Source organism: Stenotrophomonas sp. AS012628 (assembly GCF_010608305.1).
GTDB lineage: Bacteria > Pseudomonadota > Gammaproteobacteria > Xanthomonadales > Xanthomonadaceae > Stenotrophomonas > Stenotrophomonas geniculata.
Map to the genome: position 1 here is coordinate 44,989 of NZ_VMBJ01000013.1, position 44,691 is coordinate 89,679.

Here is a 44,691-nt window from a genome sequence, read left to right on the forward strand (position 1 = left end):
GGGGTCACAGGTTCGAACCCTGTACCGCCCACCACCTGGCTCCCGGCATTGCCGGTGCAGCGGTGGATCACGATGGAAGCCGGCCCTGGGCCGGCTTTTTTCGTTTTAGGCATCGACCACGGTTCCACATGGTCAGCGTTGCACGGCCAGGTCTTCGACGCTGATCATCCGCTGCAACTTCCAGTGGCCGTCCACGCGCTCCCAGAGCTGGGCAACGCGAACCGTCGCACCACGCGTGGGCTGGGCATCGGCGGGTTCGCGTTGCACGGGCTGGTTGGCCAGCCTCAGGACCCGGTCCTGGCGCAGCCGGTAAAGCAGCAGGGAGGGCGAACCGCAATCCTGTCGTACGGCTTCCGGCGGCTGGGTTTCGGCAATCAGGATCTGGCTGCGAAGGGCCTCTTCAGTGGGCTCGTTGCCAGCGCAGAACAGGCTGGAGAGCAGCAGCATCAGGGCAAGCATCGGCATGGCACGGTGCTCCAGCGGGAAAGTGCACGCAGGCTGGCATGACATGTGGGGTGCTGCAGCCGGTCTGCGACGAAGGCCGGAATTGAGCCGCCAAAGACGGCCGGGGGGCGATGAATCCGGGCCGTGCAGGCGTAGACTTCGGTTTACCGCGCAATCGCACCGTCACTGCAAGGAGCTGCCGCATGAGCGATCACGTTCCGGTTTCCCGGCCCAATCCCATCCTCGAGCTGCTGTTCGGCGGCAACATGCTGGAGGGTACCTTCAAGGCGGTGATCTGGGTGGCCCTGCTGGCGGCAGTGCTGGCGTGGACCACGTTCCGCTGAGTCTTCCCGCTGCTCTGCAGCACCGGCAGCGTTGCTGGCCTGCGCTCAGGCGCTGAAGGCCTGGCGCAGGCTGCGCAGGGTGGCCTGGCGATGTTCCTTTGCGGTTGCTTCGCCCATCTCAAGTTCCTGCAGGCGCAATCCCACCAGCGTCATCGACAACGCATAGCCGCGTGCCGCATCGGCGACACGCGAAAGGCCGAGTGCGCGGCGCGTCAGTGCGTTCACGTGTTCCAGGTCGGGCAGCAGCCCCAGGTAGGCGCGCTCGGCGCTGTCCAGGTCCGGGGCACGCAGGATCGCGTGCGCTTCAGCAGCAGGGGAGACGGAGGCCATGGGGGGTCCTTGTCCGTTGCGGGCGCTCGATCAGAACGAGCGCATCAGGGAAATGAAGGCCGACGTCTGCGTGCCGCGACGGGCCATCGGGCTGTCCTTTACGGCATCGCCGAACCACTGGTTGGCGACGACGCCGGTCGCGCGCCACTTCGTGCCCAGAGGCGTACTGACCGCGATCTGCAGGCTCGGCGATGTCGCGCTGCCCGGGTTGTAGGCGGCAAGTCCCGAGCGCAGCGCTTCTTCGTCGGTGATGCCGTAGTAGTAGTCGAGCAGGCGCGCACTGGAGTGCACCACGCCGACCTTGGGCACCCAGGTGAAGCGACCGGCCTGGATCGGATAGCTGTAGTGCAGGCGCGATTCCATGCCACCTCCGTGGTCGGTGACCTCGCGCATCACGCTGGCCTCGACGATGCCCCAGTCGGCGCTGTATTCACCATTGATGCCGGCCATGGCGGACATCTGCCGGCTGTGCAGGCGACGCAGCTGAGGATCGTTCACGTCGTCGGTCTTGAAGCGCAGCGTGTAGGGCGTGACCGCCGCCGACAGGCGCAGGCCTTCGCGCTTGTACAGGTACATGCCCAGCGAGCCCGGGCTGGCGAAGAAGCGCTCGCCCTGCCAGGCAATGGACGGTACGACCAGCGGCTTGACGTCGTAGTGGGCGTAGGCCCCTGAGGTCGCGCCGGCACTGATACCGGCCTGCACCCCCGGGTTCCGGTCGGCGGCGTGGGTGATCAACGGGAGGCCGATGGCAGCGGAGAACAGCAACGGGCGCAGCAGGGTCGGGGACAGCGACGGCATCGATCAGCCACTTTGCGGGGGATGGCTGTGCATGGTGCGGCCACAACATTGTCAGAACATTGCGCCTTGGCATTCGGCACGCGAAGGCGCCCAAAGCCGGCGCCAGGCACTATGATCGGCACCGTTTCCGGTAGCCGAGCCCCTGATGCGCATCCTCCTGGTCGAAGACGATCCCGATCTGTCCCGTGCCCTGCAATCGGGCCTGGAGCGGCAGGGCGTGGTCGCCGACGTGGTCGGCAGCCTGGCCGAAGCCGCGGTCGCGCTGCGCGAGCCGGTGCACCAGCTGATGCTGCTCGACCGCCAGCTGCCCGATGGCGATGGCGTGGCGTTCGTCGCCACCGCGCGCGCGCTGCGCCCGAACCTGGCGGTGATCATGCTGACCGCCAAGGGCACGCTGTCGGACAAGGTCGAGGGGCTGGATGTCGGTGCCGATGACTACCTGGTGAAGCCGGTGGCGATCGAAGAGCTGATGGCGCGGATCCGCGCGGTCTCGCGCCGGCCCTCGGCGATGGTGACGCCAAGCCTGCATCTGGGCCGGCTGGAATTCGACTTCGAATCGCTGCAGGCGCAGGTGGAGGGCCAGCTGCTGGCGCTGCCCCGGCGCCAGGTACTGGTGCTGCAGGCGCTGGCGATGCGCCAGGGGCGCACGGTCACCCGCAGTGCGCTGGAGGCGGCGGTGTACGGTTTTGATGATGAGATCCAGTCCAATGCGCTCGATGCGCACATTTCCAAGCTGCGCAAGGCGCTGCAGCAGGCCGGGGCCGGTGTGGAGATCCACGTGATCCGCGGCGTCGGCTACCTGCTGGCGGAGGCCTGAGATGGCACGTCCGATCCGCTCCATCACCCTGGGCCTGGCCTGGCGGTTGTTCCTGGCGCAGGCCTTCACCGTGCTGTTCGCTGTGGTTGCGTTGATCCTGACCTGGGGTGACAAGGACACCTGGGGCATGGACATGTTCATGGCCGAGGCGGTGGCCAAGGCGGTGCACAGCGATGGTGGCCGGCTGGTGCTGGACCAGGCGCGCTGGGAAAAGCTCGATGCCAGTGCCGGCAGCAACCTCTGGTTCGCGGCAGTCGACGACAAGGGGGTCTGGTTGGAGCGCGGCACGATTCCGGCGATCCACGCGCCGCTGCTGGCGCGGTTGCCGACGCTGGGCGCGACCGAACTTGGTTCGCTGGTTCCGCCCTACCTGGATGTGGCGCGGGTGATGATCCGCAACGAGGATGGACGGCGCATCACGGTGATGGTGGGCGGGGCACCGAAGGGCGGGCTGCTGGATGGCGCGCTGATGGTGCTGCGTCTGATCGGCCTGTGGTTCTTCCTGCCGCTGATCGTGGTCACGCTGCTGGTGATGCCGACCGTGATCCACCGCGCGATGCGTGGCGTGCGCCGCTCCGCGCAACAGGCCAAGGAGCTGGATATCGGCCAGCCGGGTGCGCGGCTGGATGCGCAGCTGGTGTCGACCGAGGTCGCGCCGTTGGTCGAAGCCTTCAACGACGCGATCGACAAGGTGCAGCAGGGCTATGCAGCGCGTGACAAGTTCCTTGCCGATGCCGCGCACGAGCTGCGTGTGCCGATCGCGGTGGTGCAGGCGCGCCTGTCGCAGCTGCCGCAGGGCGAGCTGAAGTCGCAGCTGCTGACCGACGTGGCGCGGCTCGGCAACGTCGCCGAGCACCTGCTTGACCTGCAGCGACTTGATCGCAATGTCGGCGCACTGCAGCGGCTGGATCTGGCGCTGCTGGTGCGTGAAGCGGCCGCCGATCTGGCGCCGCTGGTGGTCGGTGCCGGCTACGGCTTCGAAGTGGATGCACCTGAGATGCCGGTGTGGATCCACGGCGACAGCCTGGCGCTGGGCCGGGTGATCGCCAACCTGGTGCACAACGCCATCGTCCACGGCGGTGGACGCGGCACCATCTGCGTGCGCCTGGATGCACGTGGCCTGCTGGAAGTCAGCGATCAGGGCGCCGGTATTCCGGTGAGCGATCGTGAAGCGATCTTCGAGCCGTTCCATCGTCTGCGGGCGGCGGGCAGTGGCAGTGGCTTGGGCCTGCATCTGGTGAAGGAAATCGTGCAGCACCACGGCGGCTCGGTCAGTGTCGGTGAGGCCGCCGGCGGTGGTGCCAGCTTCCGGGTCAACTTCCACCGCGGCACCGTCCGGCGCTGACAGCCGCGCGGGGAAAACCCCGATAGGCAACCTGTCGCGCCCGGCGGCAGGCTGCTGGAATGGTTTCCGAACGTTCCGCGCCGGCCCTGTTCGGCCCCGGCTGTGCCGCCGGCCTGGTGCTGGGCGCGCTGGCCTGCGTGCAGATGCCGGCGCTGCTGCCGCTGTGGCTGAGCGTGCCGATGGCGGTTGCCGGTGGCGCGGGCTGGCTGCTGCGCTGGCGAGGCCGCACCTGGGCTGCAGTCATGCTCGGCCTGGCATGGGCAACAGTGCACGGGCAATGGGCCTTGCACGACCAGCTTCCACCCGACGCGCCGCCGCAGGATGTGCAGGTGCGCGGGCGGGTGGCCGATCTTCCGCAGAGAGGCCCCGGTTACACGCGTTTCGTGCTGCACGTGGAGGAGGCCGATACGCTGCCAGCGCTGCGCGGCAAGCGCCTGCAGGTCACCTGGAACGACCCGTGGCGCGGATCGTCAGCGCACGGGGCCGGCGGGCGCCATGCGGTTCGTGCCGGGGCGCATTGGCAGATGTCGTTGCGCGTGCGTGCGCCACGCTCGCGGATCAATCCCGGCGGCTTCGATGGCGAACGCCATGCATTGCTGCGTGGTATCTCCGGCAATGGCACGGTGCGCGACCCGGGCGCTGCCCGTGAGCACGCGCCTGCGCAGGGCCTGCCGGCCTGGCGCGAGCGCAGCAGTGATGCCATCGCCACGCAGGTGGCACATCCTGCCGCGCGGTTCGTGCAGGCCTTGGCCCTGGGCGACACCCGCGGCCTGTCCGATGCCGACTGGGAACACCTGCGCGCGCTGGGCCTGACCCATCTGGTCGCCATCTCCGGGTTCCACGTGGGCGTGGTGGCGGGCTTCGGCGTACTGTTATGCCGCGTGTCGTGGTGGCTGTGCCCAGTGCTGGGACGGTACTGGCCACGGCCGCAGGCGGCGGCATGGGGCGCGGCGCTGGCCGCAGCCGCCTATGCCGTGGCAGCCGGCGGCGCGCTGCCAACGGTGCGTGCGGCGCTGATGATCGGGTTGGTGGCACTGGCCCGTGCCGGACGTCGCCCGGTGGGTGCGGGGCAGGGGCTGGCCCTGGCCGCGATGGTGATGCTGCTGCCGGCGCCGCTGTCGGTGCTGTCGGCCGGCTTCTGGCTCAGCTTTGGCGGCGTGCTGTGGCTGCTGTGGTGCCTGCCGCGAACCGGGCCGGAGGGCGCCGGTGGGGGCCTGCGTGGCTTCCTGGCCGCGCAGGGCGTGGCCAGCCTCGGCCTGTTGCCGCTGTGCGTGGCCCTGTTCGGCGGCACCGCGCGCTTGGGGCCGCTGGTCAACCTGCCGATCATTCCGTGGTGGACCCTGCTGGTGGTGCCGTTGTCGTTGCTGGGTACTGCGCTGCAGGTGCTGCACGACGGTGCCGGGCGCTGGGCCTGGCGTGCCGCTGCCTGGCTGTTCGAGCTGAGTTGGCAGGCGCTGCAGCCACTGGCGCTGCACCCGCAGGCCATGTGGTGGTTGGCCGAGGCGCCGCGCTGGGCCGTCCCGGCGGCATTGGCGGGGGTGTTCTGGTGGCTGCTGCCACGCGGCGCCGGCGGTGGCCTGGCGGGCCTGCTGCTGTGCCTGCCGCTGCTGTGGCCCGCCCGGCATGCACCGGCCGAAGGGGAGCTGGAGCTGCTGGTGCATGACGTAGGGCAGGGCACTGCGGTGCTGGTGCGTACGGCGCGGCACGCGCTCTGGTACGACGTGGGGCCGCCCACTGGCGGCGAGGGCAACGAACGGATTCTGGTCCCGGCCCTGCGCGCGCTCGGCCAGGGGCCGCCCCGGCAGGCGATGCTCAGCCATGACCATCTTGATCACACCGGCAGCCTGTCCAGCCTGCGACGGCAGCTGCCCGGACTGCAGCTGCTGGCACCACCGGGCAGCACCATCGCTGGCGCCACGCCCTGCCAGCAGGGGCTGCGCTGGCAGTGGGACGGGGTTGATTTCCAGGTCCTGCACCCGGCGCCGGGCAGCCGTCAGGCCGAAAACGAGGACAGCTGCGTGCTGCGCATCGCCAGCCGCCACGGCGCGGTCCTGCTGCCGGGTGACATCGGCCGGCCGGCCGAGCGGACGCTGCTGCAGGCGTCTCCGGCAGCGCTGAAGGCGGATGTGGTGCTGGTGCCCCACCATGGCAGCGGCGGCAGCTCCAGCGCGCCGTGGGTTGAGGCCGTGGCGCCACGGCTGGCGGTGGTCTCGGCCGGGCACCGCAACCGCTTCGGGCACCCTCGCCAGGACGTGGTCCAGCGCTGGCAGGCGCAAGGGGCCGAGGTACTGGCCACGGCCGATTCCGGGGCGATCCGCATATGGCTTGGCGCACAAGGGCTGCAGCTGCGTGAACAGCGCATCCACGCATTCCGCTGGTGGGATGCCGCTGGGCGGGCGCGGTCGGCTGCTATCCTATCGCCGATCGAACAAGCGGCCGTTGGGCCGGAGGGTTGAAACGTGTGGGAACTGGTCAAGGCCGGTGGCTGGCCGATGGTGCCGCTGCTGCTGTTGGGCGTACTGGCTTTGGCGATCATCCTGGAGCGTTTCTGGTCCCTGCGGCGTACTGAAGTGCTGCCGCCCGGCCTCGGCCAGGAAGTGCGCAACTGGGCGGCACGCGGCAAGCTCGACCCGGCCCACCTGCAGACCCTGCGCGCGAACTCGCCGCTGGGCGCGCTGCTGGCCGCGGCGCTGGAAGCGCGCAACCGTCCGCGTGACCAGATCCGCGAGCGCATCGAAGACACCGGCCGCCACCTGGTGCACCGCATGGAGCGTTTCCTCAACGCGCTGGGCACCATCGCTTCGGCCGGGCCGCTGCTGGGCCTGCTGGGCACGGTGATCGGCATGATCCAGATGTTCCTGGGCATCCTCGACCACGGCGTGGGTGATGTGAACCAGCTGGCCGGTGGTATCGGCAAGGCGCTGGTGTGCACCGCCACCGGCATGATCGTCGCCATTCCGGCGCTGATGTTCCACCGCTACTTCAAGGGCCGCATCCACGGTTACGTGGTGGAGATGGAGCAGGAAGCCAGCGCGCTGCTGGATACGCTGGATGGCCGACCCGGGGTGATGAACCCTGCCGCTGCCACGCGCCCGGCCGGCGCGGCGATGGCGAAGGCCTGATCGATGCGTATCGGCAACGACCGATCCCAGGATGAGCCGCATATCGACCTGGTGCCACTGATCGACGTCATCCTGGTGTTGATCATCTTCTTCGTGGTCACCACTACCTTCGACGCGCGCTCGACACTCCAGGTGGAGCTGCCCACGGCCAGCCAGCAGCCCAGCAATGAGCCACCGCGCTCGTTGAGCGTGCTGATCAACGCCGAAGGCCGCTACTTCATCAATGACCAGGAAGTGCTGCGCAACGACGTCGAGTCGGTCAAGCAGACCATCGCGGCCGTTGCCGGCAGCGACCGCACCCAGCCGGTGCTGTTGCGTGCCGATGCCCGCACGCCCTATCAGGCCGTGGTGACCGCGCAGGATGCGCTCGGTCAGCTCGGCTTCCGCCGTATTGCCATTGCAACAGCACCCGAGGTGCGTCCATGAGTTCCAAACACGCGCCGGTGTGGCCGATCTACAAACGTCTGCTGGGATACACCCGTGCCTACTGGGGCATGATGGTCGCCGCTGTCATCGCCATGGCGGTGGAGTCGGTGGCCGGCTACCACTTCACCAAGCTGATGGAGCCGCTGGTCAACCGCGGCTTCGTCAACCCCGAACCGAAAATGGCGGTGATCCTGCCGCTGACCATCCTTGGTCTGTTCCTGATGCGCAGCGCCGCCACCTGGGTGAGCGACTACGCGCTGGCCAAGACCGGTCGCAGCGTGGTGCGTGACCTGCGTGAACAGGTGCTGGCCAAGTACCTGCACCTGCCGTCCTCGCATTTCGATACCGAATCGACGCCAGTGATGGTCAGCCGCCTGAACTTCGATACCGAGCAGGTCACCCAGGCCAGTGCCGATGCGCTCAAGACCGTGGTTGCCGACACCCTGACCATCATCGCCATGCTGGCGGTGATGCTGCAGATGAGTGTCAAGGTGACCGTGGCCATGCTGGTGGTGGTGCCGATGATCGGCGTGATCGTGTCCTACGTCGGGAAGCGCTACCGGCGCATCAGCCGTGGCATCCAGGACGGCATGGGCACGATGGCGCAGACCGCCGAGCAGTCGCTGGCGGCCCAGCAGGAAGTGAAGGTGCACGGCACCCAGCAGCACGAAATGTCGCGCTACTCGCGCCTGGCCAACCGCATGCTGGCGCTGAACATGAAGGTGGAAATCACCCGTGCCGGTGCCTCCAGCGTGGTCCAGTTCCTGGCCGCGCTGGCGCTGGCGGTGATCGTCTGGGTGTCGACCCGCGAAGCACTGGCAGGCCGCCTCAATGCCGGCCAGTTCATGGGCCTGATGATCTCGATGACGGCGATCATCCCGTCGCTGCGCCGCCTGACCAGCGTGCAGTCCTCGATCTCCCGCGGTGTGTCCGCCGCCGAGCGCCTGTTCGACATCCTCGACATGCCGGTCGAGCGCGACGATGGCCGCAACACGGTGCAGCGCGTGCGCGGCGAACTGGCCTTCGAGCACGTCATGCTGCGTTACCGCGAAGACAGTGGCATCGCCCTGGACGACATCAGCTTCGTGGCCAAGCCGGGTACGGTCACTGCCATCGTCGGTCGGTCCGGCAGTGGCAAGACCAGCCTGATCCGGCTGGTGCCGCGCTTCTATGAACCCAGCGGCGGGCGCATCACTCTCGATGGCGTGGCACTGGATGACTATCCGCTGGCCGACCTGCGTCGCCAGGTGGCGATGGTCGGGCAGAAGGTCATGCTGTTCGATGACACCATTGGCGCGAACATCGCCTATGGCATGGACGCGACCGATGAACAGATCCGAGCGGCGGCCGAAGCCGCAAACGCCTGGGAGTTCATCGCGCGCATGCCGCAGCAGCTGCAGACCCCGGTGGGCGAGAACGGCGCGCTGCTGTCCGGCGGCCAGCGCCAGCGCCTGGCGATCGCCCGTGCGATCCTGCGCGACGCGCCGATCCTGATCCTCGATGAAGCCACCGCAGCGCTCGACAACGAATCGGAGCGCCTGGTGCAGGACGCGCTGCAGCGATTGATGCCCGAGCGCACCACGCTGGTCATCGCGCACCGCTTGTCGACCATCGAGCATGCAGACCAGGTGCTGGTGATGGACCACGGTCGCATCGTCGAGCGCGGTACCCACAAGGAGCTGCTCACCATGGGTGGCCTCTACCAGCATCTGCACAGCATGCAGTTCCGCGAAAGGCAGGACTGATGGCCGGCAAGGGTACCCAGACCCCGCCGTACTGGTACGACGGCAGCCCGGTTCCGTGGGCGATGCGCCTGCTGGCGCCGCTGTATGCCGGCGTCACCGCGCTGCGCCGGCGCGCCTATCGGCGTGGCTGGCGCAAGCGCTACACGCTGCCGGTGCCGGTCATCGTGGTTGGCAACATCACCGCCGGTGGGACTGGCAAGACGCCACTGACCATCGCGCTGGTGGAGCGCCTGCGTGCCGCCGGCTGGAAGCCGGGCGTGGCCAGTCGTGGCTACGGCCGCGAAGATGCCGACAAACCGCTGTGGGTGAAGGCCAATACGCCGACTGCCAAGGGCGGTGACGAACCGGTGCTGATTGCCTGGAAGACAGGCGTACCGGTGCGCGTGGACCGTGATCGCGTTGCTGCCGGCAAGGCGCTGATCGAGGCCGGCTGCGATGTGATCGTCTGCGACGACGGCCTGCAGCACTACCGGCTGGCGCGCGACATCGAGATCGAAGTGGTCGATGCGCAGCGCCGCTACGGCAATGGCCGGATGATTCCGGCCGGACCGCTGCGCGAGCCGGTCAGCCGCGCCAGCGAGTGCGATTTCCGTGTGGTGAATCTTGGCCAGGCCAATGAGGAATCTGCGGCCCAGGCCTGTGGTTTCGGCCAGTGGCCGATGGCCCTGCACATCGACAGCGCGCAGCCGCTGGCCGGCGGCCGTGCCCGTCCACTGTCGTACTTCAAGGGCCAGCGCGTGCACGCCGTGGCCGGCATCGCCCACCCGCAGCGCTTTTTCGACATGCTGCGCGCGCGAGGCATCGGCGTGGTGCCGCACGCATTCGCCGACCATCAGGCCTATCAGCCGCAGGACCTGTCCTTTGGCAGCCAGCTGCCAGTGCTGATGACCGAAAAGGACGCGGTGAAATGTCGGGCGTTCGGCAATGACTGGCACTACGCGGTCCCGCTGCGCGCCGAGCTGCCTGCCGCGTTCTGGGTGGCGCTGACCGACCGCCTGGACAAGCTGCGACCGAACTGAGTGGCACGGCGGCGCTTGCATTCATGCGCCGCCGGCCGCATTCCCGTTGTAACGAGCCTGCCGAGTACCGCCCCATGACCGAATTCGTCGTCGCCATCCCGGCCCGCTATGCCGCCTCGCGGCTGCCGGGCAAGCCGCTGCGCCTGCTGGACGGTGAGCCGCTGGTGCTGCATGTGGCGCGCCGCGCGCTGCAGGCCGGTGCCGGCGAGGTCTGGGTCGCTACCGACGATCAACGCATTGCCGACGCACTGTCCGGCCTGGCCGAAGTGAAGGTGGCAATGACCGCCACCTCGCATGCCTCCGGCACCGATCGCCTGGCCGAGTGCGCGCGCATCGCCGGCTGGGCCGATGACACCGTGGTGGTCAACCTGCAGGGCGACGAGCCGTTTGCACCCGCAGCGGGTATCCGTGCGGTGGCCCAGGCGCTGGTTGACGGCAATGCGCCGATGTCGACCCTGGCGACCGCCGTGGAGGATGCAGAAACCCTGTTCGATCCGAACGTGGTGAAGCTGGTGCGCAACGTGCGCAACGAGGCGATGTACTTCAGCCGCGCGCCGATCGCCTGGCATCGCGATGGCTTCGCACGCAGCCGTGACACGTTGCCGGCCGGTCACAACTGGCTGCGTCACATCGGCATCTACGGCTATCGCGCCGGTTTCCTGCAGCAGTTCGCGGCGATGCCGCCGGGCCAGCTGGAGCAGGTCGAATCGCTGGAACAGCTGCGCGTGCTGGAAGCGGGCTTCCCGATCAGCGTGGCGATCTCGCCCGAACCGTTCCCGCCGGGCATCGACACGCCCGAGGACCTGGAGCGCGCCGAAGCACTGGTGCAGACGCTGGCGGCACGATGAAGCTGCTGGTCGTCTGCCTCGGCAACATCTGCCGTTCGCCGATGGCCGAAGGTGCGCTGCGCGCACGCCTGGAGGCCTCGCCGCTGGCCGGGCGGGTGCAGGTGGATTCGGCCGGCACCGGCGACTGGCATGTGGGCGAGCCGCCGGACCGGCGTGCAATCGCCTGCGCGGCCGGGCACGGCGTGGACATCGGCGGCCTGCGTGCACGCCAGCTGCAGGCTGTGGATTTCGAACGTTTCGACTGGATCCTGTGCGCCGACGAGGCCAACCTGCGTGATGCCGGCCGTATCGCCACGCCGGCCCAGCGCGAACGCCTGGCACTGTACCTGCCATGGTCGGGCGGAGAGGGCCGGGTGGCGATCCCGGATCCCTACACCGGCGGCAGTGATCATTTCGAACAGGTCTGGACATTGGTCGACAATGCTGCAAAACGTGCCGTGGCACGACTGTTGCATGACGCCGACTCCGGCATAATCGGGCCATGAACGTCCAGCCCGTCCCGGACCTGCCCGAGTTCGCCACCTGGCTCAATGCCACCCCCTGCACCCTGACCGAACTGCGCGGTCGGCCGGTGGCGCTGTTGTTCGTCAACGCCGCCTCCGCCTGGAGCGCGCAACGCCTGGCCGAGTTTGGCCAATGGCTGTCGCGCCACCCCGGCAAGCTGCAGCCGCTGGTGCTGCAGGTGCCGCGCTTCGACTTCGAACGCGACGCCGGTGCCGCACTGAAGCTGTTGCGTCGCCAGGGCCTGACGATGCCGGTCCTGCTCGATGCCGACTGGGATGGCTGGCGCCGCTTCGGGATCACCGCCTGGCCAACCCTGGTGCTGCTGGATGCGCAGGGCCGCGAACAGCAGCGGCTGGTCGGGCAGGGCGCGCCCGGCGAACTGGAGCGTGCCTTGAACGCACTGTGCGAAGGCGCACCGTCGGCGCCGCCGCGCGGCGGCAGCGAACTGCATCCGGAACCGCGCCAGTCCCTGCGCTTCCCGCAGGGACTGGCGGTCAGCACCGAACGCCTGTACATCGCCGACAGCGGCCATCACCGCATCCTCGAATGCAGCCATGGTGGCCGCATCCTGCGCCAGTTCGGCCTCGGCACCGCCGATTTCATGGACGGCAACCTCGCCGAAGCGGCGTTCCATCGCCCGCAGGCGCTGGTGCTGGAGCGCGATTCGCTGTACGTGGCCGATACCGGCAACCACGCCGTGCGCCGCATCAACCTGCTGACCGGCATCGTCGACACGCTGTGTGGCAACGGTCGTCCCGGGGCGCCGGTGGAAGGTCCGGTCGCGCAGGCGCGGCAGGTCTCGATGGACCATCCGGTTGGCCTGGCCATCGCCGACAACCAGCTGCACATCGCCATGGCCGGCGACAACCGCATCTGGAGCTACCACTTGGGCCAGCGCAGCCTGCAATGGCGCGCGGGCAGTGGTTCCATTGACGAGCGGGATGGCAGCGGCCATCTGGCTGCCTTTGCCCAGCCAACCGCGCTGGCCGTGGTGCAGCAGGTGCTGTACGTGGCCGATGCGCTGGGTTCCTCGATCCGCGCGCTGCAACTGCGCAGCGACCTGGTGCAGACGCTGGTCGGGCAGGGGCCGTGGCGCTTCGGCAGTGAAGACGGCCCGCGTGCGCAGGCCAGCCTGCAGTTCCCCCAGGCGATCGCCTTGAGCTCGGACGCCCCGCTGCTGTGGATTGCCGATACCGGCAACGGTCGCCTGCGCACGCTGCGCCTGGGCGGTGGCGAACTGACCACCCAACCGCTGCCACGCCGCCTGCATGGCCCGGCGGGGTTGGCGGTAGGTGCCGGTGCGGTGTGGATCGCCGAGACCGACGCCCACGCCGTGCTGCGCTTCGACCCCGACAGCGGCGTGCTCAGCGAAGTGCCGATCAGCGAATGACCGACGTTCCTGCTCCGGTCTTCGATGGCAAGGCCTTCGCGGCCCAGCTCAGCACCGCCCCCGGCGTATACCGCATGTACGCGGCCGACGACACTCTGCTGTACGTGGGCAAGGCGCGCGCGCTGCGCAATCGCGTCGGCAGCTATTTCAGCGGCAGCCCGAAGAACGCGCGGATCATGTCGATGATCTCGCAGATCACGCGCATGGACGTGACCGTGACGCGCTCGGAAGCCGAGGCGCTGCTGCTGGAAAACCAGCTGATCAAGTCGCTGTCGCCGCGCTACAACGTCTCGCTGCGCGACGACAAGACCTACCCGCATGTGCTGCTGACCCGCGAGGACTGGCCGCGCATCGCGCTGCATCGTGGTCCGCGCGCCATTCCCGGTCGCTATTTCGGGCCGTATCCCGGCGTGACCGCAGTGCGCGAAACTCTGAACCTGATGCACAAGCTGTTCAAGCTGCGCAGCTGCGAGGACAGCGTGTTCCGAAACCGCTCGCGGCCGTGCCTGCAGTACCAGATCGGCCGCTGCAGCGCGCCCTGCGTGGAGCTGGTACCGGCGCCGGACTACGCCGAGTCGGTGCGCCGCGCTGCGCTCTTCCTGGAAGGCAAGAGCGACGAACTGACCCGCGAGCTGGGCGAGCAGATGCAGGCCGCCAGCGAGGCGCTGGAGTTCGAGCAGGCCGCGCGCCTGCGCGACCTGATCTCCTCGCTGCGCAGCATGCAGACCCGCCAGTACGTGGACGGCCGCGCCGCAGATCTGGACGTGCTGGCGGTGGCCATGCAAGGGTCTCAGGCCTGCGTGCTGCTGCTGGCCTTCCGCGATGGCCGCAATCTTGGCACCCGCCCATTCTTCCCGCGCACCAACGGTGAGGAGAGCCCGGAGGAAGTGCTGGCCGCCTTCGTCTCGCAGTACTACATCGAATTCGAGCCACCGCGCGAGATCCTGCTGGATCGCGAGATTCCCGACGCCGACCTGCTGGTCGCCGCGCTGTCCGCCTCGGCCGAACGCAAGGTACAGCTGAAGTGGAACGTGCGCGGCGAGCGTGCCGGCTACGTGGAACTGGCCAGCCGCAACGCGCAGCTGACCCTGGCCACCGAACTCAACAGCCGCAACGCGCAGCACGCGCGCAGCGATGCACTGCGTGACATGCTGGGCCTCGCCGAGCCGGTCAAGCGCGTGGAATGCTTCGACATCAGCCACACCCTGGGCGAGGCGACAGTGGCCTCGTGCGTGGTGTTCGACGCCGCCGGGCCGGTGCGCGCGCAGTACCGCCGCTTCAACATCAGTGGCATCGAGCCGGGCGATGACTATGCCGCCATGCGCCAGGCCATCGACCGTCGCTTCCGTCGTGCGGTGGAAGAGCAGGGCGTGCTGCCGGATGTGCTGCTGATCGACGGTGGAGCTGGCCAGTTGGCGCAGGCCCAGGCCGCACTGGCCGACCTGGGCGTGGAAGGCGTGCTGCTGGTGGGCGTGGCCAAGGGCGTGGAACGCCGTGCCGGGCACGAAGCGCTGGTGATGCCCGATGGTCGTGAGCTGCGCCCGGGGGCCGCTAATCCGGCGCTGCAGTTCATCCAGCAGGTGCGCGACGAGGCGCACCGCTTCGCCATCACCGGCCACCGCGGCCGCCGCCAGAAGGCGCGGATGACCAGCAAGCTGGAGGACATCCCCGGTATCGGCCCCCGCCGCCGTGCCAGCCTGCTCAAGCATTTCGGCGGCCTGGTCGGCCTGAAAGCCGCTGGCGAAGCGGAAATCGCCAAGGTGGAAGGCATCAATGACGCCCTCGCGGCACGTATCTACGCTAACCTGCACGGGTTGGCCACGCCTGATGCGGCCGAGTAGAGAGAGAAGCACGCAAGCATGAAGTTGACCCTGCCCACCTGGCTGACGTTGTTGCGGATCGTGATGATTCCGGTGCTGGTGCTGGTGTTCTATCTGCCCTACACCTGGACCAACTTCGCTTCGGCGGCGATCTTCGGCCTGGCCGCGATCACCGACTGGCTCGATGGCTGGATCGCCCGCCGCTACCAGCTGGAGTCGGCCTTCGGCGCCTTCCTCGACCCGGTCGCGGACAAGCTGATGGTGGCGGTGGCGCTGTTCCTGATCGTGCAGGGCCACCCGACGCCGTGGATGGCGTTCTGGGCGGCGGTGATCGTCGGTCGCGAGATCGCGGTGTCGGCGCTGCGCGAATGGATGGCCGAACTGGGCCAGCGCGCCAAGGTGCGCGTGGCGATGATCGGCAAGGTCAAGACCACCGCGCAGATGGTCGCGCTGCTGTGCCTGCTGTATTCGGTGGCGCCGAACGTGCCGGTGGAAGACATCTGGATGGGCTGGCCGGTGTTCCATATCGGCGACTGGACCCTGGCGATTGCCGCGGTGCTGACCCTGTGGTCGGGCCTGCAGTACCTGCACGCCGCCTGGCCGAGCCTGCGCGATGACGAGCGCGCCGCACGCGAGCGCTCGCGGCAGAAGAAGCTGGGCAACTGACCCCATCGATGCGCGTATCCACGCATGGCGCCGATACGCGACGCCGGGCACCTCGCAGACCCTGAAAAAAGCGCTTGACGGCATCCTTGGAATAGGTAAAATTTCGCCTCCCAAGCGGGAATAGCTCAGTTGGTAGAGCGCAACCTTGCCAAGGTTGAGGTCGCGAGTTCGAGTCTCGTTTCCCGCTCCAGATTCAAGAAAGACGCTCCCGCAAGGGGGCGTTTTTCGTTTGCGTAGAACCCGCTTCATCCCCACTTCACCGTCACTCCTTCGCCTCACCACGCGGCAGTTCGAAGCTGCATCTGTGTTCCTCCAGGACGATGCAGCAATGCCCCACACTCCCTCCGCCTACGACCACGATGTGGTCATCGTCGGCGCCAGCTTCGCCGGTGCCGCCTGCGCATTGGCCGCTGCCCAGTACGGCCTGCGCGTCTGCGTGCTGGAACGCAAGGCCGACCCCGGCGAGCGCCTGCACACCACCGGCATCGTGGTGAAAGAGGCGATGGAGCAGACCTGGCTGGGGCGCATGCCCGAACATCTCGTGCAACGCGTCGCAAACGTGCGCCTGTATGCGCCGAATCTGTGCAGCGTGTTACTGGCCGCGCCCGGCTACTACTTCCTCACCACCGATACGCCGAACCTGATGCGCTGGCTGGCCAGCGAGCTGCGCGCGAACGGTGTCGACTTGCGCCTGCAGCAGTCCTTCACCGATGCACATCGCAATGGTGACGGCTGGCTGGTGGATGGGGCAGGGCGATGTGCCTATCTGGTTGGCGCTGATGGCGCACGTTCACGTGTGGCACAGCGCACCGGGCTCGGCCAGGTGCGTGACAACCTCTACGGCGTCGAACGTGAGTTCGCCGGCCTGCAGGTGACGCAGGGCGATGCGCTGCATTGCTTCGTCAGCAAGCGCTACGCGCCGGGTTACATCGGCTGGGTCGCGCAGAATCCAACCGGCCTGCAGGTCGGGTTGGCGCTGCGTCACGACCCGCAACAGGTGCGGCCGCCAGATATTGAAGGTTTCCTCGGCCACGTGCGCGATGTGGTCGGCATTCCGCCTTCGGCGCGTCCCTCGGCCACCCGCGCCGGCCTGGTGCCCTGCGGCCGGCTGGATGGGCCGATCACCGGCCAACGCGTGATCCTGACCGGCGACGCGGCGGGCATCGTCTCGCCGCTCTCCGCCGGGGGCATCCACTCCTCTTGGCGGCATGGCTGGGCGGTCGGCGAGGCGATGGCCCGCCATCTGCGCGGGCAAGGACCGGAAGCGGAACGGGTGGCGCGGCAGGTGGCGCCGGCATTCCATGGCAAGCGCCTGCTGCGCTGGGCGATGGATCATCTGCAGGCTGATTGGCCGCTCGATGCACTGCTGCATACAGCGGCCATGCGCCGCATCGCCGAACAGGTCTACTTCCACCGCCGTGGCCTGCGCACGTGACGCGCGCTTTACCAATGTAATTCCAGAATTCTGTATTTATATAACTGAATGCGTAAATAAAGCACAAAATTCGGGAGTTAAATCAATTGAATGGAGTTGGGGTTAATTCTATAATTTGGGGTGCTAAATGGCATAGATAGAGGATAATGCACGTTATGTTGGATTTAAGCCTCAGCAAGCCCAGCGAGGTCGTCAAGCGACTCTGCGGGCGCTTGCGCACAGAACGCATGGCGTTGGGCATGACACAGTCGGATCTGGCCGGGCGTGCCGGCATTGGTACCAACACCGTGTCCAACCTGGAGGCCGGGCGCAATGTTGGCTTCGAGGCGGTGATCCGCGTGGCGATGGTCCTTGGTCGGATCAACGAGCTCGAAGGCCTGTTCCAGCCAAAGCTGGACAGCATCGAAGACATTCGGCGCTACGAAGAGGCTGCGAACCGCCTCCGGACGAAGAGGAAGCCCCGTAATGCCTGAACAGGTGAAGGTCTTCTACGAAGGGTGGGGAGAGCGATGGCACTGGGGAACGCTGATCTCCAGCATCGCCCTGACCGGCCGCCCGCTGATCGCGTTCGAGTACAGCAACGAGGCCCGGCGAAGGGGGCTGGAACTGTCTTCGTACAAGCTGCCGCTGGCCGGCCATCCGTTGCGGCGGGATTTTCCGGACCATCAGCTGCAACTGCCCGGGCCTGTGTATGACGCGTTGCCAGACGGCTGGGGCATGCTGCTGATGGACCGCATGTTCAGGCGCCGCGGAATCAACGCAGCACGCATTGGCCCGCTCCAGCGGCTGGCCTATATCGGTGGCAACGCGATGGGGGCCATGACGTTTGAGCCCGTGGCGCCCGAAGGTGAGGCGCCGCAGGTCCATATACCGCTGGAGCAGCTTTCCGCGGAAGTGCAGGAGGTGCTCCACGGAGAAGGTGGTGAATTCCTGCAGACCTTGCTGCTGGTGGGTGGTTCGCCCCAAGGTGCAAGGCCCAAGGCCCTGGTCTATCGCGATCCGCGATCGGGCGCGTTCACCACGGCCGTCACGCCCGGCTTCGAAGCCTGGTTGATCAAGTTCCCGGCCAGAGAAGAGCATGCCGAGGTGTGCGCCATCGAAATGGTCTACGCCGAGTGCCTGCGCAGGTGTGGCATCGAGACCCCGGACACGCAGTACTTCAGCCTGCCCAACGGGCTGGCCGCGTTCGCCAGCAAGCGCTTTGATCGCCACGATGGGTTGCGTGTGCCGATGCAGAGTCTTGCTGCATTCACGGGCGCCAACTACCAGACGGCGGGGTCGTTGGACTATGTCAACTTCCTGCGCGCGACCCGGTTGTGCACCAATGACGTGCGGCAAATGGCCGTGGCTTTCGAACGTACGGTCTTCAACGTTGCGTTCAACAACCGGGACGATCATCCGAAAAACTTTGCCTACATCATGTCGCCGGATGGGCAATGGCGTTTGGCTCCGGCCTACGACGTGACCTTCTGCGAAGGACCCAACGGATATCACCAGATGGACGTCATGGGGGAGGCACTGGAGATTTCCCGAGCTGACCTGCTTCGCCTTGCCGAAGAGGCAGAAGTGCAGCACGGGGACGCCAGTGTGGCGATTGGCAGCATTTGCGACGTGGCCAGCCAATTCACGGAAATCGCCAACAGCATGTACTCAAACGTTATTGCTCAAGACACCTTGATCATGATCCAGGGGCGCATCAACGAGAACGTAGCACTGTTGCGGGAAGTCCGGCGTGGCCTGCGGACCTGAAGGGCCGGGTCCAAGGGCCTGAACGCCGCCCTTCACTTCAGGTGAAAATTCCTGTTGACGCCGTGCAGCAATATCGACACAATAGCGCTCCTTCGACGCAGGTCGAACGGAATCTGCGGGAATAGCTCAGTTGGTAGAGCGCAACCTTGCCAAGGTTGAGGTCGCGAGTTCGAGTCTCGTTTCCCGCTCCAGATTCAAGAAAAACGCTCCCGAAAGGGAGCGTTTTTCGTTTGTCACACCGGTTGCACCACCACCGCGCTGGCGTGCCTTGCCGGGCAGGGCGCTGCACCAGGTCCGGGCATTCTGCCGGTCGAAACCGGGGCAGCGGTTGTCCTGCGGAATGTAGACGTAGGGAACGTCATCCTCGTAGGTGAAGTGGTAGTAGTAGGTGCGGTCCTTCCCATACAACCAGTAGTTCGACGAGCCGTCGTTGATCGCATACGGCTCGAAGGTGAGGATCGAGGATCCGGCGGGAATGAAGTTGCTGCGCTCCATCAGTAGCAGCAGGGCGTTCGAGACCAGTGGGGTGGTCAGGACGAGCACGATCACACCGACAGTCGCTGTCGTGATCGAGCCAATCAGCAGCCAGCGGCGAGGGTGTTTCACGGTCGGGCAGCATCGAAGCAAGGAATTGCCGCAATGTGCAATACGCCGTGAAAGTCGTCCAGTGTTCCGTGCCGGGAACGCATTGAAAGCGTGGTGAAAGGCTGGGTCGGCGTTGCCTGAACCGCACGCGTGCTGTGACCTTTTTCGGACGATTTCTCCATGTTCGCTCCACAATCGCACGGTAGCCTTCATGCTCCTTCTACACGTTGGCGGGCTGGTGGTCAGGCGTATCACTTCAGTGGCAGTGCCCAGGACAGGGCGTGGACTCTCCCTGCAGGCAGTGCTGCGCCCCGGCGCGTTGTTGGCAACCCTGGCCTTGGCGGGTTGCATGTCGGTGTCCGTCCCGGACCTGCCGGATCGCACACCCAGCGCCTGGACCCAGGTGCCGCAGGGGCAGGGCGTGGCGGTGGACGCCAGGCAGTGGTGGAAGGTGCTGGCCGACCCGGCGCTGGACGGCCTGGTGGACCAGGCCATCGCAGGCAACCTCGACCTGCAGCAGGCCACGCTGCGGCTGCAGGCCGTGCGGATCGTCGCCGGCACCTCCGACTCGCGTTTCCTGCCGGAAATCTCGGCCAGCGCCAAGCAGGTGCAGGACGCCGCCGCCGTCGATACCTACTTCCATGCCGGCATCGAAGCGATCTGGGACCTGGGCCTGTTCGGCGCCGCCGAAAGCGCGCAGCTGAGCGCGCAGGCCTCGGCCGGCAACGCCGAGGCGCTGCGCAATGCCGCACAGGTGGCGGTGATTGCCGACGTGGTGCGCAGCTATCTGGACCTGACCGTGGCACAGGCCCAGCAGGACCTGCTGGCCCGGCAGCAGACCGTGGACGACCGCGGTGAACAACTGGCCCTGGTCCGCCAGCGCCTGCGCCTGGATGAGCCCGGCGAGCTGGACCGCCTGCGTGCACGCCAGGCCGCCACCCGTGCCGCCATCGCACAGGCTCGGGAAAACGCCGACAACGCGGCTCGCGCGCTGGCATTGCTGCTGGGCCGTGACGGCCCGGATCCGGCCTGGCGCGCGTATCGCACGCCGCCGAAGCTGGGCACGTTCTCGCTGCAGCAGGTTCCCGCGGATCTGCTGCGCCATCGTCCGCAGATCCTGCTGGCCGAGTCGGAGGTGATGCAGGCTGCGGCCAGCAAGGGTTCGGCACGCGCCGCGATGTATCCGCGGGTCAGCCTTGGCGGCTCCATCCTGTATGCCTACAACCTTACCCAGAACGCCCGCTCCAATTCCGATTCCAGTCCGTCGATCGGCCCGTACGTCGATATTCCGCTGTGGGACTGGGGTCAACGTCGCGCGCGTTTCCAGGCCGATGAGAAGCAGCTGGACGCCGCATTGCTCGGTTACCGCAAGGCGGTGCTGGAAGGCGTGAGCGAAGTGGAAGGTGCGCTCGGCAGCCTGGCGCGCCAGGGCAGCAGCATCCAGTCGCTGCGTGTGGCCAATGATGCCGCCGACCAGCAGGTCAAGCGCCAGGCGCGGCAGGTGCAGCTGGGTTTGTCCAGCGAGTTCGATGGGCTGGACACGCAGCGTGCGGCACTCGCCTCGCAGGCCGACCTGATCGGCGCGCAGGGTGCACGCGTGCTGGCCTTTGCGTCGCTCTACCGTGCCCTTGGCGGCGCACCGCTGCCGGTCGAGGGGGAGGGCGAGCAGCAATGATCGCGCTGGCCCGCAAGACCCTGGCCTATGAGTGGCGCCGGTTCCTGCCGGTGGTGCTGGCGATGTGTTTCGCCGGCGTGCTGCTGATCGTGCAGGCCGCACTGGTGCTGGGCATCTTCGGTACCGCCGCGATCTATGTGAAGGCATCGTCGGCCGACATCTGGGCCGGTTTCCCCGGCACCCAGAGTGTCAACTACGGTCATGCGATCAGCGCGGATGTGGAAAGCCACCTGCGCATGGATCCGGATGTCACCCGCGTCGAACCCTACGAGTGGGTTGATGGCGAATGGCGTTCCAGTGCCCAGGGCACCGGCAATGTGTCGGTATACCTGTCCGGCATTTCCACCCGCGACGACGCGATGATGTTCGCTCGCATCCTGCCGGCCGATCTGCGCGCGCAGCTGCGCGAGCCGGGTGCGGTGATCGTCGACAGCGCCGATCTGGATACGCTCGGCGCGGACCTGCAGAACAACCGTGCCTGGATCAATGGCAAGGCCGTGCGCGTGGTTGCCGCGCAACCGGGCCTGCGTGGCCTGGGTGGTGTCAACGTACTGGCCTCGCTGGATACTGCGCGCGCCATCGCCGGTACCGACCCACATGAGGGCAGCACCTATTTCGTGGCGGGCCTGCGCTCGCCGGACCTGGCCGATCGCGTGCGTGACCGCTTGTCCGCGTCGATGGGCCGGGCCATGCCGGTCGAGTTCTGGACCGCGCCGGCGTTCGCCAGCCGCTCGCAGCAGTACTGGCTGTTCGATACCGGCGCCGGCATCGCGGTGTTGTTCATGGCCGTCATCGTCTGCTTCGTCGGCGCGGTGATCACCAACCAGTCGTTCGCCTCTGTGGTGGCCGGCTCGGTGCGTGAGTACGCCACGCTCAATGCACTCGGTGCAGGCCGCTATGCGCTGGCGCGGGTGGTGTTCGAGCAGGCCTTGCTGATCGGCGGCGTGGGTATGTTGCTGGCGGCGGCCTTCAGTACGGTGGTGCTGTTGATCGCGCAGACCCAGCGCGTTCCGGTGCAGCTGACACCAATGGTGATCCTCGGCTGCGTAGCGCTGGTTGCCGTGATGGCCATGCTCTCGAGCATCATGGCGGTACGCAGTGTCGTCCGCTCCGATCCATCGTTGCTGCTGCGTTGAGGACCGGCCAATGACTTCCTTGCGCGCCGTCGCCCCGACCCTGCAGGCCGATGCACTTGAAAAGGGCTTCATGTCCGGCGACGTGCAGGTGCCGGTGTTGCGCGGGCTGTCGCTGGACATCTACCCCGGCGAGCTGACCCTGGTATCGGGCCCGTCGGGTTGCGGCAAGAGCACGCTGCTGTCGCTGCTGTCCGGCCTGTCATCGCCCGATGGCGGTCGCGTGCACGCACTCGGCCACGATGTGGGCCACATGAGCCGCAGCGAAGTGGAGCGCTTCCGCCTGCATCATGTCGGCTTCGTGTTCCAGGGCTTCAATCTGTTCCCGGCACTGACTGCGCTGGAGCAGGTGCAGCTGCCGCTGGGCTACCGCGGGATGAGCAATCGCGAAAGCGAGCCGCTGGCCCGCAAGGCGCTGGAAGAAGTGGGCCTCAGCCATCGCAGCCACATGCGACCGGCGCAGTTGTCCGGCGGTGAGAAGCAGCGTGTAGCCGTTGCCCGCGCCTTCGCCAAGTCGCCGACGCTGATCTTCGCCGACGAACCCACCAGCGCGCTGGACGCCGAGAACGGCCAGCGCGTGATCGACATCCTGCATCGCTACGCACGTGCGCATGGCGCCACCGTGCTGTGCGTGAGCCACGATCCGCGCCTGATCCGGCATGCCGATCGGGTGATCGCCATGGAAGACGGCATGGTCCGTGGTGACCGCCGCCAGAATCAAACTGTAGAGTCCGCCCCATGACCAAGATGTCGCACCTGCTTCCCCTCAGCCTGGCCCTGTCCGCGGCATTGCTGCTCGGTGCCTGCTCCAGGGAGGCGCCCACCCCGGCATCTGCACCCTCAGGCAAGGCGGACACTGCCGTCGCCAGCAAGGTCGCCGTAGCGCGGGGCATCATTGACGTCGAAGGCGGGCTGATCGCACTGGCGCCGCCGGTGGATGGCTCGATCACTGCCGCACCGGTGAAGGAAGGTGCCACGGTGAAGAAGGGGCAGCTGCTGCTGTCGCTGGATGGCGCCCTGCTGCAGCAGGAAGTGGCAATGGCCACCGCCGATCTGGCGTTGGCCAATGACCGCCTGAAAGGCAGCCAAGCGCAGCTGCGCGAACTGGAGCGCAACGCCACCCGCCTGTCCACGGGCGCCAGCGAAGGTGTGTCCTCGAACCAGCAGGCCGATGCGGCCAAGCAGCAGTTGGCCGGTGTGCGCGCCGACGTCGACGTGGCCGGTGCGCAGGTCGACATGGCCCAACACAAGCTGGAACACGCCAGGCTGAAACTGCAGCAGATGTCGCTGAGCGCGCCGGAAGCCGGCACCGTGGTCGGCCAGGTGCCGGGCCTTGGCGCATTCGTGCAGGCCGGCAAGCCGGCGATCTCACTGCTGCCGGCGCGCCCGCTGCAGGTGCGCGCCGAACTCAGCGCGGCCTACGCCGATGCCGTGCAGGTGGGCATGAAGGCTACCGTCGTGCCAGATAGCGATGGCGCCGAAAACACCGGCACGCTGCCAGCTGCGCGCGTGGTGCGCATCAGCCCGGTGTTCGCGCAGGCGCGCCTGCCTGAAGACGCAGGGCGCGGCGTGGCCAAGGTGGTGGAGTGCGTGCTGGAGTTCGATGGCGAGGCCAAGGCGCGCTTCGGCCAGCACGTGCGGGTGGAGTTCCTGAACTAGGCCTGGCGTTGGGTGGGGCCGTCTATGGGCCCTTTCGATGCCTGAGTGCCCGCCACGCGCTCACCGCCGACACCGCGCACAGCGCCAGCAGCAGGCCCACGTCCAGCAGCAGCAACCACAGCAGATGCATGCCGTGCACGGGTGGCTGGTGCATGGCCGACAGCATCCACGGTACCGACCACGCCAGCAGCAGAACGAAGGCGATCAGCAGGCGCAGCCACAGTCGTTTCAGTCTCCAGGGCCGCACGATCAAGGCGGCTACCACCAGTTCAACCGTACCCAGCAACGCGAACACGATGACGGTGCTGGTCGGGTAGGGCAGCTCGGCGCCTTCCAGGCGGTGCAGCAACCAGTAGTCCGGAGTGAAGCCGGCATTGACCAGCGCAGCGATCAGCGCCAGCCAAGTGAGCGCGACCAGCAACCAGAACAGGCGGATGTAGCGTCTAGGCATCGGCGATGTCCGGGGTGGCACGCAGGCGGCTGCGTGATGCGTACCATGCGGATGTGACGATCGCGGCCAGTGCCAGCAGGCCGGGCCCGATGGTGAAGTACAGCAGGCGCAGCGGGTGGTTGTGCATCAGTGTCCAGGTCGCGAACGCCAAGGGGATCGCCAGCACCAACAGCCTGGCGAACAGCGGCCGCAACACCGCGATCAGCGGCTGCGCGCCAATGAACATCCAGAACAGATAAAACTGGGCGATGCCCAGGCCGATGTCACGATGTGAGGTAAAGCCGAAATGGTCGCGATACCCGTTCATTCCCAGCGGTATCAGTGCCCAGTACAGCAGGGCCACCAGCAGATGCAGCAGCAGGGCGATCAACAGGGGCGTGCCGCGAAGGAGCATGGGCGAACGGGGCCGGGCGGGGCAGCGTACCCCAGCGCGGACGCCCGTGACCGCATGGTGTGAAGGCTGTTGACGGCGTGAAGGAATTTGGACACAATAGCGCTCCTTCGACGCAGGTCGAACGGAATCTGCGGGAATAGCTCAGTTGGTAGAGCGCAACCTTGCCAAGGTTGAGGTCGCGAGTTCGAGTCTCGTTTCCCGCTCCAGATTCTACAGGGCCCCGGTAGGGGCCTTGTTTTTCTCTCGCCACGGCAAGGCGGGGCACGTTGAGCCACAAGGCTTTACGCGCAGTCAGAAAGGTGAAATCGCTGGTGTGTTTTCCGGATTTCCGGTACCATGTCGGTTTACGCGGGAATAGCTCAGTTGGTAGAGCGCAACCTTGCCAAGGTTGAGGTCGCGAGTTCGAGTCTCGTTTCCCGCTCCATGTTCCGACAGGCCCCATCTTGGGGTTTTGTCTTGTCAGGGCTATGTTCCTGGCGCGCAGTACGTTGGCCTCATGGCAGAGTGGCTATGCACCGGATTGCAAATCCGTTTACAGCGGTTCGATTCCGCTTGAGGCCTCCAATTGAAAAGCCCTGACCTCGGTCAGGGCTTTTTGTTTGCCTGGATACCAGCACGCGCCCGGATCGATACCCGCTACAGCCGGGCCAGCGCCTGCACCGTGGCCTGGGTCAGCGGCTGGGGCAGGGCATCCAGCGCGAACCAGCCCAGCCCGGTCTGAACCCCCGGCTCCTGGATGGAGGCCTCGGCACCCGCAGCTGCCCGAGCCTCGAAGATCGGCGCGACCCAGTGCTGCGCGAGCGCCGGCTCGAAATGATCGGCCACGCACAGCAGGCGCAGCAGCGTCACTTCCAGCGCCGTTTCCTCGCGGATTTCGCGGACCACGGCGGCCTCCACCGTTTCCATCCAGTCGACTTTGCCGCCGGGCAGGCCCCAATGCCCGCGCTCCGGATCGCGTCCGCGCTGGATCAGCAGGATGCGGCCGTCGGCATCACGGACGACGGCGCCGCATCCAACGCGGGGAATCTGCAGTTCAGTCATGGCGGAGAAAAGGACGTTCCACATTCTTGCATGCACGCCGCATCAGTGGACCCGCGCTACGCTGGGCACCTGTGCATCAACAGCTTCACGAGGGTGTCGCATGCTCATCCGGCAACTCAGCGCTGACGACGCCGAGATTCTCTGGCAAGCGCGGTTGCAGGCGCTTTGCGAGTCGCCTGCGGCGTTCCTGTCCACGCTGGCCGAGGCGCAGAATGACTCGGCGGAGGTGATGCGCGCCCAGCTTGCTGATCCCGGTACGCGCTACTTCGGCGCTTTGATCGACGGCATGCTTGCGGGCTTCCTGCGTTATGTACGCCCGATGCGAATGGCGCGACGGCATACGGCGGAAGTGCACAGTGTCCACGTGGGCACCGACCATCGTGGCCAGGGTGTCGCCCGCCAGCTTCTTCTTGCAGCGTTCGCGGCTGCGCGCGCGGAAGGCATTGAATCGCTCTCCCTCACGGTGCTGGCGGACAATACTGCCGCGCGCGCTGTATGAATCGCTGGGCTTCAGCGTAATTGGCACAGAGCCGCGGGCAGTCAAACGCGCGGGCAGCTACGCGGATATCGTCTCGTACTGGATCTCGCTGTGCTGACGGTGAAATGTTGCCGCAGGCACGGTCATGTTTCCGTGGCACGATGAGGCTGGACACATGTTCCAGGAAGACAGGGCAATGCACGTTCAGGTATCCAGCAGGGAGCGCGTGGCGCCGGAGCACCGTCACCAAGCGGAGGATCTGCTCCGCGAGGCGTTCCCGGACATGCAGGGCGACGGCTATGCTATCCCGGGGCCGGTCGCTCTGGTCCTGGCGATGGAAGGCGATCATGTGGTCGCTCACCTTGCACTGTACGAACGCAACGTATTGCTGGATGGCGAACCGGAACGCATAGGCTTGATCGGCGGCGTGGTGGTGCGTGCCGACGTTCGCCGGCAAGGCGTTGCCTCGCGCTTGATCGAGGCGGCCCATGCGGAGCTGCGTCGGCACGGTATCGATTTCGCCGTGCTGTTCGCCCTGGATCATCGGCACTATGCCTCTGCGGGCTATGTGCCGATGCAGAACGAGACCTGCTTCATTGAAGACGGTCACGCGCGCCGTTTCGTCTATCGAGGCGGCATGGTGGCTACGCTGGGAGAGCGCCGCTGGACCACGGCCGTGCTCGATCTGCAGGGCGAAACGGTCTAGGGAGCTAGGCAGAAGCGCCCATAGGGGTCTCCGCGCGGAAGTTGCGCCCGACCGGTTCGCTCACGCCCACGTAGTGGCGGAACAGGTAGATCAGCGGTTTCCAGTGCGCAACGTCGATGTGCTGGGTGCCCGCCACGGTGATCGCTTCGTGCGCATGCACGCAACGGATCCGTCCTTCAACGATCACGAAGCCCTGGCCGTCATCCTCGCCGGGCGGGTGCATCGCCATCACGCTGACTTCCACTTGCAGCGGGCACTCGGCAATCGCCTCTGGCGCGACGTGGGTGGAGGCGACTGCACTGAATCCACCCAGCGCGAACTTGTCGCGCACGTGCACGTAGCCCATCGCCTGTTTGGCAGTGGGCACCGGATCGCAGCCTGTCGCCCGCGCGATGGCCTCGACCTGTACGGCCTGCGCGGATGAGGGGAAGTTCAGTACACACTCGTTGCGCAACTGCAGGTTGCGATAGCCCTGACCCTGCACGCCGAGGCCCAGCACCACCCGGTTGCCCAAGGCCCAGAATGAAGACAACGGACTGATGTTGCTGCTGCCATCGTCGTTCAGCGTGGTCATCAGCAGCACCGGTGTGCCGGGATACAGGACCGAAGGGGTGATGCGGCGGCGGGGGATCGGAGCGGCTTTCACGGCAGGCCTTGCGCTATCGGGGTGTCCACTGTGCCGTGGCAGCGGGTGCCGATGCTTCGGCCTGCATCGAACTGTCGGCGCGAAACGGCGTGCCACAATGCGGGCATGGTCCACACCTCCGGTTCCCTTGTCAGCGTCGGTGCCCTGGTCGGTGACCAGGCGCGCGCGGCCATGCTGCTGCAGCTGATGGATGGGCGTGCGTATACCGCGACGGAGCTGGCTCGTGTGGCCGGAGTGACACCGCAGACGGCGAGCACGCATCTGCGCAGGCTGATTGAGGGCGATCTGCTGGTCGCCGTCGCGCAGGGGCGACACCGCTACCACCGGCTGGCCTCGCACGAGGTTGCCGACATGCTGGAGGGCATCCTGCGCGTTGCCGACCGCACGCCGTCCTGCACGGTTTCCGCATCACGCAGCATGCCGGCGTTGCGTCAGGCGCGGAGCTGCTATCGGCATCTGGCTGGCGTGCACGCAGTGGCGATCACCGACCGCTTGCTGGGGGCAGGACACCTGGTCCCGCACGAGGGGCATTGGCAGGTGAGTGTGGAGGGTGCAGCGTTCCTGCGGGAGCTTGGCCAGCCGCTGACTGAACTGTTGCGGCTTCCCGTGACGGTCAAGCCTGCACGCTATTGCCGAGGATGCCTGGATTGCACCGAGCGGCGCCCGCATCTGGCCGGGCTGGTCGGCGAGGCGATGCTGGACAGCTTCGTGAAGAACGATTGGCTTCGGCGGATTGAGGGCCGACGCGAACTGCGGCTGACGCAGCCGGGGCGCGAAGCACTGTGGAAGCGGTTCGGCCTGGCGACATAAGTGCCCTGCCAGTCTCATTCGCCCACGACATGGCAAGGCGCTATGGTCGAGTTCCAAGTCTTAGGGAGCTGCAATGGCGAGCAAGGACATGAACGATCGCGGCACGCTGGCGGTACGTCGGCAATGAGCAAATCTTCTGTGGAAGTACGTTGGCTGACGTTCCGGCTGATGAACGGCCAGTCGATTGGACCGGATCGACTGAAGGATGGATGGGTGATTGCTTCGGAGACCCGCCAGTGCGGGGTGCGCCGCGAGTCCATCGAAGGCGCGGGCGTGGTTTACGCGCTGTATGCACCGGCCAACCTCGCCTCACCGCGGCGCGCGGAGATGCGCATGCGCGAATTCCTGATGAGCTCCGGCTACACCTTCACCATGGGCACGCTGGGCGGCTGACGCCGCCCGCTGGGATCACGGGCGCACGGTCAGTGCCTGGCCGAGCATGCCGATCGGACCGCGTGCATCGTGCAGCACGGTGCTGGTCAAGCCGAGACCCTGGTGGCCAAACGACACCGACGTGTCGAAGCCCAGCCACTCGCCTTCGGGCATGCCGAACAGGTGAGCGGTCAGATCGAGGTTGGGGAAGGCGACCTCCTTCGGATCGGCGCGCACGGCCATGCCATTGGACAGATCGAACAGGGTGGCGGCACGGGCCAGTGGACTGACCGGCTCGCCGTCCAGCAGCGCATGCTTCGCGCGCGCCCAGTAGGTGGCACGGCCTGGCCCCTGATCGTGCCGGCGGATCTCCACGCTCTTGATGAATCCGCCTGGCCAGGCCGTACCTGGATCCCATGCGGGCATTGATTCCGGCGGTGCAATGGCAGCGATCGGCGTGCCGGCGATGGCCTGCGCATCGTTCGGGCGCATCAACCATGCACGCACGCGCAGCGCCGGGCGATCGTCATGACGCAGGGTAGCTTCGACCAGTTCGATGGTGCGACCAGCGCGCAGCACCTGTACGTCGGCCTCCATCGCTTCGATCGGAATGGTGCCGAGCAGTCCTTTGGGTGGGTCCCTGATGAACTGCGGCACACGCCGGCTCAGTGCTGGACCGTCTTCAACGCATCGACAATCTGTGATCCAGAGAAGCCACAATGCCCTTCGCCCACTGGCGGCAGCACGCGCGGCAATGGTCGCGCGCCAGCCCGTGCGGCCATCTGCGGATACACCGCCTGCATGTGCGGCACGATGGTGGGGTCGTTGTGGTTGAACTGGATCGCCAGCGGTCGCTTCACCGCGCCGGTCAATGCGAGCGCATTGCGGACATGCGCCTGCGCCGCAGGCACGGGATCGATGCGTTGCACGCCGGCATTGAACGCGGCGTCGTCACCGAATCCGCTGTAGATCACACCAAGGTTGCCGACCGGCATGCCGCCGCTGCGCGTGGCCAGTTCATGCAGGACCAGTGCGTGCAGGCTGATCGTGCCGGCCAGTGCATCAGCGGAGACCTGCAGCCGCTGCGCCAGCAATGCAGCGTGCAACGGATCGTGTTGCAGAGCATTGGCGATGCCCTGGTACAGCTCACCCTGCGGCAGCATGGCTGCCTCGCGCGATACCAACCCGGTGCCCGGCAGCCCCTCCGCCTTGGGGAAGAAGTAATCGAATGCGACCAGCGTGGTCAGCAGATCGGTCGCGATCTGTTCGCCACTGAGATTGGCGCCGCATAGCGACACACCACCGGCGTAGTGTTGCGGGAAGCGCTCGAGGCTGCCAATGGTCACGGCACCGCCCATCGAGAATCCCAGCATCCAGGTGTGGCGTACATGCTTGAGTTCAGCCACTACCTGCTGGCGCAGGCGTTCCGTATCGGTGATCGCATCGGCCACCGCCCAGCCCTGGCTGGCATAGGCACTCTGCGCGACCGCGTAACCTGCTGCCAATAGTGGCGCAGTGCTGTCATTGGCCGCCATGGGTACGGTGCGCGGCACGCCGACCGGTTCATAGCCATGGGCCAGCATCACCAGCTCGCCATTCCAGTTCGCTGGCACATCCAGCCGCCAGGGCGCGCCCTGCAGTTCGCCGCTGAGCATGCGTGCCGCCGTCGGCGGTGCAGCCAGCGATGTCATCCAGGGCAGCAGGCAGAGGGCAACAGCGCATCGAAGCAAGGGACGCATCGGGGTCATTCCATGCGGGAATGGCGCCGAGCATAGATGCCAACGAAACGTTGCGCGCGCTGCACTGCCGCAGGGGGTTGCGGGCCGAACAGGCGGCGCTCTACGCTGGCGGCATGGCCCTGCACAGCACCGCGTCGATTATCCGCATTCCTCACGGGAAGGCGGGGTAGCGCGCGGTCATCACGGCCAAGCAACCCGCCCGGGAAGGCGGGTTGCACACAGCGCTCTCCCGGGTAATGGAATCCACCAAGGAGAACGCAGATGCGCAACCTTTCATCGAACGACCCTTCGCCGACCCTGCACCTGGTGTGCGGCAAGATCGGTGCTGGCAAATCCACCCTGTCGCAGCAGTTGGCGTTGAAGCCGCGCCACGTATTGATCAGCGAAGATGCATGGTTGGCGGCACTGTATCCGGGCGAGATCCATTCCATTGCCGACTATCTGCAGCGTGCAGCCACGTTGCGCAATGTGCTGGCCGGTCATCTGCGCGCATTGCTGCAGGCGGGTGTTTCGGTGGTGCTCGATTTTCCATTCAATACGCCAGCCAGTCGCGCGTGGGCACGTGAAGTGTTCTCGCCGGCTGGCGCTGCACATCAACTGCATTTCCTCGATGTTGCCGACGACGTCTGCAAGGCGCGGCTGCGCGCGCGCAATGCACTCGGCGAGCATCCGTTCCCGGCCAGCGACGAGGAGTTCGAGCAGATCACCCGCCACTTCGTTGCACCAGCTGCGGAAGAGGGCTTTTGGGTGATCCGCCATACGGCGTAGGACTGGGCGCGGTGCCGGTCAGGTCGCGGGCACCGGTCCACCGCATGCGACGCGATGCATCGGGAAGTCCATTGTCTGCTTCGGATTGTCCTGCGCGATCTCGATGCGCGCATGCGCGCGCTGGTCGTCGAGGCGCCGATAGTGGATACGCTGCGGGAAGTCGTTGGCGGGATTCTCGAACACGGCTTCATTGCCATCGACCCGGGTGGCGTTGAAGTCTGTGGCGTTCTGGCCAGAGGGCAGGGCGGTCAGCACCAGGCGTCCATCATCGTGCTGGCGCAGCTGCATGAACTCGAAGCCCACCGTGCGGCCATCCCGCAGGGTGCGGCTGCTGCCGAACAGGGTGTTTCCAGCCAGGATGGACCACTGCTCGCCGGCACCGGCCGGCTGGCCATCAAGCTGCCAGCAACCGGCCAGCCAGGCCAGGTGTTCGATCTTCGAGGGTGAGGCGGACAGTGCGTGCGGGGCCGCGAGCAGCAGCGGCAACAGGGCCAGGGCGATGCGGAGCGACATCGGTGCCTCCATGCGCGGGAATGTGCGGCCTGTATAGCGCCCGGGGGATCACGCGGCCAGTGCCGTCCCTTCCAGTGCTGATTCCGATACGATCTGTCGCATTGAGCCATTTTTGATTGACCCGGAGTCCCGCCATGGTCGACCGCCTCGCCATCCTTCTTGAACGCTTCGCGGTCACGGCTTCGGTGTTCCATGCCGGCGCGCTGTGCGGCATCAACACGCTGGAGGGTGAGGATGAGGCGGGTCAGTTGCACCTGGTGCGGCGCGGGCCGCTGCAGGTCAGTCACGGGCAGCAGACCGTGCAGGTCGAAGTGCCGAGCCTGCTGCTGTATCCGCGGCCGATGCCACATCGCTTCAGTACCGACCCGCAGCAGGGCGCCGACATGGCCTGCGCCAACCTGCATTTCGAGGGCGGACGGCTCAATCCGATCAGTGCTGCGCTGCCCGATTTCATCTGCTTGCCGCTGGCCGACCTGTATGGAGGCAACGCGGCGCTGGAACTGCTGTTCGAAGAGGCGTTCGAGCAGCGCTGCGGGCGGGCAGCGATGGTCAACCGGCTGTTCGAGGTGGTGATGATCCAAGTGCTGCGCCAGCTGATGGAAGGTGGCGAGATGCGCGGCGGCCTGTTCGCCGGGCTGGGTCATCCGCGGCTGCGGCTGGCATTGGTGGCGATGCATGAAGCGCCCGCACAGTCCTGGACCCTGGAAGACCTGGCCGAGGTCGCCGGCATGTCACGCAGCGTGTTCGCCGCCAGCTTCCGCGAGGCGATGGGCACCACGCCAGGCCAGTACCTGCAGGGGTGGCGGGTTGGGCTCGCGCAACAGGCGCTGCGGCAGGGGCGGCCGCTGAAGCGGATCGCCGACGATGTGGGCTATGGCAGCGAAGCGGCGTTGTCGCGCGCGTTCAAGGCGCATACCGGGCAGTCGCCACGGGAATGGCGGGGGCAGGCACGGGTCAGCGCGGCCTGATCGGTCAGCCCAGCACCAGCCGGGCGAGCTTCATGCCACCGAACAGACCGGCCAGGCCCAGCGCCACCGAGCCACCGGCATACAGTGCCGCCAGCCCATGCTGGCCACGCTGCAGCAGCAGGCCGATCTCCAGCGCGTAGGTGGAAAACGTGGTGTAGCCGCCGAGGATGCCGGTGGCCAGCAGCAGGCGCAGCTGCGGCGAGGCGCCATTGCGCATGGCGAAGACCTCGACCACCACGCCCATCAGCAGCGCACCGCTGATGTTGATCAGGAAGGTCGACCAGGGCCAGGGACTGCCGACCGCCACCCGCGCGCCGATCAGGTTGCAGGCGTGGCGCAGGCAGGCGCCGATGCCGCCGCCGACGAAGACCAGGAAATAATTGTTCAATGCTTGCATGGCGTGCCTCGAATGCGGGTTCGCAGGGTCAATGGCGAACGCCGAGGGCAGGCACGACCTGCCGTCGACGAACACCGGGTTCGTCCTGGCAGGAGCCATCAGCCTTCTCAGGCGGTTATCGGGGGAGCCCCATCCCCATCGCGGTCCATGCTACCAGCGGCGGTGCATTCACGTCATCGAGGTCGTCAGAACGCGAGCCACCTTGCTGCGGCTGAAGCCATCCATCAGCAGTTCGAACGCGAGCAGATCCAGCGCCGCATGGCGGCGGTGGTCGATCTCCAGCCCGTTCTCGGCCACCAGATGGCTGACCAGCTCGTAGGCGTCCTGCCAGACATCCAGATGGGCCTGGCTGGGGATGTAGGCACTGCCGGGCTCACCGACGCCGAGCCCGCTGACCCCGTACAGCAGCTCGCGGGCGTCCAGCTTGGCCGCATCTGCGATGCGGAACAGCTGTTCGGCTTTCACGTGCGAGGCGCTCACGTGATCGTTGAGCCAGTTGCTGATGGTTGCTGTCGTTGATTTGGCGGCGCGTGCCAGATCGGCCGGGCGTGGGTGCCCGGCTTTCTTCATGGCTGCCGCGAGTCGTTGGCCGAGAGTATTCATCTATGCAAGCCAGCTTAACGCGTGGATTGCGAAGAAGCCTTGTCGCAAGAATCAGTCTGGTTAACAGAAGGACCGACCGTGACCGAATTCTGGAGCAAGCGGCAGGTGCGCACCCGGCTGGGATTCCGCACCGACGCCGAACTGGCACGCTTCTTTGGCATAAGCCGTTCCGCAGTGTCGCAATGGCCGAGGGACTTCCCGATTCCGGCCCTGCGGCAATACATCCTGCATCAGCGCTATCCCAACCTGTTCCCCACGACAGAAGCGTCGGCGGGCGAATCCATCTGACTTGCGCCGCCTTTTGTCGCATCTAGCACGCTAAGCGCCTTTTGCTAAGTATTCTTAGCAAAATAGGTAAGATCGATCGATCTGAGAATCACAATCGGCGCCATCTACTGGAGGTGTCGGTCCTTGGGTCCCGCTTACTGTCGGCTTCACCCCATCCGGGGGGCCCGGGTCCCCGTATGTAGTTTCGTGAACGATTAATAATTTCAATCACGAAAGTCGCTGCATGTAATTGACCTGTCGTGAAATCTATGACTAATTGGAGTCAACCAAGCGTGAAGCCTGGGAGTCTTTCAGTAGCACGCAAGTGAGTCGGTAGACCGTCAACAATGCAGAACAAGTCCAACGGAGGTCGTATGGAATACGGCATGCATGGCTTGGCTGAACGGGTACGCCGCGAACTGGAAGCCAGTTACCACAAACACGGATGCGGTCCGGCGTTCTGGGATACCTACCAGCAGGTGCTGGACCGCCTGGTCCCGCAGGGGACCGAGCGTACCGAAGTCACCAACGAAATGGCGCTGATCATCGAACAGCTGGGCATCGTCCGGCGTGCGCAGCTTGTGCCGCCGCACGCCAACGGGGCGCGTTGATTCAGAGCAGGCGCCAGGCGCCGCAGGCAAGCAGCGCCAGCAACAAGGACAGCAGGGCCAGGGTCCGGGGGCGCCACAGGCGCTTCGGTTGTCCAGCCATCGCCTGCGGACTGCAGTAGCGCACCAGCCCCGGACCGAAACCGGCCCGGTGCTGTTGTTGTGCGCAGGCCTCCAGGCAGGCGCCGCAGGCCAGGCAATCGGCCTGCGGCCCCTGGCGGATGTCCAGCTGCATCGGGCAGGCGCTGACACAAGCAGCGCAGTCGATGCAGTCACCGAGGCGGTCGGCGCTGAAGGTCGGCATCGGTCCGGCCAGCAGCGGATGCGCGGCGCGGAATACGTAGTCCTGCGCAGTGGTCGGGTCGAGCAGGCCGCGGCCACGGCCCAGTACTCCGCCAAGCCCGGACGGACGTGGCCCGCGCGGCTCACCGCGACGGGCGTCGTACAGCATGCGCGGTGTGTGCGGATCGGTCAGCAGCGGCTGCATGCGTGCGAACGGGCACAGCGAACGGCAGACCTGCTCGCGCAGGAAACCGGCATTGCCCCAGGTCGCGGCTGCATAGAACAGCACCCAGAAGGTTTCCCAGCGGCTCCAGCCGGCGTGGGGCGCAGCGGTCACCAGTTCGGCGATGGGGCTGAACAGGCCGACGAAGGTGATCCCGGTCCACAGCGACAACAGCCCCCAGGCCAGCTGGGTGGCCGGGCGTACAGCAGGTGCAGGCAGCATGCGGGCCGCGCTGCGGGCGATCCCGTCGAAGGCGCGCCGCCACAGGGTCTGCGGGCAGGCATGGCCGCACCAGATGCGCCCGGCGAGGTGGGTAAGCAGCGCAAGGCCCACCGCCAGCACCGCCAGCAGTCCGATCAGCACGCCGGCGTCGCTGGGCCACAACGTCCAGCCAAACAGGTCGAATCGCCGCGCGTTGATGTCCAGCAACAGCGCCTGGCGACCCTCCCAGCGCAGCCACGGCAGTGCGTAGAACAGCGCCAGCAAGGCGGCGCTGAGCGTGCCGCGCCAGTGCCAGGGACGGGGGATCCGGGTGCAGGACGTACTCATCCCAGCGGCAGCTCGTCGTCATCGCTCGGCATCGGCCGCTGCAGGTACCAGGTGACCGCGCTGGACAGTGCCGTCACCGACCAGAACATGAAGAATCCCGCCGTATAGCCCAGTTCGCGACTGATGGCCGTGCCCGGGAAACTGATGGCCTGCAGGCGCAACGGATCGACGAAAGCGAAGAACACCACGCTGGCAACGCCGGCGGCGATGAAGCTGGGCCAGAGGATGGCGCCCCACTGCTGGATCAGCCTCTGGCGGCGGTTGGGAGAAGGTCTGTTCATGCTGTCCCGGATCGAAAAGTGGGCGGCGCGTATACTTCGCCAAGGCTGGCGCGGCATCCGCAGGGCATGCTTCCTGCAAGCGTGCCAGCCTAGGTGCAGCGGACTGCGCCGACATTGATCTGGATCAACGGCGCTGCCGCCTGGGTGCGGCACACTGCCGGCACGCTTTGGGTACCCCGATGAACGCAACACCGCCGCCTGTCCTCCCCGTCGCCTCGCCCGGGTTGTGCACCGAGCAGGAAGTGACCCGCCTGGTTCACGATTTCTATGCCCGCGTGCGTGAGGAAGAACGGCTGGGACCGGTGTTCGAGGCGCACGTCCACGATTGGCCTGAGCATCTGGCGCAGCTGGTCGACTTCTGGTCGGCGATGCTGCGCGGTACCCGTCGCTTCAAGGGCTCGCCGATGTCCAAGCACATGGCCATCGAGCTGGACAAGGACCTGTTCGACCGCTGGCTGGTGCTGTTCCGGATCACCACTGCCGAATGCAACAACCCGCCGATGCAGGAACTGGCCAACGACGTGGCCGCGCGCATCGGTGACACCTTCTGGAAGCGCTACCAGATGCTGCGCTGGCCGCAGGTGGGCCTGCCGGTGCTGGGGATCCCCGGCAAGGATTGATCTGGGTCAAGGCGGCGCAGGCCGCCCGGCGCGATGCTGGCGGCATGGACACGTTCTCTCCCGCCGCCGGCGGCCTGGCCTGGACCTTCGACCCCGACCTTCTGCGCCGGCACGACCGGCCGGGCCCGCGCTACACCTCGTATCCGACCGCGCCGCATTTCCATGATGGCTTCGACGCGCCGGCGCTGCGCCAGGCGATCTCCGACAGCAACCAGCTGGCCCGCGCGCTGTCGCTGTATGTGCATGTGCCGTTCTGTTCCAGCCCCTGCTTCTACTGCGGCTGCAACCGGGTGATCACCCGCGATCGCGGTCGTGGCCACAGTTACGTCTCGCGCGTGCTGGCCGAGGCCGACCTGTTGGCGCCGCAGTTCGATGACGGCCGCGAGGTGATCCAGCTGCACCTGGGCGGTGGTACGCCGAACTTCCTCGATGCCGAGGCGATGACCACGCTGGTGGAAGGGTTGCGCCGGCGCTTCGATTTCAGTGATTCGCCGCAGCGCGATTTCTCGATCGAACTCGATCCGCGCTTCATCGACACCCGCGACGTCGCCATGCTGGCGCGGCTGGGCTTCAACCGGGCCAGCCTGGGCGTGCAGGATTTCGACCCGCAGGTGCAGGAATCGATCAACCGCATACAGGGTGTGCAGCAGACGCTGGACATCCTGCGCGCCTGCCGCGACAGCGGCATGCGTTCGGTCAACGTCGACCTGATCTATGGCCTGCCGGGGCAGAGCCTGGAAGGATTCGGCCGCACCCTCGAACGGGTGCTGGCGCTGCGCCCGGATCGCCTGGCGGTGTATGGCTACGCGCATCTGCCGCATCTGTTCCGCGCGCAGAAGCAGATCGACGAAAGCCGCTTGCCTTCGCCGGAAGACAAGCTGGCGCTGCTGGGCCTGGCGGTGGAGAAGCTCTCTGCGGCCGGCTACCAGTACATCGGCATGGATCATTTCGCACTGCCGGAGGAGGATCTGTCACGCGCGCAGCGTGCCGGCCAGCTGCATCGCAACTTCATGGGCTATACCACCCACGCCGATACTGATCTGCTTGGCCTGGGCGTGAGTGCGATCAGCCACATCGGTGCCACCTACAGCCAGAATCCGCGCGATCTGCCGTCGTGGGAGGATGCGGTGGACCAGGGCCAGCTGCCGGTCTGGCGCGGCGTGGCGTTGAGTGCCGACGACCAACTGCGTGCGGAACTGATCCAGCAGCTGATGTGCCAGGGCGAGGTGGATGGCGTGCTGCTGGGGCAGCGTCACGGCGTGGATTTCGAGCAGTACTTCGCCGAGGACCTGCGTTCGGTGCAGCGGCTGCAGGAAGACGGCCTGGCCGAATACCGCGATGGCGTGGTGCGTGCCAGCGAACCTGGGCGACCATTGCTGCGGTTGCTGGCGATGTGCTTCGACCCGTACCTGCGTGCCGCGCACGAGCAACCGCGTTATTCGCGGGCGATCTGAAGGTAGCGTGTGCTGCGCTCGCGTGGTGCCCGGAGCCGGAATCGAACCGGCATGGGGTTGCCCCCGGCGGATTTTAAGTCCGATGCGTCTACCAGTTTCGCCATCCGGGCCTGCAGCGCGGCGCCGATTGTAGCCCACCTGCGGTGCCGCGACCGGATTGCATCACGGCGGCCGCGTGCTTAACTGTCGATCGCATTCATGTCATAGTCCCTGCCATCGTTCCCAGGGGGGGAGCCACCTGATGTCGCTGCACGCGATTGCCTATGCCAGTGAGGCCCGCGCCGATCTGCAGACAACCGATCTTGACCGCCTGCTGGCCGACGCCACGGCATTCAATCGTGTAGCCGGTGTCACCGGTGTCCTGATGTTCGACGGAGCACGCTTCCTGCAGTATCTCGAGGGCCCGGAGGACGGCATCGATTCGGTGTTCCAGCGCATTCTCAACGCGCGCAGCCACGTGCAGCTGAAAGTGCTGTGCCGTGCACCCGTGGTGCAGCGCGCATTTCCGCGCTGGTCGATGGGCACGCGGCGGATCGAGCCGGAGCTGCTGGCGCAGATTGTCGATGCCGCGTGGCCCGGCTTCCTGCTTGGCAGTGGTGGATTCGAGCGCCTGCTGCAGGCCTGGACCGGCGCCGACGGTGAACTGGAACCGGCCGCGGTGGCGTTGGGGTCCTGAGCCCGCCTTGGCGGCAGGGCGCCGGGGCCGGTAGGCTGTAGCCTTTCTGGCGCAGGTTTTCCGGAGTGGTGCAGCAGATGAGTGTGTTGGCCGAAGCCATGGCAGCGTATGTGCGATCGCATCCGTTGCATGGGATGTGCCGATGAGTGCGCCGGTTGCGGCGGCCAGCGCCCCCCGGTTTGCGGTGATCGGCCTGGGTTATGTCGGCCTGCCTTTGGCGGTGGCGTTTGGCCGGCAGTGGCCGACGTTGGGCTTCGATATCGATGCCGGTCGCATCGCCGAGCTGCGCAGCGGCCAGGACCACACGCTGGAAATGGAAGCCGACGAGCTGGCCAGTGCGCAGCTTCTGCAGTACGGCAGCGATCCGGCATTGCTCGATGCCTGCAATGTCTACATCGTCACCGTGCCGACCCCGATCGATGCTTACGAGCAGCCTGACCTGGAGCCCCTGCGTTCGGCGACACGACTGATTGCCAGTCATCTTCGCGCCGGCGATCTGGTGATCTACGAGTCCACGGTGTACCCCGGCACCACCGAGGAAGTGTGCGTGCCGCTGCTGGAACAGGGGTCGGGCCTGCGCTTCAACGAAGACTTCTATTGCGGCTACAGCCCGGAACGGGTCAGTCCCGGTGACCGCCAGCGGCGCCTGGCCGACATCCGCAAGATCACGTCCGGCTCGACACCGGAAGCCGCTGTGGTGATTGATGGTCTCTACCAGCGCATCATCGCCGCCGGTACGTTCCCGGCACCGTCGATGCGCGTGGCTGAAGCGGCCAAGGTGGTCGAGAACATCCAGCGCGACGTCAACATCGCGCTGGTCAACGAGCTTGCCCTGATATTCGATCGGCTCGGCATCGATACCCAGGACGTGCTCGACGCCGCCGGCAGCAAGTGGAATTTCCTGCCGTTCCGGCCGGGGCTGGTCGGCGGTCACTGCATCGGCGTCGATCCGTATTACCTACTGCACAAGTCAGAGAGCGTGGGCTACCACCCGGACCTGATCCACACCGCGCGGCAGGTCAACAACCGCGTCGGCGAGCACGTGGCCGCGCGGGTGCTGGCGATGCTGGCCGAGCGTGGCCGTGCGCCGGCGGACGCACGCATCCTGGTGCTGGGCGTGACTTTCAAGGAGGATTGCCCGGACCTGCGCAACAGCCGCGCGCTGGAGCTGGCGCAACGGCTGCGCGATGCCGGCGCGCAGGTAGAGGTCAGCGACCCGTGGGTCGGCCCGGCGGCATTGACCGGCGAGGGCCTGGATTGGCTGGCCGAGCCCGGGGCAGGGCGCTATGACGCGGTGGTGCTGGCGGTGGCCCACGCCCGTTTCAAGGCGATGGATGAATCCGCAATCCGGGGGCTATTGGCGCCGGGTGGCCTGGTCTACGACGTGAAATCGGCCTGGCCGCGCAACGTGGTTGACGATCGCTTGTAAGCCCGGGCAGCGAACGGCGCGGTAGACTCGGGGCAGTTGCAACCGAGGAAAGCCATGCACCGGTATATCGTCTACCTGCTCGCCATCCTGATGTTCCCGATATGCCTGTGGCTGGCCACGATCTGGCCGGCCTGGTATTGGGGCGTCGGCCTGACTGCCGCGATGGTGGCGCTGGGGACCTGGGATCTGCTGCAGAAGCGCAGCACGCTGCGCCGCAACTATCCGGTGATGGCGCACTTCCGCTACGGGCTGGAATCGATCGGCCCGGAGATCCGCCAGTACTTCGTGCAGAGCGACCTGGAAGACGTGCCGTTCTCGCGCCAGCAGCGGGCACTGATCTACCAGCGCGCCAAGAACGAGATGGACACGGTGCCGTTCGGCACCCTGCGCAGCACCTATGCGGTGGACTACGAGTGGATCAATCATTCACTGGCACCGACCGCCATCGCCAAGCATGACTTCCGCGTGTTGATCGGCCCGAACTGTGCCAAGCCCTATTCGGCCAGCGTGTTCAACATCTCGGCGATGAGCTTCGGTTCACTGTCGGCCAATGCCATCCGCGCGCTGAACGAAGGCGCGCGCCAGGGCGGCTTCTATCACGACACCGGCGAGGGTTCGATCTCGCCCTACCACCGCGAGATGGGCGGTGACCTGGTATGGGAGATCGGCTCGGGCTACTTCGGTTGCCGTGACGAGAAGGGCGGTTTCAGCGAGGAGCGCTTCGTTGCCAATGCCACCCATGACCAGGTCAAGATGATCGAGATCAAGCTGTCGCAGGGCGCCAAGCCGGGCCACGGTGGCGTGCTGCCGGCGCCGAAGGTGACCGCCGAGATCTCGGTGACGCGTGGCGTGCCGATGGGGGTGGACTGTGTGTCGCCGTCGCGTCACTCGGCGTTCTCGACGCCGGTCGAGCTGCTGCAGTTCGTCGCCCGCCTGCGCGAGTTGTCCGGTGGCAAGCCGGTCGGCTTCAAGCTGGCCATCGGCCATCCGTGGGAGTGGTTCGGCATTGCCAAGGCGATGCAGGAAACCGGGTTGCTGCCGGATTTCATTGTGGTCGACGGCGCCGAGGGCGGCACCGGTGCGGCACCGGCGGAATTCGTCGACCATGTGGGTGTGCCGATGCACGAGGCGCTGCTGCTGGTGCACAACACCCTGGTCGGCCTCGATCTGCGCGATCGCATCCGCATCGGTGCGGCTGGCAAGATCACCAGTGCGTTCGACATCGCGCGGACCATCGCGCTGGGGGCTGACTGGTGCAATGCCGGCCGAGGCTTCATGTTCGCGCTGGGCTGCATCCAATCACTGAGCTGCCATACCGACAAGTGCCCGACCGGTATCGCGACCCAGGATCCCGCGCGCTGGAGGCATCTGGATGCACCGGACAAGGCCACCCGTGTGTACAGCTACCACGAGCACACGCTGCATGCCTTGAAGGAACTGTTGTGTGCCGCGGGCCTGAATGATCCGGCTGAACTCGGGCCGGAACACATCCTGCGCCGTGTTTCGCCGGTGGAGATCCGTTCGCTGGCCTCGCTGTACCGTTACCTGGAACCGGGCGAGCTGCTGCACAAGGTGCCGGACCATGCGGTGTTCCATGCGTTCTGGGCCGATGCGCGCAGCGATTCCTTCCAGCCGCCGCCGAAGATCCAGGCACTGCGTGCCAGCAAGTCGCGATAACGTGATGTTGTAGAGCCGAGCCCATGCTCGGCTGCTTCTCGATCACGCATCGCGATGTTGGAACGAAGATCAGCCGAGCATAGGCTCGGCTCTACAAGGAGATGTCATGCAGTTCAGGACCGGCACCATGGATGACGTGGCCATGTTGTGGGCGCTGCGCACGCGTTGCGTGCGGGAGACCTGCAGCAGTCATTACCCGCCTGAGGTCATTGCGCCCTGGTCTGCCTCGCCGCCACCGTCGCAGTACGCGCGGCTGTTGTCGCAGGGTCGCTGCGTGGTGGCCGAGGACGAGCAGGGCGGTCTGCTCGGCTTTGGCGTGTTCGATGCCGATGCCAATGAAGTCGATGCGTTGTTCGTCGATCCGGATCGTGGCGGCAAGGGCATCGGCCAGGCGCTGATGCAGCGCCTGCTGGCGATGGCCGATCCTGAGCGCGAGGTGGTGCTGTCAGCCTCGCTCAACGCCGTGCCGTTCTATCAGCGGCAGGGGTTCATCAGTGTGCGCGAAGAGGCCTACCCGCATCCCAGCGGCGTGGCGCTGGCTTCGGTGAGCATGCGCCGGCCGTGGTGAGTGCCCGTTTTCTGCGTTCTGTAGAGCCGAGCCCACGCTCGGCTGCTTTTGATTCAAGCTGAGCGTGGGCTCGGCTCTACAAGTAGCGCAGTCGAGCATGGCTCGACGCTACAAGGCCGGTTTCAGCGCCCGGCCAACCACCCGATCACGCCTTCCGCAGCACGCAGGCCACTGGCGTAGCACGCGGTCAGCAGGTAGCCACCCGTTGGTGCCTCCCAGTCCAGCATCTCGCCGGCACAGAACACCCCGGGCACTGCCCGCAGCATCAGGCCATCATCCAGCGCACCCAGGCGCACGCCACCGGCGGTGCTGATCACTTCGGCCATTGGCCGGGGACGCAGCAGGCGCAGCGGCAGGCGCTTGAGCGTAGCCGCCACAGCCGGCAGGTCGTTGCCCGCTTCTTTACCCAGAATCTCGAACACCAGTGCGGCTTTCACTGCATCCAGGCCGGCCTGGCGGCGCAGGTGCTCGCCGAAGCTGCGGCCCTTGCGCGGGCGTGACAGATCGGCCAGCAGGCGCGTCTCGTCACGGCCCGGCACCAGGTCCAGCCACAGCATCGCGTGGCCATCGCGGTTGATGGTCTCACGCAGGTCCGCCGCCAACGCGTAGATCAGGCTGCCTTCGATGCCGTACTCGCTGGCCACGCATTCGCCCTGCAGCGACTGTGGCTGTCCGGCCAGGTCGATCCAGTGCGCGACCACCGGCTTCAATGGCGCGCCGGCATTGCGCTGGGCGAAGAATGGGGTCCAGCCCACGTCGAAACCGCAGTTGGCCGACTGCAGCGGTGCGATGTCCACGCCATGGGCCTGCAGTGGCGCGACCCAGGCGCCGTCGCTGCCCAGCTGCGGCCAGCTGCCGCCGCCCATGGCCAGCAGGGTGGCATCGGCATGTACTTCAACGGCGCCGTCTTCGGTTTCAAAGCGCAATGCGCCTTCATCACTCCAGCCGATCCAGCGGTGGTTGGCGTGCAGGCGCACACCCTGCTCCTTCAACCGACGCACCCAGCCGCGCAGCAGCGGCGCTGCCTTGCGGTCGACCGGGAACACGCGGCCAGAGCTGCCCACGTAGGTCTCCACGCCGAAGCCGGCGGCCCAGTCACGCAGTGCCTGCGCGTCGAAGCCATCCAGCCAGCTGCCGACCACGGCAGCCTGCTCGCGGTAGCGGCTGTCGAACAGCGGGCGCGGATCGGAATGGGTCAGGTTGAGTCCGCCCTTGCCGGCGATCAGGAACTTGCGGCCGGGCGATCCCTTGGCCTCGTACAGGTCGACCTCCAGCCCAGCGGCGCGCAGGCGCTCGGCGGCGAACAGGCCGGCCGGGCCGCCGCCGATGACGGCGACCCGCTGGGGCAGTGCGGTATTACGGTTTGACATCGAGCAGCTCGACGTCGAACACCAGAGACGAGCCGGCCGGAATCGGGCCAACCCGGCGGTCGCCGTAGCCGTAGTCCGGTGGGATCATCAGCGTGCGCTTGCCGCCGACCTTCATGCCGGCCACGCCCTCATCCCAGCCGCGGATGACCTGGCCGGCGCCGAGTGCGAAGGTGAACGGCTCGCCACGGCTGACCGAGCTGTCGAAGGTCTTGCCGTGCTTGGTCTCGGTGCGGTTGTCATAGATCCAGCCGGTGTAGTGCACGGTGACCTTGTTGCCGGCAACGGCCTCGGTGCCGGTACCAGGGACGGTATCGATGCGCTCGAAGGTGGTCAGGGTGCCACCCGGCGGCGGGCCGGACGGTTCGGTCGAGCAGCCAACGGCGGCGAGGGACAGCAGCAGGGGAAGCAGCAGGCGGCGCATCGGGCGTCTCCGGAAGGGCGCAGGGCGAGGGCGGCAAGGGTAGCGCATCGGCGCCGGGTATCATGGGGGCATGGCAAAACTCCTGCTCAATCTGCGCAATGTCGGCGACGACGAATATGCCGATGTCTGCACGCTGCTCGACCAGCACGGCATCGCCTGGTATCGCACCGAACCCAGCCCCTGGGGCATTTCCAACGGCGGCCTGTGGCTGCGCGAGGACGCCGATCATCCGCGTGCGAAGGCGCTGATGGCGGAGTACCAGGCCGAACGCGGGCCGCGCATCCGTGCCGAGCGCGAGCAGGCGTTGCGCGAGGGCACGGCGGAGACCTTCGGTAGCCTGTTCCGGCGCCGACCGGGGTATGTGGTGCTGGTGCTGCTGGCGATGGCCGGTGCGGCGGCGCTGGTGCTGCTGCCGTTCGTGCTGTTGCGGGGGTAAGGGGTTTCGGCCGTGTTGCACCCGGCACCCGCAGAGGCAACGGCAACGTCAAAAGCCGGGCTTCAGTGGGAGGGCGGGGCGGTGTGGGCA

General features: G+C 66.6%; 51 protein-coding genes, 6 tRNA genes and 1 riboswitch. Of the genes, 40 read left to right on the top strand and 17 right to left on the bottom strand.

Annotated features, from left to right (window positions below):
• Positions 1-132: 132 nt before the first annotated feature.
• Positions 133-465, bottom strand: coding sequence for a hypothetical protein (locus G5A07_RS08375; protein ID WP_191863142.1), 333 nt, complete (start codon positions 463-465; stop codon positions 133-135).
• Between the two features lie 182 nt (positions 466-647).
• Between G5A07_RS08375 and G5A07_RS08380 the strand changes: the two genes are divergently transcribed.
• Entirely contained in the window at positions 648-788 is a 141-nt protein-coding gene (locus tag G5A07_RS08380) for a hypothetical protein (protein WP_010486087.1), read from the top strand.
• Positions 789-833: 45 nt separating this feature from the next.
• Here G5A07_RS08380 and G5A07_RS08385 read toward each other — a convergent pair whose 3' ends face one another.
• Together G5A07_RS08385 and G5A07_RS08390 are read right to left on the bottom strand one after the other, a co-directional pair.
• Positions 834-1,118 carry a hypothetical protein gene (locus G5A07_RS08385; protein WP_191863143.1) on the bottom strand — a complete coding sequence of 95 codons (285 nt, stop codon included), beginning with the start codon at positions 1,116-1,118 and terminating at the stop codon, positions 834-836.
• 30 nt (positions 1,119-1,148) lie between these two features.
• Positions 1,149-1,916: a MipA/OmpV family protein gene (locus tag G5A07_RS08390; RefSeq protein WP_191863144.1), complete on the bottom strand. Its 768-nt coding sequence runs from the start codon at positions 1,914-1,916 to the stop codon at positions 1,149-1,151.
• A gap of 145 nt (positions 1,917-2,061) precedes the next feature.
• Here G5A07_RS08390 and G5A07_RS08395 point away from each other — a divergent pair, with 145 nt between their 5' ends.
• The 21 genes from G5A07_RS08395 to G5A07_RS08495 all read left to right on the top strand — a co-directional run bounded on the left by G5A07_RS08395 (position 2,062) and on the right by G5A07_RS08495 (position 23,854).
• Positions 2,062-2,733, top strand: a complete 672-nt coding sequence (locus tag G5A07_RS08395; protein ID WP_057503598.1) for a response regulator transcription factor — start codon at positions 2,062-2,064, stop codon at positions 2,731-2,733.
• Between the two features lies 1 nt (position 2,734).
• A complete protein-coding gene (locus tag G5A07_RS08400) occupies positions 2,735-4,078 on the top strand; it encodes a HAMP domain-containing sensor histidine kinase (protein ID WP_191863145.1) in 1,344 nt (447 codons plus the stop codon).
• Positions 4,079-4,137: 59 nt separating this feature from the next.
• On the top strand, positions 4,138-6,534 hold the full coding sequence (locus G5A07_RS08405) for a DNA internalization-related competence protein ComEC/Rec2 (protein ID WP_100448196.1): 2,397 nt from the start codon (positions 4,138-4,140) through the stop codon (positions 6,532-6,534).
• A 3-nt stretch (positions 6,535-6,537) separates the two neighbouring features.
• Positions 6,538-7,200 carry a MotA/TolQ/ExbB proton channel family protein gene (locus G5A07_RS08410; protein WP_010486081.1) on the top strand — a complete coding sequence of 221 codons (663 nt, stop codon included), beginning with the start codon at positions 6,538-6,540 and terminating at the stop codon, positions 7,198-7,200.
• 3 nt (positions 7,201-7,203) lie between these two features.
• Positions 7,204-7,626, top strand: coding sequence for a biopolymer transporter ExbD (locus tag G5A07_RS08415; protein ID WP_010486080.1), 423 nt, complete (start codon positions 7,204-7,206; stop codon positions 7,624-7,626).
• On the top strand, positions 7,623-9,371 hold the full coding sequence (msbA, locus tag G5A07_RS08420) for a lipid A export permease/ATP-binding protein MsbA (protein WP_010486079.1): 1,749 nt from the start codon (positions 7,623-7,625) through the stop codon (positions 9,369-9,371). The genes G5A07_RS08415 and msbA overlap by 4 nt, the downstream gene beginning before the upstream one ends.
• Positions 9,371-10,390, top strand: a complete 1,020-nt coding sequence (gene lpxK / locus G5A07_RS08425; protein ID WP_019337176.1) for a tetraacyldisaccharide 4'-kinase — start codon at positions 9,371-9,373, stop codon at positions 10,388-10,390. The genes msbA and lpxK overlap by 1 nt, the downstream gene beginning before the upstream one ends.
• Positions 10,391-10,464: 74 nt before the next feature.
• Positions 10,465-11,238, top strand: coding sequence for a 3-deoxy-manno-octulosonate cytidylyltransferase (gene kdsB, locus G5A07_RS08430; RefSeq protein ID WP_191863146.1), 774 nt, complete (start codon positions 10,465-10,467; stop codon positions 11,236-11,238).
• The gene (locus G5A07_RS08435) at positions 11,235-11,723 is read left to right on the top strand and encodes a low molecular weight protein-tyrosine-phosphatase (protein WP_019337178.1); all 489 of its coding nucleotides are present in this window, start codon (positions 11,235-11,237) and stop codon (positions 11,721-11,723) included. The genes kdsB and G5A07_RS08435 overlap by 4 nt, the downstream gene beginning before the upstream one ends.
• Positions 11,720-13,132 carry a hypothetical protein gene (locus G5A07_RS08440; RefSeq protein ID WP_191863147.1) on the top strand — a complete coding sequence of 471 codons (1,413 nt, stop codon included), beginning with the start codon at positions 11,720-11,722 and terminating at the stop codon, positions 13,130-13,132. Before G5A07_RS08435 ends, G5A07_RS08440 begins: the two co-directional genes overlap by 4 nt.
• A complete protein-coding gene (gene uvrC / locus G5A07_RS08445) occupies positions 13,129-14,973 on the top strand; it encodes an excinuclease ABC subunit UvrC (protein ID WP_191863148.1) in 1,845 nt (614 codons plus the stop codon). The genes G5A07_RS08440 and uvrC overlap by 4 nt, the downstream gene beginning before the upstream one ends.
• An 18-nt stretch (positions 14,974-14,991) precedes the next feature.
• Positions 14,992-15,618 (top strand): CDP-diacylglycerol--glycerol-3-phosphate 3-phosphatidyltransferase, encoded by a 627-nt coding sequence (gene pgsA, locus G5A07_RS08450; RefSeq protein ID WP_191863149.1) that lies wholly within the window; start codon positions 14,992-14,994, stop codon positions 15,616-15,618.
• A 114-nt stretch (positions 15,619-15,732) separates the two neighbouring features.
• Positions 15,733-15,808, top strand: a tRNA-Gly gene (locus G5A07_RS08455).
• Positions 15,809-15,946: 138 nt separating this feature from the next.
• Positions 15,947-17,053, top strand: coding sequence for an NAD(P)/FAD-dependent oxidoreductase (locus tag G5A07_RS08460; RefSeq protein WP_191863150.1), 1,107 nt, complete (start codon positions 15,947-15,949; stop codon positions 17,051-17,053).
• Positions 17,054-17,199: 146 nt separating this feature from the next.
• The gene (locus G5A07_RS08465; protein WP_262405878.1) at positions 17,200-17,526 is read left to right on the top strand and encodes a helix-turn-helix transcriptional regulator; all 327 of its coding nucleotides are present in this window, start codon (positions 17,200-17,202) and stop codon (positions 17,524-17,526) included.
• Positions 17,519-18,802 carry a type II toxin-antitoxin system HipA family toxin gene (locus G5A07_RS08470; RefSeq protein ID WP_191863151.1) on the top strand — a complete coding sequence of 428 codons (1,284 nt, stop codon included), beginning with the start codon at positions 17,519-17,521 and terminating at the stop codon, positions 18,800-18,802. The genes G5A07_RS08465 and G5A07_RS08470 overlap by 8 nt, the downstream gene beginning before the upstream one ends.
• Positions 18,803-18,917: 115 nt before the next feature.
• A tRNA-Gly gene (locus G5A07_RS08475) sits at positions 18,918-18,993 on the top strand.
• Positions 18,994-19,598: 605 nt separating this feature from the next.
• Positions 19,599-21,062 carry an efflux transporter outer membrane subunit gene (locus G5A07_RS08480; protein WP_049455303.1) on the top strand — a complete coding sequence of 488 codons (1,464 nt, stop codon included), beginning with the start codon at positions 19,599-19,601 and terminating at the stop codon, positions 21,060-21,062.
• Positions 21,059-22,198 carry an ABC transporter permease gene (locus G5A07_RS08485; protein WP_049482955.1) on the top strand — a complete coding sequence of 380 codons (1,140 nt, stop codon included), beginning with the start codon at positions 21,059-21,061 and terminating at the stop codon, positions 22,196-22,198. Before G5A07_RS08480 ends, G5A07_RS08485 begins: the two co-directional genes overlap by 4 nt.
• A gap of 10 nt (positions 22,199-22,208) precedes the next feature.
• A complete protein-coding gene (locus G5A07_RS08490) occupies positions 22,209-22,937 on the top strand; it encodes an ABC transporter ATP-binding protein (protein ID WP_010486064.1) in 729 nt (242 codons plus the stop codon).
• Positions 22,934-23,854 (top strand): HlyD family efflux transporter periplasmic adaptor subunit, encoded by a 921-nt coding sequence (locus G5A07_RS08495; RefSeq protein WP_191863152.1) that lies wholly within the window; start codon positions 22,934-22,936, stop codon positions 23,852-23,854. The genes G5A07_RS08490 and G5A07_RS08495 overlap by 4 nt, the downstream gene beginning before the upstream one ends.
• A 22-nt stretch (positions 23,855-23,876) precedes the next feature.
• On the opposite strand, the gene G5A07_RS08500 is transcribed toward G5A07_RS08495, so the two are convergent.
• Both G5A07_RS08500 and G5A07_RS08505 read right to left on the bottom strand, forming a co-directional pair.
• Positions 23,877-24,305 (bottom strand): hypothetical protein, encoded by a 429-nt coding sequence (locus G5A07_RS08500; RefSeq protein ID WP_191863153.1) that lies wholly within the window; start codon positions 24,303-24,305, stop codon positions 23,877-23,879.
• Positions 24,298-24,699: a hypothetical protein gene (locus tag G5A07_RS08505; RefSeq protein WP_191863154.1), complete on the bottom strand. Its 402-nt coding sequence runs from the start codon at positions 24,697-24,699 to the stop codon at positions 24,298-24,300. Before G5A07_RS08505 ends, G5A07_RS08500 begins: the two co-directional genes overlap by 8 nt.
• Positions 24,700-24,829: 130 nt before the next feature.
• Here G5A07_RS08505 and G5A07_RS08510 point away from each other — a divergent pair.
• The 3 genes from G5A07_RS08510 (at position 24,830) to G5A07_RS08520 (ending at position 25,263) form a co-directional block, all read left to right on the top strand.
• Positions 24,830-24,905, top strand: a tRNA-Gly gene (locus G5A07_RS08510).
• Between the two features lie 142 nt (positions 24,906-25,047).
• Positions 25,048-25,123, top strand: a tRNA-Gly gene (locus G5A07_RS08515).
• Positions 25,124-25,189: 66 nt separating this feature from the next.
• A tRNA-Cys gene (locus tag G5A07_RS08520) sits at positions 25,190-25,263 on the top strand.
• 72 nt (positions 25,264-25,335) lie between these two features.
• Here the strand turns inward: G5A07_RS08520 and G5A07_RS08525 are convergent.
• Positions 25,336-25,740 carry an NUDIX domain-containing protein gene (locus G5A07_RS08525; protein ID WP_010486060.1) on the bottom strand — a complete coding sequence of 135 codons (405 nt, stop codon included), beginning with the start codon at positions 25,738-25,740 and terminating at the stop codon, positions 25,336-25,338.
• A gap of 100 nt (positions 25,741-25,840) precedes the next feature.
• Here G5A07_RS08525 and G5A07_RS08530 point away from each other — a divergent pair, with 100 nt between their 5' ends.
• Together G5A07_RS08530 and G5A07_RS08535 are read left to right on the top strand one after the other, a co-directional pair.
• Complete coding sequence (locus G5A07_RS08530) at positions 25,841-26,239, top strand: GNAT family N-acetyltransferase (protein ID WP_019337186.1); 399 nt, start codon at positions 25,841-25,843, stop codon at positions 26,237-26,239.
• A gap of 154 nt (positions 26,240-26,393) precedes the next feature.
• Complete coding sequence (locus G5A07_RS08535; protein ID WP_237707001.1) at positions 26,394-26,924, top strand: GNAT family N-acetyltransferase; 531 nt, start codon at positions 26,394-26,396, stop codon at positions 26,922-26,924.
• Between the two features lie 4 nt (positions 26,925-26,928).
• Here G5A07_RS08535 and G5A07_RS08540 read toward each other — a convergent pair whose 3' ends face one another.
• A complete protein-coding gene (locus G5A07_RS08540; protein WP_019337188.1) occupies positions 26,929-27,570 on the bottom strand; it encodes a flavin reductase in 642 nt (213 codons plus the stop codon).
• Between the two features lie 105 nt (positions 27,571-27,675).
• Here G5A07_RS08540 and G5A07_RS08545 point away from each other — a divergent pair, with 105 nt between their 5' ends.
• Together G5A07_RS08545 and G5A07_RS08550 are read left to right on the top strand one after the other, a co-directional pair.
• Positions 27,676-28,380, top strand: a complete 705-nt coding sequence (locus G5A07_RS08545) for a winged helix-turn-helix domain-containing protein (protein ID WP_010486056.1) — start codon at positions 27,676-27,678, stop codon at positions 28,378-28,380.
• 123 nt (positions 28,381-28,503) lie between these two features.
• Positions 28,504-28,773 (top strand): hypothetical protein, encoded by a 270-nt coding sequence (locus G5A07_RS08550; protein WP_191863155.1) that lies wholly within the window; start codon positions 28,504-28,506, stop codon positions 28,771-28,773.
• A 15-nt stretch (positions 28,774-28,788) separates the two neighbouring features.
• Here the strand turns inward: G5A07_RS08550 and G5A07_RS08555 are convergent, their stop codons facing one another.
• Together G5A07_RS08555 and G5A07_RS08560 are read right to left on the bottom strand one after the other, a co-directional pair.
• Positions 28,789-29,409: a thioesterase family protein gene (locus G5A07_RS08555; RefSeq protein WP_191863156.1), complete on the bottom strand. Its 621-nt coding sequence runs from the start codon at positions 29,407-29,409 to the stop codon at positions 28,789-28,791.
• Between the two features lie 8 nt (positions 29,410-29,417).
• Complete coding sequence (locus G5A07_RS08560; RefSeq protein WP_019337191.1) at positions 29,418-30,491, bottom strand: hypothetical protein; 1,074 nt, start codon at positions 30,489-30,491, stop codon at positions 29,418-29,420.
• 261 nt (positions 30,492-30,752) lie between these two features.
• Between G5A07_RS08560 and G5A07_RS08565 the strand changes: the two genes are divergently transcribed.
• Entirely contained in the window at positions 30,753-31,259 is a 507-nt protein-coding gene (locus G5A07_RS08565) for an ATP-binding protein (protein ID WP_191863157.1), read from the top strand.
• Positions 31,260-31,277: 18 nt separating this feature from the next.
• On the opposite strand, the gene G5A07_RS08570 is transcribed toward G5A07_RS08565, so the two are convergent.
• Complete coding sequence (locus G5A07_RS08570) at positions 31,278-31,772, bottom strand: DUF6265 family protein (RefSeq protein WP_191863158.1); 495 nt, start codon at positions 31,770-31,772, stop codon at positions 31,278-31,280.
• 134 nt (positions 31,773-31,906) lie between these two features.
• On the opposite strand from G5A07_RS08570, the gene G5A07_RS08575 reads away from it, so the two are divergent.
• Entirely contained in the window at positions 31,907-32,740 is an 834-nt protein-coding gene (locus G5A07_RS08575; RefSeq protein ID WP_191863159.1) for an AraC family transcriptional regulator, read from the top strand.
• 4 nt (positions 32,741-32,744) lie between these two features.
• Here G5A07_RS08575 and crcB read toward each other — a convergent pair whose 3' ends face one another.
• Together crcB and G5A07_RS08585 are read right to left on the bottom strand one after the other, a co-directional pair.
• Entirely contained in the window at positions 32,745-33,137 is a 393-nt protein-coding gene (gene crcB, locus G5A07_RS08580) for a fluoride efflux transporter CrcB (protein ID WP_005412844.1), read from the bottom strand.
• 82 nt (positions 33,138-33,219) lie between these two features.
• Positions 33,220-33,283, bottom strand: a riboswitch (Fluoride riboswitch).
• Positions 33,284-33,305: 22 nt separating this feature from the next.
• A complete protein-coding gene (locus G5A07_RS08585; protein WP_010486043.1) occupies positions 33,306-33,707 on the bottom strand; it encodes a transcriptional regulator in 402 nt (133 codons plus the stop codon).
• Between the two features lie 111 nt (positions 33,708-33,818).
• On the opposite strand from G5A07_RS08585, the gene G5A07_RS08590 reads away from it, so the two are divergent.
• Together G5A07_RS08590 and G5A07_RS08595 are read left to right on the top strand one after the other, a co-directional pair.
• Entirely contained in the window at positions 33,819-34,028 is a 210-nt protein-coding gene (locus G5A07_RS08590) for a hypothetical protein (RefSeq protein ID WP_010486042.1), read from the top strand.
• Positions 34,029-34,381: 353 nt separating this feature from the next.
• A complete protein-coding gene (locus G5A07_RS08595; protein ID WP_010486041.1) occupies positions 34,382-34,618 on the top strand; it encodes a hypothetical protein in 237 nt (78 codons plus the stop codon).
• 1 nt (position 34,619) lies between these two features.
• Here G5A07_RS08595 and G5A07_RS08600 read toward each other — a convergent pair whose 3' ends face one another.
• Positions 34,620-35,669 carry a 4Fe-4S dicluster domain-containing protein gene (locus tag G5A07_RS08600; RefSeq protein ID WP_049413251.1) on the bottom strand — a complete coding sequence of 350 codons (1,050 nt, stop codon included), beginning with the start codon at positions 35,667-35,669 and terminating at the stop codon, positions 34,620-34,622.
• Positions 35,666-35,950 carry a hypothetical protein gene (locus tag G5A07_RS08605; protein WP_049455317.1) on the bottom strand — a complete coding sequence of 95 codons (285 nt, stop codon included), beginning with the start codon at positions 35,948-35,950 and terminating at the stop codon, positions 35,666-35,668. Before G5A07_RS08605 ends, G5A07_RS08600 begins: the two co-directional genes overlap by 4 nt.
• A 179-nt stretch (positions 35,951-36,129) precedes the next feature.
• Here G5A07_RS08605 and G5A07_RS08610 point away from each other — a divergent pair, with 179 nt between their 5' ends.
• Both G5A07_RS08610 and hemN read left to right on the top strand, forming a co-directional pair.
• Positions 36,130-36,570, top strand: coding sequence for a group III truncated hemoglobin (locus G5A07_RS08610; protein ID WP_109813828.1), 441 nt, complete (start codon positions 36,130-36,132; stop codon positions 36,568-36,570).
• Positions 36,571-36,614: 44 nt separating this feature from the next.
• The gene (hemN, locus tag G5A07_RS08615) at positions 36,615-38,024 is read left to right on the top strand and encodes an oxygen-independent coproporphyrinogen III oxidase (RefSeq protein ID WP_049455351.1); all 1,410 of its coding nucleotides are present in this window, start codon (positions 36,615-36,617) and stop codon (positions 38,022-38,024) included.
• 23 nt (positions 38,025-38,047) lie between these two features.
• On the opposite strand, the gene G5A07_RS08620 is transcribed toward hemN, so the two are convergent.
• A tRNA-Leu gene (locus tag G5A07_RS08620) sits at positions 38,048-38,134 on the bottom strand.
• A gap of 131 nt (positions 38,135-38,265) precedes the next feature.
• Between G5A07_RS08620 and G5A07_RS08625 the strand changes: the two genes are divergently transcribed.
• The 4 genes from G5A07_RS08625 (at position 38,266) to G5A07_RS08640 (ending at position 42,374) form a co-directional block, all read left to right on the top strand.
• Positions 38,266-38,700 carry a BLUF domain-containing protein gene (locus G5A07_RS08625; protein WP_010486035.1) on the top strand — a complete coding sequence of 145 codons (435 nt, stop codon included), beginning with the start codon at positions 38,266-38,268 and terminating at the stop codon, positions 38,698-38,700.
• A 142-nt stretch (positions 38,701-38,842) separates the two neighbouring features.
• Positions 38,843-40,129, top strand: coding sequence for a nucleotide sugar dehydrogenase (locus tag G5A07_RS08630; RefSeq protein WP_019337201.1), 1,287 nt, complete (start codon positions 38,843-38,845; stop codon positions 40,127-40,129).
• Between the two features lie 54 nt (positions 40,130-40,183).
• Complete coding sequence (locus G5A07_RS08635; protein WP_191863160.1) at positions 40,184-41,806, top strand: FMN-binding glutamate synthase family protein; 1,623 nt, start codon at positions 40,184-40,186, stop codon at positions 41,804-41,806.
• 106 nt (positions 41,807-41,912) lie between these two features.
• Complete coding sequence (locus G5A07_RS08640; protein ID WP_071305438.1) at positions 41,913-42,374, top strand: GNAT family N-acetyltransferase; 462 nt, start codon at positions 41,913-41,915, stop codon at positions 42,372-42,374.
• A 122-nt stretch (positions 42,375-42,496) separates the two neighbouring features.
• Here G5A07_RS08640 and G5A07_RS08645 read toward each other — a convergent pair whose 3' ends face one another.
• Positions 42,497-43,744, bottom strand: a complete 1,248-nt coding sequence (locus tag G5A07_RS08645; protein WP_191863161.1) for a TIGR03862 family flavoprotein — start codon at positions 43,742-43,744, stop codon at positions 42,497-42,499.
• Positions 43,731-44,165 (bottom strand): FKBP-type peptidyl-prolyl cis-trans isomerase, encoded by a 435-nt coding sequence (locus tag G5A07_RS08650; protein WP_004152813.1) that lies wholly within the window; start codon positions 44,163-44,165, stop codon positions 43,731-43,733. Before G5A07_RS08650 ends, G5A07_RS08645 begins: the two co-directional genes overlap by 14 nt.
• A 70-nt stretch (positions 44,166-44,235) precedes the next feature.
• Here G5A07_RS08650 and G5A07_RS08655 point away from each other — a divergent pair, with 70 nt between their 5' ends.
• On the top strand, positions 44,236-44,601 hold the full coding sequence (locus G5A07_RS08655; RefSeq protein WP_010486017.1) for a DUF6164 family protein: 366 nt from the start codon (positions 44,236-44,238) through the stop codon (positions 44,599-44,601).
• Positions 44,602-44,691: the final 90 nt, after the last annotated feature.

Coding starts and splice junctions, on each gene's coding strand:
- G5A07_RS08395 (WP_057503598.1), top strand. CDS start 2,062: ATGCGCATCCTCCTGGTCGAAGACGATCCCGATCTGTCCCGTGCCCTG.
- G5A07_RS08550 (WP_191863155.1), top strand. CDS start 28,504: ATGAGCAAATCTTCTGTGGAAGTACGTTGGCTGACGTTCCGGCTGATG.
- G5A07_RS08565 (WP_191863157.1), top strand. CDS start 30,753: ATGCGCAACCTTTCATCGAACGACCCTTCGCCGACCCTGCACCTGGTG.
- G5A07_RS08560 (WP_019337191.1), bottom strand. CDS start 30,491: ATGCGTCCCTTGCTTCGATGCGCTGTTGCCCTCTGCCTGCTGCCCTGG.
- G5A07_RS08405 (WP_100448196.1), top strand. CDS start 4,138: ATGGTTTCCGAACGTTCCGCGCCGGCCCTGTTCGGCCCCGGCTGTGCC.
- G5A07_RS08505 (WP_191863154.1), bottom strand. CDS start 24,699: ATGCTCCTTCGCGGCACGCCCCTGTTGATCGCCCTGCTGCTGCATCTG.
- G5A07_RS08380 (WP_010486087.1), top strand. CDS start 648: ATGAGCGATCACGTTCCGGTTTCCCGGCCCAATCCCATCCTCGAGCTG.
- G5A07_RS08495 (WP_191863152.1), top strand. CDS start 22,934: ATGACCAAGATGTCGCACCTGCTTCCCCTCAGCCTGGCCCTGTCCGCG.
- G5A07_RS08375 (WP_191863142.1), bottom strand. CDS start 465: ATGCCGATGCTTGCCCTGATGCTGCTGCTCTCCAGCCTGTTCTGCGCT.
- lpxK (WP_019337176.1), top strand. CDS start 9,371: ATGGCCGGCAAGGGTACCCAGACCCCGCCGTACTGGTACGACGGCAGC.
- G5A07_RS08600 (WP_049413251.1), bottom strand. CDS start 35,669: ATGAGTACGTCCTGCACCCGGATCCCCCGTCCCTGGCACTGGCGCGGC.
- G5A07_RS08465 (WP_262405878.1), top strand. CDS start 17,200: ATGCACGTTATGTTGGATTTAAGCCTCAGCAAGCCCAGCGAGGTCGTC.
- G5A07_RS08545 (WP_010486056.1), top strand. CDS start 27,676: ATGGTCCACACCTCCGGTTCCCTTGTCAGCGTCGGTGCCCTGGTCGGT.
- G5A07_RS08650 (WP_004152813.1), bottom strand. CDS start 44,165: ATGCGCCGCCTGCTGCTTCCCCTGCTGCTGTCCCTCGCCGCCGTTGGC.
- G5A07_RS08605 (WP_049455317.1), bottom strand. CDS start 35,950: ATGAACAGACCTTCTCCCAACCGCCGCCAGAGGCTGATCCAGCAGTGG.
- G5A07_RS08655 (WP_010486017.1), top strand. CDS start 44,236: ATGGCAAAACTCCTGCTCAATCTGCGCAATGTCGGCGACGACGAATAT.
- hemN (WP_049455351.1), top strand. CDS start 36,615: ATGGACACGTTCTCTCCCGCCGCCGGCGGCCTGGCCTGGACCTTCGAC.
- G5A07_RS08460 (WP_191863150.1), top strand. CDS start 15,947: ATGCCCCACACTCCCTCCGCCTACGACCACGATGTGGTCATCGTCGGC.
- G5A07_RS08630 (WP_019337201.1), top strand. CDS start 38,843: ATGAGTGCGCCGGTTGCGGCGGCCAGCGCCCCCCGGTTTGCGGTGATC.
- G5A07_RS08625 (WP_010486035.1), top strand. CDS start 38,266: ATGTCGCTGCACGCGATTGCCTATGCCAGTGAGGCCCGCGCCGATCTG.
- G5A07_RS08525 (WP_010486060.1), bottom strand. CDS start 25,740: ATGACTGAACTGCAGATTCCCCGCGTTGGATGCGGCGCCGTCGTCCGT.
- G5A07_RS08500 (WP_191863153.1), bottom strand. CDS start 24,305: ATGCCTAGACGCTACATCCGCCTGTTCTGGTTGCTGGTCGCGCTCACT.
- G5A07_RS08485 (WP_049482955.1), top strand. CDS start 21,059: ATGATCGCGCTGGCCCGCAAGACCCTGGCCTATGAGTGGCGCCGGTTC.
- G5A07_RS08640 (WP_071305438.1), top strand. CDS start 41,913: ATGCAGTTCAGGACCGGCACCATGGATGACGTGGCCATGTTGTGGGCG.
- uvrC (WP_191863148.1), top strand. CDS start 13,129: ATGACCGACGTTCCTGCTCCGGTCTTCGATGGCAAGGCCTTCGCGGCC.
- G5A07_RS08440 (WP_191863147.1), top strand. CDS start 11,720: ATGAACGTCCAGCCCGTCCCGGACCTGCCCGAGTTCGCCACCTGGCTC.
- G5A07_RS08385 (WP_191863143.1), bottom strand. CDS start 1,118: ATGGCCTCCGTCTCCCCTGCTGCTGAAGCGCACGCGATCCTGCGTGCC.
- G5A07_RS08470 (WP_191863151.1), top strand. CDS start 17,519: ATGCCTGAACAGGTGAAGGTCTTCTACGAAGGGTGGGGAGAGCGATGG.
- G5A07_RS08635 (WP_191863160.1), top strand. CDS start 40,184: ATGCACCGGTATATCGTCTACCTGCTCGCCATCCTGATGTTCCCGATA.
- G5A07_RS08400 (WP_191863145.1), top strand. CDS start 2,735: ATGGCACGTCCGATCCGCTCCATCACCCTGGGCCTGGCCTGGCGGTTG.
- G5A07_RS08490 (WP_010486064.1), top strand. CDS start 22,209: ATGACTTCCTTGCGCGCCGTCGCCCCGACCCTGCAGGCCGATGCACTT.
- crcB (WP_005412844.1), bottom strand. CDS start 33,137: ATGCAAGCATTGAACAATTATTTCCTGGTCTTCGTCGGCGGCGGCATC.
- G5A07_RS08575 (WP_191863159.1), top strand. CDS start 31,907: ATGGTCGACCGCCTCGCCATCCTTCTTGAACGCTTCGCGGTCACGGCT.
- G5A07_RS08480 (WP_049455303.1), top strand. CDS start 19,599: ATGCTCCTTCTACACGTTGGCGGGCTGGTGGTCAGGCGTATCACTTCA.
- G5A07_RS08390 (WP_191863144.1), bottom strand. CDS start 1,916: ATGCCGTCGCTGTCCCCGACCCTGCTGCGCCCGTTGCTGTTCTCCGCT.
- G5A07_RS08595 (WP_010486041.1), top strand. CDS start 34,382: ATGGAATACGGCATGCATGGCTTGGCTGAACGGGTACGCCGCGAACTG.
- G5A07_RS08415 (WP_010486080.1), top strand. CDS start 7,204: ATGCGTATCGGCAACGACCGATCCCAGGATGAGCCGCATATCGACCTG.
- G5A07_RS08435 (WP_019337178.1), top strand. CDS start 11,235: ATGAAGCTGCTGGTCGTCTGCCTCGGCAACATCTGCCGTTCGCCGATG.
- pgsA (WP_191863149.1), top strand. CDS start 14,992: ATGAAGTTGACCCTGCCCACCTGGCTGACGTTGTTGCGGATCGTGATG.
- G5A07_RS08570 (WP_191863158.1), bottom strand. CDS start 31,772: ATGTCGCTCCGCATCGCCCTGGCCCTGTTGCCGCTGCTGCTCGCGGCC.
- G5A07_RS08645 (WP_191863161.1), bottom strand. CDS start 43,744: ATGTCAAACCGTAATACCGCACTGCCCCAGCGGGTCGCCGTCATCGGC.
- G5A07_RS08535 (WP_237707001.1), top strand. CDS start 26,394: ATGTTCCAGGAAGACAGGGCAATGCACGTTCAGGTATCCAGCAGGGAG.
- msbA (WP_010486079.1), top strand. CDS start 7,623: ATGAGTTCCAAACACGCGCCGGTGTGGCCGATCTACAAACGTCTGCTG.
- G5A07_RS08530 (WP_019337186.1), top strand. CDS start 25,841: ATGCTCATCCGGCAACTCAGCGCTGACGACGCCGAGATTCTCTGGCAA.
- G5A07_RS08610 (WP_109813828.1), top strand. CDS start 36,130: ATGAACGCAACACCGCCGCCTGTCCTCCCCGTCGCCTCGCCCGGGTTG.
- G5A07_RS08585 (WP_010486043.1), bottom strand. CDS start 33,707: ATGAAGAAAGCCGGGCACCCACGCCCGGCCGATCTGGCACGCGCCGCC.
- kdsB (WP_191863146.1), top strand. CDS start 10,465: ATGACCGAATTCGTCGTCGCCATCCCGGCCCGCTATGCCGCCTCGCGG.